At 40.8% G+C, this 57671-nt stretch carries 53 protein-coding genes (1 of these 53 running past the window's edge); 21 read left to right on the top strand and 32 right to left on the bottom strand.

The features are described 5' to 3' along the window. Window positions 1-802: the 5' portion of an arginase gene (gene rocF, locus M3O96_RS13855; protein ID WP_249721385.1), read on the bottom strand. 149 nt of this gene lie to the left of the window's left edge; the window shows 802 of its 951 coding nt (coding positions 1-802); its start codon is at window positions 800-802; its stop codon lies beyond the left edge, outside the window. Window positions 803-1034: 232 nt separating this feature from the next. On the opposite strand from rocF, the gene M3O96_RS13850 reads away from it, so the two are divergent. Both M3O96_RS13850 and M3O96_RS13845 read left to right on the top strand, forming a co-directional pair. After that, window positions 1035-2312, top strand: a complete 1278-nt coding sequence (locus M3O96_RS13850; protein WP_249721382.1) for an APC family permease — start codon at window positions 1035-1037, stop codon at window positions 2310-2312. A 265-nt stretch (window positions 2313-2577) separates the two neighbouring features. Next, entirely contained in the window at window positions 2578-3723 is a 1146-nt protein-coding gene (locus tag M3O96_RS13845) for a methionine aminotransferase (protein ID WP_249721378.1), read from the top strand. A gap of 63 nt (window positions 3724-3786) precedes the next feature. On the opposite strand, the gene glgX is transcribed toward M3O96_RS13845, so the two are convergent. Further along, window positions 3787-5874, bottom strand: a complete 2088-nt coding sequence (gene glgX / locus M3O96_RS13840; protein ID WP_249721373.1) for a glycogen debranching protein GlgX — start codon at window positions 5872-5874, stop codon at window positions 3787-3789. 671 nt (window positions 5875-6545) lie between these two features. Between glgX and M3O96_RS13835 the strand changes: the two genes are divergently transcribed. The 4 genes from M3O96_RS13835 (at window position 6546) to M3O96_RS13820 (ending at window position 10081) form a co-directional block, all read left to right on the top strand. Then, window positions 6546-7418 carry a sulfite exporter TauE/SafE family protein gene (locus M3O96_RS13835; RefSeq protein ID WP_249721370.1) on the top strand — a complete coding sequence of 291 codons (873 nt, stop codon included), beginning with the start codon at window positions 6546-6548 and terminating at the stop codon, window positions 7416-7418. A 72-nt stretch (window positions 7419-7490) separates the two neighbouring features. Then, window positions 7491-7901 carry an RrF2 family transcriptional regulator gene (locus M3O96_RS13830; RefSeq protein ID WP_249721367.1) on the top strand — a complete coding sequence of 137 codons (411 nt, stop codon included), beginning with the start codon at window positions 7491-7493 and terminating at the stop codon, window positions 7899-7901. A gap of 170 nt (window positions 7902-8071) precedes the next feature. Continuing rightward, on the top strand, window positions 8072-8557 hold the full coding sequence (locus tag M3O96_RS13825) for a hypothetical protein (RefSeq protein ID WP_249721364.1): 486 nt from the start codon (window positions 8072-8074) through the stop codon (window positions 8555-8557). 129 nt (window positions 8558-8686) lie between these two features. Further along, the gene (locus tag M3O96_RS13820) at window positions 8687-10081 is read left to right on the top strand and encodes an arginine decarboxylase (protein ID WP_249721361.1); all 1395 of its coding nucleotides are present in this window, start codon (window positions 8687-8689) and stop codon (window positions 10079-10081) included. A gap of 132 nt (window positions 10082-10213) precedes the next feature. On the opposite strand, the gene M3O96_RS13815 is transcribed toward M3O96_RS13820, so the two are convergent. Next, entirely contained in the window at window positions 10214-11311 is a 1098-nt protein-coding gene (locus M3O96_RS13815; protein ID WP_249721357.1) for an alanine racemase, read from the bottom strand. A gap of 154 nt (window positions 11312-11465) precedes the next feature. On the opposite strand from M3O96_RS13815, the gene M3O96_RS13810 reads away from it, so the two are divergent. The 3 genes from M3O96_RS13810 to M3O96_RS13800 are packed head-to-tail and all read left to right on the top strand — an operon-like array spanning window position 11466 to window position 16069. Beyond that, entirely contained in the window at window positions 11466-14885 is a 3420-nt protein-coding gene (locus M3O96_RS13810) for a HEAT repeat domain-containing protein (protein WP_249721354.1), read from the top strand. 8 nt (window positions 14886-14893) lie between these two features. After that, a complete protein-coding gene (locus M3O96_RS13805; protein ID WP_249721352.1) occupies window positions 14894-15730 on the top strand; it encodes a PIG-L deacetylase family protein in 837 nt (278 codons plus the stop codon). Window positions 15731-15775: 45 nt separating this feature from the next. Beyond that, window positions 15776-16069, top strand: a complete 294-nt coding sequence (locus M3O96_RS13800) for a Dabb family protein (RefSeq protein ID WP_249721350.1) — start codon at window positions 15776-15778, stop codon at window positions 16067-16069. 69 nt (window positions 16070-16138) lie between these two features. On the opposite strand, the gene M3O96_RS13795 is transcribed toward M3O96_RS13800, so the two are convergent. Continuing rightward, a complete protein-coding gene (locus tag M3O96_RS13795; protein WP_249721348.1) occupies window positions 16139-16666 on the bottom strand; it encodes a lipocalin family protein in 528 nt (175 codons plus the stop codon). Between the two features lie 95 nt (window positions 16667-16761). Next, window positions 16762-17961, bottom strand: coding sequence for an exo-beta-N-acetylmuramidase NamZ family protein (locus M3O96_RS13790; RefSeq protein ID WP_249721346.1), 1200 nt, complete (start codon window positions 17959-17961; stop codon window positions 16762-16764). Window positions 17962-18002: 41 nt separating this feature from the next. On the opposite strand from M3O96_RS13790, the gene M3O96_RS13785 reads away from it, so the two are divergent. After that, window positions 18003-19220 (top strand): ABC transporter permease, encoded by a 1218-nt coding sequence (locus M3O96_RS13785; protein ID WP_249721344.1) that lies wholly within the window; start codon window positions 18003-18005, stop codon window positions 19218-19220. Here the strand turns inward: M3O96_RS13785 and M3O96_RS13780 are convergent. After that, window positions 19204-19950 (bottom strand): polyprenol monophosphomannose synthase, encoded by a 747-nt coding sequence (locus tag M3O96_RS13780; RefSeq protein ID WP_249721342.1) that lies wholly within the window; start codon window positions 19948-19950, stop codon window positions 19204-19206. The two genes, M3O96_RS13785 and M3O96_RS13780, sit on opposite strands and share 17 nt — an antisense overlap. A gap of 107 nt (window positions 19951-20057) precedes the next feature. Here M3O96_RS13780 and M3O96_RS13775 point away from each other — a divergent pair, with 107 nt between their 5' ends. Beyond that, window positions 20058-20936, top strand: a complete 879-nt coding sequence (locus M3O96_RS13775; protein WP_249721338.1) for an ATP-grasp domain-containing protein — start codon at window positions 20058-20060, stop codon at window positions 20934-20936. A 298-nt stretch (window positions 20937-21234) separates the two neighbouring features. Here M3O96_RS13775 and M3O96_RS13770 read toward each other — a convergent pair whose 3' ends face one another. Next, window positions 21235-22020, bottom strand: a complete 786-nt coding sequence (locus M3O96_RS13770) for a tetratricopeptide repeat protein (protein ID WP_249721335.1) — start codon at window positions 22018-22020, stop codon at window positions 21235-21237. Between the two features lie 276 nt (window positions 22021-22296). Continuing rightward, window positions 22297-23271, bottom strand: a complete 975-nt coding sequence (locus M3O96_RS13765) for an RraA family protein (protein WP_249721331.1) — start codon at window positions 23269-23271, stop codon at window positions 22297-22299. Window positions 23272-23796: 525 nt separating this feature from the next. On the opposite strand from M3O96_RS13765, the gene hisG reads away from it, so the two are divergent. The 5 genes from hisG to M3O96_RS13740 all read left to right on the top strand — a co-directional run bounded on the left by hisG (window position 23797) and on the right by M3O96_RS13740 (window position 29822). Further along, window positions 23797-24657 (top strand): ATP phosphoribosyltransferase, encoded by an 861-nt coding sequence (gene hisG, locus M3O96_RS13760; RefSeq protein WP_249721327.1) that lies wholly within the window; start codon window positions 23797-23799, stop codon window positions 24655-24657. A 517-nt stretch (window positions 24658-25174) separates the two neighbouring features. Further along, window positions 25175-26467 (top strand): histidinol dehydrogenase, encoded by a 1293-nt coding sequence (gene hisD, locus M3O96_RS13755; RefSeq protein WP_249721325.1) that lies wholly within the window; start codon window positions 25175-25177, stop codon window positions 26465-26467. After that, window positions 26467-27528 (top strand): histidinol-phosphate transaminase, encoded by a 1062-nt coding sequence (hisC, locus tag M3O96_RS13750; RefSeq protein WP_249721323.1) that lies wholly within the window; start codon window positions 26467-26469, stop codon window positions 27526-27528. The genes hisD and hisC overlap by 1 nt, the downstream gene beginning before the upstream one ends. A 164-nt stretch (window positions 27529-27692) precedes the next feature. Then, window positions 27693-28787: a bifunctional histidinol-phosphatase/imidazoleglycerol-phosphate dehydratase HisB gene (hisB, locus tag M3O96_RS13745; protein ID WP_249721321.1), complete on the top strand. Its 1095-nt coding sequence runs from the start codon at window positions 27693-27695 to the stop codon at window positions 28785-28787. Between the two features lie 174 nt (window positions 28788-28961). Further along, complete coding sequence (locus M3O96_RS13740) at window positions 28962-29822, top strand: serine hydrolase (protein ID WP_249721319.1); 861 nt, start codon at window positions 28962-28964, stop codon at window positions 29820-29822. 95 nt (window positions 29823-29917) lie between these two features. Here M3O96_RS13740 and M3O96_RS13735 read toward each other — a convergent pair whose 3' ends face one another. From M3O96_RS13735 to M3O96_RS13695, 9 genes are all read right to left on the bottom strand, one after another. Further along, on the bottom strand, window positions 29918-30418 hold the full coding sequence (locus M3O96_RS13735) for a hypothetical protein (RefSeq protein WP_249721316.1): 501 nt from the start codon (window positions 30416-30418) through the stop codon (window positions 29918-29920). Between the two features lie 736 nt (window positions 30419-31154). Further along, window positions 31155-32045 carry a hypothetical protein gene (locus M3O96_RS13730; RefSeq protein ID WP_249721314.1) on the bottom strand — a complete coding sequence of 297 codons (891 nt, stop codon included), beginning with the start codon at window positions 32043-32045 and terminating at the stop codon, window positions 31155-31157. Window positions 32046-32336: 291 nt separating this feature from the next. Beyond that, window positions 32337-32504, bottom strand: coding sequence for a hypothetical protein (locus M3O96_RS13725; protein ID WP_249721311.1), 168 nt, complete (start codon window positions 32502-32504; stop codon window positions 32337-32339). 185 nt (window positions 32505-32689) lie between these two features. Beyond that, the gene (locus M3O96_RS22050; RefSeq protein ID WP_283773998.1) at window positions 32690-33535 is read right to left on the bottom strand and encodes a collagen-like domain-containing protein; all 846 of its coding nucleotides are present in this window, start codon (window positions 33533-33535) and stop codon (window positions 32690-32692) included. Between the two features lie 440 nt (window positions 33536-33975). Further along, entirely contained in the window at window positions 33976-34824 is an 849-nt protein-coding gene (locus tag M3O96_RS13715) for an N-acetylmuramoyl-L-alanine amidase-like domain-containing protein (RefSeq protein ID WP_249721308.1), read from the bottom strand. A gap of 165 nt (window positions 34825-34989) precedes the next feature. After that, on the bottom strand, window positions 34990-35181 hold the full coding sequence (locus M3O96_RS13710; protein WP_249721305.1) for a hypothetical protein: 192 nt from the start codon (window positions 35179-35181) through the stop codon (window positions 34990-34992). Between the two features lie 154 nt (window positions 35182-35335). Continuing rightward, the gene (locus M3O96_RS13705) at window positions 35336-35713 is read right to left on the bottom strand and encodes an iron chaperone (protein ID WP_249721302.1); all 378 of its coding nucleotides are present in this window, start codon (window positions 35711-35713) and stop codon (window positions 35336-35338) included. Between the two features lie 31 nt (window positions 35714-35744). Beyond that, on the bottom strand, window positions 35745-36590 hold the full coding sequence (locus M3O96_RS13700) for a sulfurtransferase (protein ID WP_249721300.1): 846 nt from the start codon (window positions 36588-36590) through the stop codon (window positions 35745-35747). A gap of 77 nt (window positions 36591-36667) precedes the next feature. Continuing rightward, the gene (locus M3O96_RS13695; RefSeq protein ID WP_249721299.1) at window positions 36668-37579 is read right to left on the bottom strand and encodes an alpha/beta hydrolase; all 912 of its coding nucleotides are present in this window, start codon (window positions 37577-37579) and stop codon (window positions 36668-36670) included. A gap of 389 nt (window positions 37580-37968) precedes the next feature. On the opposite strand from M3O96_RS13695, the gene M3O96_RS13690 reads away from it, so the two are divergent. Then, window positions 37969-39501 carry a Ppx/GppA phosphatase family protein gene (locus tag M3O96_RS13690; protein ID WP_249721297.1) on the top strand — a complete coding sequence of 511 codons (1533 nt, stop codon included), beginning with the start codon at window positions 37969-37971 and terminating at the stop codon, window positions 39499-39501. A gap of 45 nt (window positions 39502-39546) precedes the next feature. On the opposite strand, the gene M3O96_RS13685 is transcribed toward M3O96_RS13690, so the two are convergent. Further along, on the bottom strand, window positions 39547-40107 hold the full coding sequence (locus M3O96_RS13685; protein WP_249721296.1) for a helix-turn-helix domain-containing protein: 561 nt from the start codon (window positions 40105-40107) through the stop codon (window positions 39547-39549). 512 nt (window positions 40108-40619) lie between these two features. Here M3O96_RS13685 and M3O96_RS13680 point away from each other — a divergent pair. Then, window positions 40620-41171: a fasciclin domain-containing protein gene (locus M3O96_RS13680; protein WP_249721294.1), complete on the top strand. Its 552-nt coding sequence runs from the start codon at window positions 40620-40622 to the stop codon at window positions 41169-41171. A 224-nt stretch (window positions 41172-41395) separates the two neighbouring features. Further along, window positions 41396-41800 carry an STAS/SEC14 domain-containing protein gene (locus M3O96_RS13675; RefSeq protein ID WP_249721292.1) on the top strand — a complete coding sequence of 135 codons (405 nt, stop codon included), beginning with the start codon at window positions 41396-41398 and terminating at the stop codon, window positions 41798-41800. Here the strand turns inward: M3O96_RS13675 and M3O96_RS13670 are convergent. After that, the gene (locus M3O96_RS13670) at window positions 41793-42533 is read right to left on the bottom strand and encodes a spheroidene monooxygenase (protein ID WP_249721290.1); all 741 of its coding nucleotides are present in this window, start codon (window positions 42531-42533) and stop codon (window positions 41793-41795) included. The genes M3O96_RS13675 and M3O96_RS13670 overlap by 8 nt on opposite strands. A gap of 247 nt (window positions 42534-42780) precedes the next feature. Here M3O96_RS13670 and M3O96_RS13665 point away from each other — a divergent pair, with 247 nt between their 5' ends. Continuing rightward, window positions 42781-43578, top strand: coding sequence for a hypothetical protein (locus M3O96_RS13665; RefSeq protein WP_249721288.1), 798 nt, complete (start codon window positions 42781-42783; stop codon window positions 43576-43578). Between the two features lie 280 nt (window positions 43579-43858). On the opposite strand, the gene M3O96_RS13660 is transcribed toward M3O96_RS13665, so the two are convergent. From M3O96_RS13660 to M3O96_RS13620, 9 genes are all read right to left on the bottom strand, one after another. Then, window positions 43859-44401, bottom strand: coding sequence for a cupin domain-containing protein (locus M3O96_RS13660; RefSeq protein ID WP_249721285.1), 543 nt, complete (start codon window positions 44399-44401; stop codon window positions 43859-43861). A gap of 208 nt (window positions 44402-44609) precedes the next feature. Then, window positions 44610-44819, bottom strand: a complete 210-nt coding sequence (locus M3O96_RS13655) for a GDCCVxC domain-containing (seleno)protein (protein WP_249721283.1) — start codon at window positions 44817-44819, stop codon at window positions 44610-44612. After that, window positions 44816-45418 carry a mercuric transport protein MerTP gene (merTP, locus tag M3O96_RS13650; protein ID WP_249721281.1) on the bottom strand — a complete coding sequence of 201 codons (603 nt, stop codon included), beginning with the start codon at window positions 45416-45418 and terminating at the stop codon, window positions 44816-44818. The genes M3O96_RS13655 and merTP overlap by 4 nt, the downstream gene beginning before the upstream one ends. Window positions 45419-45599: 181 nt before the next feature. Then, a complete protein-coding gene (locus M3O96_RS13645; protein ID WP_249721280.1) occupies window positions 45600-46058 on the bottom strand; it encodes a nuclear transport factor 2 family protein in 459 nt (152 codons plus the stop codon). Continuing rightward, window positions 46058-46990 carry an alpha/beta hydrolase gene (locus M3O96_RS13640; RefSeq protein ID WP_249721279.1) on the bottom strand — a complete coding sequence of 311 codons (933 nt, stop codon included), beginning with the start codon at window positions 46988-46990 and terminating at the stop codon, window positions 46058-46060. The genes M3O96_RS13645 and M3O96_RS13640 overlap by 1 nt, the downstream gene beginning before the upstream one ends. Before the next feature lie 241 nt (window positions 46991-47231). Further along, window positions 47232-48383, bottom strand: a complete 1152-nt coding sequence (locus M3O96_RS13635; protein WP_249721278.1) for a retropepsin-like aspartic protease — start codon at window positions 48381-48383, stop codon at window positions 47232-47234. A 415-nt stretch (window positions 48384-48798) separates the two neighbouring features. After that, complete coding sequence (locus M3O96_RS13630; RefSeq protein WP_249721277.1) at window positions 48799-49305, bottom strand: threonine/serine exporter family protein; 507 nt, start codon at window positions 49303-49305, stop codon at window positions 48799-48801. Then, window positions 49302-50081 (bottom strand): threonine/serine exporter family protein, encoded by a 780-nt coding sequence (locus M3O96_RS13625; protein WP_249721275.1) that lies wholly within the window; start codon window positions 50079-50081, stop codon window positions 49302-49304. The genes M3O96_RS13630 and M3O96_RS13625 overlap by 4 nt, the downstream gene beginning before the upstream one ends. Before the next feature lie 203 nt (window positions 50082-50284). Continuing rightward, on the bottom strand, window positions 50285-50848 hold the full coding sequence (locus M3O96_RS13620; protein ID WP_249721273.1) for a hypothetical protein: 564 nt from the start codon (window positions 50846-50848) through the stop codon (window positions 50285-50287). 262 nt (window positions 50849-51110) lie between these two features. Between M3O96_RS13620 and M3O96_RS13615 the strand changes: the two genes are divergently transcribed. Further along, window positions 51111-51980, top strand: coding sequence for an alpha/beta fold hydrolase (locus M3O96_RS13615; RefSeq protein WP_249721271.1), 870 nt, complete (start codon window positions 51111-51113; stop codon window positions 51978-51980). 827 nt (window positions 51981-52807) lie between these two features. On the opposite strand, the gene M3O96_RS13610 is transcribed toward M3O96_RS13615, so the two are convergent. The 4 genes from M3O96_RS13610 to M3O96_RS13595 all read right to left on the bottom strand — a co-directional run bounded on the left by M3O96_RS13610 (window position 52808) and on the right by M3O96_RS13595 (window position 57369). After that, a complete protein-coding gene (locus M3O96_RS13610) occupies window positions 52808-53368 on the bottom strand; it encodes a DUF2911 domain-containing protein (protein WP_249721270.1) in 561 nt (186 codons plus the stop codon). Window positions 53369-53541: 173 nt separating this feature from the next. After that, entirely contained in the window at window positions 53542-56298 is a 2757-nt protein-coding gene (locus tag M3O96_RS13605) for a GH116 family glycosyl-hydrolase (RefSeq protein ID WP_249721269.1), read from the bottom strand. Window positions 56299-56310: 12 nt separating this feature from the next. Then, the gene (locus M3O96_RS13600; protein ID WP_249721268.1) at window positions 56311-56916 is read right to left on the bottom strand and encodes an RbsD/FucU domain-containing protein; all 606 of its coding nucleotides are present in this window, start codon (window positions 56914-56916) and stop codon (window positions 56311-56313) included. 234 nt (window positions 56917-57150) lie between these two features. Then, window positions 57151-57369, bottom strand: coding sequence for a hypothetical protein (locus M3O96_RS13595; RefSeq protein ID WP_249721267.1), 219 nt, complete (start codon window positions 57367-57369; stop codon window positions 57151-57153). Window positions 57370-57671: the final 302 nt, after the last annotated feature.

The following is a 57671-nucleotide window of genomic DNA, read 5'->3' as shown; positions in this document are numbered from 1 at the left end:
CTAGGGCCTCTTTAACGGTTAATCCGTTTGCAACGGGCGTTCCGGTTCCCATTGAGATCGAAGAATCCAAGCTGTCCACATCAAAGGAAATGTAAATCTGATCACAATCTGCAAGGATGCTTAATGCTTCTGCTGCTACTTTGCTGATGCCAAGTGCGCGGACGTCTTCTGTTGTAAAATTCTTGATACCCAATTTTTTGATTAGAAAATCTTCAGGTGCTTCAGTATCTCTTACGGAAATAAATACGATGTCTTCTGCTTTGATTTTTGGTGCATCACCACCTATTTTTTTTATTTTCTCCCAATACTGAACCGTTTCTTCAGCAGGTTGGTTGACTTCGCAGTCTCTGTTGTCGGTTTGAATGCACATTGCCAAAGGCATTCCGTGCATGTTTCCAGAAGGCGTGGTATACGGTGTGTGGAGGTCTGCATGTGCATCTATCCAGATCACACCAAGTCTTTTATCGGGATGTGCTGCTTTGATTCCCATGATAGTCCCCGCTGCGGTAGAATGGTCACCTGCAAGAACGATGGGGAATAATTTCTCTAACCTTAGGGATTCAACGGTGCTGTATACATTTTTCAAAACCTGGTAGACACCATCTATGTATTTGGCATGTGGATGCTTGTTTCCTTTCCAAAGAAAATTGTTGGCATCCGGGACATTGATCGGGTCAAATCTGGTAAAGAAATCCGAAGTTTTGTCCAAGCTTGCGATTTTGAGTGCATCGATGCCCAAACTCGCACCTCTCGTTCCGGCAGCAATTTCTGATCGAACCTCTACCAATTTTATATCTCTCATAAATGGGTTATCTGGGCTTCATTCAAATTATCCTTCAATCGAAGTGCCTCAAAAGTAGTCAAAAAAAGGCTGAAAAACCATTGGCAAGGATTCCTTTGAGAAAGTCTAATGCCCCCTGAATTTGGTCTTCTTGAAAGAAAAATTTTTGGATCAAAGGGATTTGATGTTAATTCAAAATTTCTGCTTTATTTCGGAAAAATGATTTTAAAGATTGAAACATCAAGGTTTGTTAATGAAGATCAAAAATAAAATCGGGTGGAAGACAGCCGCTGCCTTGGTCATCGCCAATATGATCGGCACCGGGGTTTTTACAAGTCTGGGGTTTCAGCTTTTAGAAGTGCAAAATACCTGGTCCATTATTTTCCTCTGGACTATTGGTGGAATCATGGCTTTGATCGGAGCTTTGGTTTTTGCCGAACTTGGGACTCACTTCAAAAGATCCGGAGGGGATTACATTTTCCTTTCAGAAAATATCCATCCATCTGTGGGGTATCTGTATGCTTGGGTTTCTTTGGCAGTTGGATTTTCTGCACCGATTGCCATTGCAGCCATGGCTGTCAACCACTATCTAAAACCTGTTCTTGGCGGATTCGAACCGAATGTTGGTGCAATCCTGATTTTGCTGGTGACAATTGCCCATTCCTTGACGGTGAAGCAGAGTGCCTATGTCCAAAACCTGTTGACTATCATCAAGTTGTTATTTGTTTTTGGATTTATTGGGATAGGTTTATCTTTTATGCCTGCCGCCGATTTTCAAAGTTTCGACTTTTCAGATGGATGGAAAAATGAAATTTTGATTCCCGGATTTTCAGTTTCATTGGTGTTTGTATTTTACGCCTATACAGGGTGGAATTCTGCAGCCTATATTGTAGAAGAGATTGATCAACCACGCAAAAATCTACCAAAAGCATTGATCTTAGCTACATTGCTCGTGATGGCTTGCTACATTTTATTGCAGCTTGTATTTATCAAACATGCCTCCGTAGAACAATTGGCCGGAAAAGTCGAAATTGCTACGATAGTTGCGCAAAATCTCTTTGGACAAACCGGCGTCTATTGGGTCAGTTTTTTCATAGCCATCCAATTGATAGCCACTATTAGTGGATATACCTGGGTTGGTCCAAGGGTGACCCATTCTATGGCAAAAGATTTTAAATTATGGTTTCCCCTCTCCAAAGAAAACGCACATGGGATCCCTGTCAGGGCCATTTGGCTCAATTCTGCCATAGCCCTGCTTCTGATGCTGACCGGATCTTTTGAAAAAGTGTTGATCTATGCCGGATTTGTCTTACAGCTGATGGGAACCATTACTATTTTTTCATCACTCCTTCTCAAAAATCAAACAGGATTTAAAACCCCATTCAAACCATACCTTCAGGTGATTTATCTTTTGTTCAGTACACTTGTGTTGTTATATATCCTGTATGACAAGCCAATCGAAAGTCTTGCAGGAATGTCCATTATCGGCTTGGGTTTGGTTCTTTATTTTTTTGATAAAAAAATCAATTAAGCAGGAAACAGAATATTGGTTGCCTGTAAAAATACTCTTCAATATAATTTTTGTCAGAGGCTGAAATGTCCGGCACATCCCTTCCCTCCGAGAGGCGGAGGTGTTCCGACTTCCTTCTTGCAGGTAGATAATTATTGGGTTACCGGCAAAGTAGCGGATAACCATATACTAGGAATACCATCCAAAAGAAAGGCTTTTGGTATTGGGGATATTTTTTATAGTTTTTGGATTCTTTCTTTTTAATTCGAAAACCGGCCAAAACAGCATGATTTCTTCCAAACTACCAGATGTAGGGACGACCATCTTTACAGTGATGTCCAAACTGGCAACTGATTGCAATGCCATCAACTTGGCCCAAGGTTTTCCTGGGTTTGATTGCTTTCCTTACCTCCATGACCTGGTGACCAAGTATGTGAGCGAGGGCTATAACCAATATGCGCCAATGAGCGGTGTGCCGATCTTCAAACAAAGGATAGCCGAAAAAACCAAACTCGTCTACGGAGTGGATTTCAATGCAGAATCTGAAGTTACGGTTGTGTCCGGAGCGACTGAAGCAATTTTTGCAGCGGTGACCGCCGTGGTAAGACCTGGGGATGAGGTGATTTTGCTCGAGCCAAATTATGACAGCTATGAACCGGCAGTGATTTTGAATGGAGGGGTTCCTGTCTACGTTTCCCTCAAACTGCAGGATTTTTCGGTGGATTGGGACAAAGTGAAATCCGCCATCACAGACAAGACCCGTCTGATCATGGTCAATACGCCCCATAATCCCTGCGGCTATGTCTGGACACAAGAGGATTTGGATACATTGGCGGAATTGATTCAGGACAGGGAGATCTATATCGTCAGTGACGAAGTGTACGAGCACATTACTTTTGATGGGAGGAAGCACCTACCCATGTTTAGCCATCCAGTGCTAAAGGAAAGGACATTTGTCTGTGGTTCTTTTGGAAAGACTTTCCATATCACAGGTTGGAAGATTGGTTATTGCCTCGCACCCGAAAAACTCAGTGCCGAATTCCGGAAAATCCATCAATTCCTGACTTTTAGCACGGCTACTCCACTGCAATATGCATTGGCAGACTTTATGGTAGAGTCATCGAGGTATCTTCACCTCAATGACTTTTACCAACATAAAAGAGACTTGTTTTGCAATGGATTAAAAGATACTCCTTTTGAATTTACCCCTGCGCAGGGAAGTTTCTTCCAATTGGTATCTTATGGACACTTATCAAAGGAATCCGATTACGACCTAGCCATCAGGATGACCAAAGAAATCGGGGTGGCGTGTATTCCAGTGTCAGTTTTTTACCATGACAAAACAGACCACAAATTACTTCGGTTCTGTTTTGCCAAAGACGATGATATCCTAGAAAAAGCTTTAAAATTACTGCAGCAGCCTTTCCTTTAAAATACCTAGTGATCGGAGCTCTCTGAATTTGACATGTAAAAAAAGATAATTTGTCTTTTATCCCTATTCAAGTTTGGTAAAAAGAATCACAATGCTGTGTGACTTGACATCATACGTTTGATGGGGATAATTACCGGCTTCAGACCATAGGCAAATATCACATGGTTCATCCAGACTTGTGTCTAGCCATATTTTCCATGTTATTTTCCTTTCATCAAGTGATTTGGGTATTTCAAATTTCAAGTTCTGGTGATAGGCATTGATCAAAAAATGCATGGCCATTTTTTTATTTAGAGACAAAATGGTCATGGCGATACTAAGTGAAGATGGGGACCAGTCAGGTTGGTTGAGTTTGACACCATGCCAATATATTTTAGATTGTGCCAATAATTCCTTGAGCGACAAGTTGAAGGTGGCCTGTGCAGTTTCTCTTTTCAACCTCTTCTTGATCAGGATTTTGACAAACCTGAATATTTCAGCATTTTTTTCGACCAAGTCCCAATCAAACCAAGTGAGTTCGTTGTCCTGACAATAGGCGTTGTTATTGCCTTTTTGGGTATGGAGAACTTCATCACCCATCAAAATCATTGGAGCGCCCAAAGAGAGAAGGGTAACGGTAAAGAAATTTTTGACCTGCCGTTTGCGAATGGACAATACTTCAGGATCCTCCGTAGGTCCCTCCACTCCACAGTTCCAGCTCAGGTTATCATTGTGGCCATCTCGGTTATTTTCTCCATTGGCCATGTTGTGCTTAATGTTGTAAGAAACAAGGTCGTATAGGGTGAATCCGTCATGGCAGGTGACAAAATTGATACTTTGCTCAGATTCTCTATCCTTGGACTCATAGATGTCAGGGCTGCCGATAAGGCGGGTTACAAAAGCACCTACTTTGCCTTTATCTCCCCTCAAAAAGCTACGGGTATCATCTCTGAAACGGCCATTCCATTCTTTCCAACTGTCACCCGTAAAATTGCCCACCTGATAAAGGCCACTCGCATCCCACGCTTCAGCGATCAATTTGCTCCCTGCAAGAATCGGATCTGATTCGATATCCCAAAGTATTGGTGCATTTTCGATGGGATTTCCTTTTTCATCCCTTGAAAGGATAGAAGCCAAGTCAAATCTGAAACCATCTACATGCATGTCCCTTACCCAAAAGTGGAGACTTGAAATAATCATCTTGCGGACAATGGCCTGATTGGCATTGAGGGTATTACCGGTGCCTGAAAAATTCTTGTATTTGGCCTTATCTTGATCCAGGATGTAATAGATACTGTTGTCGATTCCCCTGAAGGTATAAGTCGGCCCATCTTCGTGATTTTCGGAAGTATGGTTGAAAACCACATCCATAATGACCTCCAATCCGGCTTTGTGCAAGGCTTTGACCATGTCTCTGAATTCATCCAATACTTTCAGGGGATTATCTCTGTCGGTACTATATCCCTGATGTGGTGCAAAAAATGAAATGGGACTGTAACCCCAATAGTTGATTTTTCCATCAGGAGCATCCTGCACATCGAATTGGAAAACCGGTAGCAACTCAACTGCCGTTATTCCAAGCTCTACGAGGTAGGGGATTTTTTCTATCAAACCTGCAAATGTTCCCCTTTTGCTTTCCTCGACTCCGGAATTTGGATTTTTTGTAAATCCCCCCACATGCAATTCGTAAATAACAGTTCTTGAAAATGGGATTCTGGGATGGAAATCACCTTCCCAATCATACAAACTAAGGTCAACTATCACACTTTTTGGACTATTTCCATCTGCTATCCCAAATTTGCTTAGCGCTCTTCGATGATATTTGTTTGGTATTGAAACAGCTTTGGAATAGGGGTCAAGTAAAATTTTGGAAGAATCAAAACGGTGACCATTTTCCGGCGCAAAATTGCCGTGAATTCTATACCCATACAATTGTCCAAGTTTTACTTTATATATGAAAATGTGCCAATAATAATAAGTCTTATTGATAGAAGGTTCTAATCGAAAAGTGTGGCTTGGCTCGACATCATCTGCATTTTCAAAAAAAAGCAGTTCAACCCAAATGGCATTCTTTGAAAAAATACAAAAATTGACACCTTGCGAAGAAAAGTTCGGCCCAACAGGAAAACTGTGGCCTACGGCTGTTTCATAGCGATCCTTGATCGTAAACATAGAGGTAATATGATGAAGTTTGGGGAACTAGCATTGAAATTACGCAAGGTTTTTTTAGGAAAACAAATATTCGGACACGGCTGTTTAATTTATTCAAATCTTCAAATTTTCAAACCCAACTTAAAATCACTCTTTTTTCGAGGTGAAATGAAAATTTGGTATTCTTAAATTCAGAAAACCTTCAATAAAAAAATTGAGAACCTAAGCAGTTATTTTAATACCATATCAAACGTATAGGACATATATAATAATCAAAACATTTATTATTCATTGGAAACATCAAAGTTTTTCCTTCCCCTTCAGCCTTCCTGAATATCGATTGCTATGGCTTGGTCAATGACAAGGTAGGGTTCAGGGTTGATGATGGTCTGTCATTTTTATTATAGTCTAGATACCTCACTGATACCCAATATTACGAGCGATGCCTGCCGGGTGAGGGTAATGCCGGACACTATGCCGCTGTACTTGGTGATCCAAGAACATTCGGTTTTACTCTGAGATACAACCTTGCAAATTGATGAATTATAGCTGCCCCCAAGGAATTACTTTTGAGGCATCTATCTAATTTTTATTTAATCTCTATATACCCTACAAAATATATAGGATTAATTGGATTGTAAATATTTTGACCCTATTTTTGACCCTTGCCAACCAAATAAAACAACCCAAACATGGAAAAAGTAATGTTGAGACTTAGAGAAGAACCTTTTTGGTTAGGCTTTTTTGCTTTGAGTCTTGTGTTAGTGGTATTGATTGCTTTCCGGGCATTTTCAGGCATCGTGACAGGTGCGGATCTTGACCTAGAGATGTTTGGTTGGTTTTTGTTGGTGGGTTTTGTGGCCCAGTCCATAGACGGTGCCTTGGGAATGGCATATGGTGTAAGTTCAAATTCTATCCTTCTTGGTATAGGAATTCCTCCTGCTATGGCAAGTGCTTGGGTACATTTTGCACAGGTCTTCACGAGTTTGGCTTCGGGGGTATCACATTGGAAATTGGGTAATGTCAAATGGGATCTTGCAAAAAGGCTGATGATTCCCGGCGTTTTAGGTGCGATAGCCGGTGCTTATTTTTTATCCAATATTGATGGAAATACCATCAAGCCATTTATTGCATTATACCTTCTGGTGATGGGATTTATCATCATGTCGAAAGTCTTCAAGAAAAAGAAAAAAGAATTTGACGCTAATGGAAAAAGTCTTCCTTACCTGGCGGGTGTGGGTGGTTTTGCTGATGCAATCGGTGGTGGGGGATGGGGGCCTATTGTCAATTCAACTTTGTTGGGGAAAGGACAGGTACCAAGATTTGCCATTGGAACCGGTAACTTTGTGGAGATTTTTGTTTCCTTGGCAAGTGCAAGCACATTTTTACTTTTTGTCAAAGAGTTGAGTCTCGCGCCGGTTTTAGGATTGATTTTGGGAGGAGTGATTGCTGCACCATTTGCAGCCATCATTTGTAAAAAACTAAATCCTAAGATATTACTGTTTATGGTTGGTTTATTGATAATCGGCCTCAGCATCAGGACCTTTTATTTGTCATTGTCTTAGATTATTAGGTCTGATTTTTTGATTTAGTGAAAACTATGGTTTTTTTGTAATTTGGAAGTAAAAATCAAAGGAATGCTATCAAAAAGAGCCAAATATGCCATAAAGACCATTTTGTACCTTTATGAACACCAAAGCCCCACTCCCATATCCGCCAAAACTATTTCTGAAAAAGAAAGGATTCCCTATAAATTTTTAGAGAACATCCTTCGTGAACTCAAGACCCATCAAGTGGTCAGAAGCGTGCGTGGAGCGGAAGGTGGATATACTTTGGCAAAAGATCCCAATGATATTACGGTTGCGCACCTGATGCGGATTATTGACGGACCGATCGCCTTGATTCCCTGTGTATCTGAGCGGTATTATGAATCCTGCGGAGAATGTGAAAATGAAGAAACCTGCCGCATCCGTAAACTTTTTGCTGAACTCCGAACCGAAATGCTACCCGTGCTCGAAAAATCCATCATCCATTTAGCCGGATTATAGCAGATAAACCTAGGTTCCTTTTAATACTCAAATGAGAATAAATAGAAGAGAAATTTTTTTGATAATTACCCTATAAAAATGATAGGGTAATTAGGATAATTAAAATCAGCCTTTTATATTTGAAGCATGGTTTTTGAAAAAACCTTGTCAAACAAAAAATTCTTTATTCTATGGCTTCTCAAATCACTTCTCAACAAGCTCCAGTTCAGGAATCATTCTCTTTCCAAACTGTTTCCAAAAGATCCGAAATACTTTCCAATCCGGTAAATGTTGTTGACATGATTATGGCTTGCGAAATGGTTGAGTTGACAGGACAGGGTTCCTTTAATTTCCCAAATTATCCGGAAGCAAACAAAAATTTTCAAGTGCTATATTTTAAATTGACTTCTGATTTCGAAAACCTCAAAGGTTTATTCAACGGTCTGATCAGCATCGGGCAGCCCCAGGGTGTGATCCTTGAATTCCAAAAAGAATTGAATACCTACACCTTGAAATTTTATTCTTCTAATGAAATCGCTGCAGCAGGATATTTTTCTAAAATTACCAAGGTTATTTCTGAAGAAATCAGATTTAAAAAGATCCTCAAAAAAATAATCGAAAACCAAAAAGCATTTGAAGCAGAAGGCCAATTGCTTCGAAACGAGATATTCGCATAACAGTTATCTCTATATTAAATTTATTGTTAAGGGGAAAATCCAACTGGATTTTCCCCTTTTTTCATTTGATATGCCAATATTAAAAGCAAATTTTGCAGCGCGTTTTCAACTTTAACTTTCCCATTTGAAATGAATAAATACAACGATCTGATCCAGCAGACTTTTGACTTTCCTACCAAGGAATTTAAAGTAGAGAACAATGAGTTGCACTTCAATGGTGTCAACCTCATGGAGATCATAAAAACCTACGGTACGCCTTTAAAGCTTACTTATCTTCCCAAAATCTCTGAGAATATCCAAAATGCAAAAACCTATTTTGGAAATGCCATCGAAAAGCATGATTACAAAGGGAAGTACACTTATTGCTATTGTACCAAATCTTCGCATTTCAGCTTTGTGTTGAATGAGGCTTTGAAAAACGACATCCATATTGAGACTTCTTCCACCTTTGACATTCCATTAGTCAGGAATCTGTATGCGCAGGGATTGATTACCAAGCAGACTTTTATCGTTTGCAATGGATTTAAAAGACAACTCTACAAACAATACATCACCGAATTGCTCAATGACGGTTTTGTCAATTGTATTCCTATTTTGGACAATCTTGGTGAGATCGATTATTACCTTGAGCATGTCAAAGTTCCTTTTCAAGTAGGGATCAGGATCGCAGCAGATGAGGAACCGAAGTTTGGATTTTATACCTCACGGTTAGGTGTGAGATACAATGACATCATTAAACTATACGAAGAGAAAATCAAGGATAATCCAAATGTAAGCTTGAAGATGCTCCACTTTTTCCTCAACTCAGGAATTAAAGACACGGCTTACTATTGGTCTGAACTGACCCGCTTTATCCAAAAATATGTGGATTTGAAAAAAGTGGCTCCTTCCCTTGACACCATGGATATCGGTGGAGGTTGGCCGATTAAGACCAATGTCTTTTTTGACTATGACTACCAATACATGGCTGAGCAGATTGTCAAAAACATCAAATGGATGTGTGACAAAAACCATACGGACGAACCACATATTTTTACCGAATTCGGAAGCTATACTGTCGGTGAAAGCGGTGCTGTGCTCTATTCGATCTTGGATGAAAAACTCCAAAATGACAAAGAACTTTGGTATATGATCGATGGGAGCTTTATCACGCAGCTGCCTGACAGTTGGGGATTGAATCAAAAGTACATCATGCTCGCAGTCAATAATTGGGATGAGGAATACCACAACATTTCCCTTGGCGGGTTGACTTGCGACAGCATGGATTACTATAACTCTGAGGCGCATCAGTACAATATTTACCTGCCCAAAATCGAGGAAGGTAAAAAGCAATATATCGGGTTCTTCCATACCGGGGCTTACCAAGAATCTCTCGGTGGTTATGGCGGGATCCAGCATTGTCTAATCCCGGCTCCGAAACATGTGATTATCGACAGAGAGACTAATGGTAGTATCAATCATTGGCTTTTTTCACCAGAACAGACGAGTGATAGTATGATGAAGATACTTGGGTATAAACAATAAAAAAAAGGGGTGGTTTACAGAAGACCATTCCTTTTTTTTAAATGTACTTCGGTATTCCCTGCCTACTGACAGGCGTCCCGACTGAAGAAGAATATTGGGGGATTGGCAAAAAATCGTATATCCCTTTAGTTTTCAACCCTCTGCGTGATCGACTTTTTCGCCATTGATGGTCATGTAACTTCCCATACAATCTGCCGTCATGCAGCTGTGGATAGGTAAAATTCCAAGAAGGTCTCCCACTTTTACCCGGTATAATAGTTCATCCGAAGCCTTGATGATGCCGTGCTCTTGCGAAATGCTTTTCAAAAATGAGCGCTGTGAAGGAATTGTCCAGCCATTTTCGGTCAGGTAGACTACCTCGCCAAAATTCTTTCCCCCATCAGGTTCAGCAAGGACATCCTTTGCAAGATGGACACCGCCGCCGTGAATAAGGATTTCTTTTCTTTCTTTTTTGATATCCACCACCGGAACGACAAGTGCTACTGCCACATCTTCCCTTTTGCAGCTTCCCAATGCGACCTGCATCATATCATAAAATACAAAATTGCCGGGTCCAAGCTCGTCAATATCCCCAAAATCCTCGATCACAGAACAGCCCGGAGTATCTCCGGTGCGGGTCACAAGTCCGGGGTATTCGGACCGGTATTTACTTTTCAGCATGCTTAGGGCAGCCCTGGTTTGCTCATAGATTTTGGGAATGTCTTTTTCATAATAAGAGTGCCCGGCATGCAGGTAAAACCCCTTAAATTTGAGTTTGTCTGTACTTTTGGCAATCCTCATGATAGCTTCCATCAGTCCAAAGTCTGAAACTTCCACACCTGTCCGTCCATAGCCAGCATCGATTTCGATAAAAAAGCCAACCGGGTTTTCAAGCTCTTTCGCGAGTTTTTCTGTCACAGCTTCATTGATAAGCTGAACAGACAAAGACTGAGTTTTTGCGAGCTCACTCAGGTTTTTGGTTTCAAGGGGATTAAAAGGAAATGCGATATGGATATTATCCCATCCCTGTCTGCAAAAGTAAGCTGCCATCTTGATGGAAGAAACGGTGATTTCTCTGATACCATATTCCATTGCCCATTTTCCCACAAGATGGGATTGTGGAGTTTTGAAGTGGGGAACGAGCTTCTTTCCATGCCTTTTAGCTTTATCAGCCATTACTTGAAGATTGTGGTGGCAGATTTTTTCATCAAGCAAAAGAATAGGAGAGGTAATTTCAGAGATTACAGACATGGGAAAGGATATTAGTATTTGAAATTTGAAAGTAGGGAAAATGGGGCAATCAAAAAATTTATTGGAATGCCGATTATCAAAAATTTAGGAAATGAGAGGTCTATTTTGGTAAATTAAGCCCAGTTTTAAAAACCGTAATCCCCAATTTGAACCTATGAAACTTCAACCTCTTTTTACAGGCTTATTCTTCCAAAGTCTGCTGATTTCAACCCTCCTGATTTCCTGCAAAGAAAAAGAAACAACCCCTGTTGATCTTCAGATCACCCAATATGACCATGAAGTGGTCAAAAAACAAGCTGCCGAAATTGAAGCGACAGTGACACCTACCTTATCTGAAGGGCTATCCTTGAAGCTTTGGGCGGTGGATTCCATGATTATCGATCCTATTTCCATAAAGGTGACAGATGATGGGACTCTATATTATGTAAGTTCTGAGCGCTTGGGACAGTCAGAATTTGATATCCGTGGACATCAAAATTGGGAAATACAATCCATGAGCTGGCAAAGTGTAGCCGATAGAAAAGCGTTTTTGCGAAAGGAATTTGCTACTGAAAGGAGTGAGGAAAACAAGTGGCTGAAGGATTTGAACGGTGATGGATTTTTTGATTGGAAAGATCTTACTGTGGAAAAGGAAAGTGTGTATAAGATAAAAGACACCAATGGAGATGGATTGGCCGATTGGTCACAGCGGATTGTCTATGATTTCCATGAGGAAGAAACAGATTTGGCATTGGCAGTAACGGTCCATGAAAATGATGTTTTTTTGGGTGTAGCACCTGATTTTTGGAGGTTGCAGGATACCAATGGAGATGGCTTGATGGATAAGAAGACCTCCATTTCCCATGGCTATGGTGTCCATGTGGGATTTGGTTCGCATGGCATGTCAGGAGCCAAAGTAGGACCTGACGGCAGGATATATTGGGCTATTGGCGATATAGGATTTAACGGAACTGACCAAGACGGAGTCAAGTGGAATTATCCTAATAGAGGTGTTGTCGTCAGATCAAATCCTGACGGAAGTGATTTTGAAGTTTTTGCCATGGGCCTGAGAAATACCCATGAGTTTACTTGGGATGAATACAATAACCTGATTTCCGTAGACAATGACGGAGACCACAGAGGGGAAAGTGAGCGTTTGGTTTATTTGGTCAATGGCTCAGATACAGGATGGAGAATCAACTGGCAGTTTGGAAAATACCGGGATCCTGACAACAATACTTACAAAGTATGGATGGATGAAAATATGTATAAGCCTAGGCATGAAGGTCAGGCAGCATACATCACGCCATGCATCATCAATTATGTCAATGGTCCTACTGGGATGATTTATAATCCGGGAACTGCCTTAGCCGAAAGGTGGAAGAAGCATTTTTTTGTTGTTGAATTTGTTGGTAATCCTGCACGTTCAGGAATCCATGCATTTCAGCTAAAGCCTAAGGGAGCAACGTTTGAGCTGGCCAAAACAGAGTTGGTACAGACAGGAATGTTGCCTTCAGGAATTGATTTTGGACCTGATGGGTCATTGTATGTGGCAGATTGGATCAATGGCTGGGGCAATAAAAATTATGGAAGAATCTGGAAGCTTGATGACAATGAAGGCCAAAATTGGGCAGCAAGAAAGGAAACCCAAGGGCTGATTACCTTGGATTATTCTGGCATGTCAGATGCTGAATTGGAAGGTCATCTGTTTTATGAAGATGACAGAATCCGAAGAAAAGCCCAATTTGAACTCGCAAAAAGAGGGGAAAAAGGGGCAAAGGTTTTTGAAAAGGTGATGAACCAAAAGGCAAATCAGATTGCAAGAATACATGCCATCGTAGGTACAAGTCAAATAGCCAGGATGGAGGATAGAAAATATGCGAAAGTCCTTATCCCATTCTTGAAAGATAGCGACCCTGAGATCCGTGCTCAGGCTGCCAAGTGGATTGGCGATATCAAATACAAAGAAGCGGGAGAGTTCTTGTTGGCGCTATTGGTGGACGAATATCCCCGAGCAAGATTTTTCGGAGCTGAAGCAATCGGTAGAATTGAATATGCGCCTGCGTCAACTTCCTTGATCGGATTGTTAGACAACAACAATGACGAAGATGCCTACATCCGACATGCTGCTTCCTTGGCATTGGCCAGGTTAAACCAGCCTGATCAGTTGGTTGCCCTTGCCGGTGAACCAAGTAACGCCATCCGATTGGGTGCGGTTTTGGCTTTGAGAAGGTTAAGTCACCCGGGAATACAACAGTTTCTAAAAGATCCAAATGAATACATTGTAACAGAAGCTGCCCGAGCAATCAATGATGACTTTTCCATCGAAGGTGCCCTTCCGGCTTTGGGGGACTTATTGGTGACCACCAAATTTACCAATGAGCCTTTGATCCGAAGATCCATCAGTGCCAACCTGCGTGTGGGAACTGAAAAGTCCATGCAAAACCTCATCACCTACATTTCCAATCCTTCGGCTCCATTGGCCCTAAGACAGGAAGCAACAGAGGCACTTGGTACTTGGACCAAGCCGTCAGTTTTGGATCGGGTAGATGGGAGGTATAGAGGAGAAGTCACTAGAGATGGTGCTTTGGTAAGGACTGCAGCCACGGAGCCTTTGATTAAGTTGTTGAATGAAAAAGAAATCTCTTTGAAAATCGCAGCCGTAAATGCCATCGGAAGACTCGGGATTGCAGATGGATCCGATGAACTTTTGGCTTTGATACAGTCTGACAAATCCCCTGAAGTACGTGTAGCTTCCATTCAAGCACTTGCCAAAATGAATGCAGCCAATACTGCTACAGGTATCGAAAAAGCCATTGCTGATTCGGACAAATCAGTGAGGGTGGCAGGTCTGAGTCTTTTGGAACAGCTGGATTTAGACAAAGAATTGAAAGTAAAACTTTTGAATGAAATCATAGAAAAAAGAACTACTGAAGAAAAACAGGCCGCATTGGTGGCTTTGGGGAAATTGCCCGCAGAAAACACCAAGCCAATTTTCGAAGGCTTATTTGTTAAAATGTCAGCAGGCAAACTACCCACAGATATTTTGCTTGAGCTATCAGAATCTGTGGAATTATCCAAAGACCAATCCTTAGCTCAAGGATATCAAAAAGCCGCTGAACAGCTATGGAAAGGAGACGAGTTGGCATCCTATCAAAGCAGCCTCAACGGTGGCGATGTCGTGAAAGGGCGGGGTATATTTTTCCAATCCCAGACAGGGCAGTGTATGCGTTGCCATGCTTATGACGATATGGGAGGAAATGTTGGTCCAAGCATCAATGGAATCGGTAGAAAATTGAGCAGACAGGAAATTCTGGAATCCCTCATTGATCCAAGTAAGCGGATAGCTCCGGGATATGGTATAGCGATGTTGGAATTGAATAATGGCAGGGCCATCAATGGGGTTTTGGAAAAAGAAACCAATTCTTCAGTATTGATCAAAATGGGAAACAATCCTGATACATTGATCCAGAAAAAAGATATCAAAACCCAAAAGATGGCAGCCTCCAGCATGCCTGATATGAAAGCAATCCTGAGTCGAAGGGAAATCAGGGATTTGGTGAGTTACCTCGTCACCTTGAAGGAAGATTTTTGAAAAGGATAGTGCTTATATTTCTGATTTCAGTCCTTGTCTTCGTCGGAATGGGTGCAGGATTGATTTGGTGGGGGAAAACCATGCTTCACAATGCGGATATTCCCCAAAGGAAACATCTTTTGGAGGAGAGTGAGTCCCAAAAAGTGATGGTCTTTTTTGCTCATCCCGATGATGAAATCGCAGTTGGCGGAACCTTGCTTGACCTGAGAGAACAAAACCACAGCTTGGTCATGGTTTATTTGACCAAAGGGGAGGCAGGGCCAACGGGTGGATTGGTGAAGCAGGAGGAACTTGGTGCGGCCAGGGCTCTTGAAATGGAAAAAGTAGCGGGTATTCTTGGAGCTAGTGAATTAGAAATGTTTGATTATCCTGACAGCGGCCTGAAGGACTTGCCTTTGGATACTTTCAAAATAGTAGCCAGAGAAATGATCCGAAAACACCAACCTGATATTGTGATCAGTTATGACAGCAAAGTCGGGCTTTACGGACATCCTGACCATAGGATGGTTTCCAAAGCGATGGAAGAAGTTTTCCTTGAGGATAAAAATACTCTGGGATTTCCAGTTAAAAAGCTATATCAAGTCACTTTATCGCCCAAACAGATCGAAATAGCCCTGAAAATCGCGCCTGGTTTCCAGAGGAATTATCCCAGGACTGGGGAAGGATTGCCGGTTCCCGATTTTTCGGTTGGGACCACAGCCCATTTCTCCACATTGGTGAGCATGATGGAAGCGCATGCCACCCAACAGGAGGTTTTTCGGGACTTGTTACCTTACCGGGAACAGGTGCCGGAGTTTATTTATTCTAGGATTTTTGACAGGGAGTATTTTTGGGAGGTGAGGTAGATTCCGAGATGCAGGAGTTAGAAAAATGATATAATAATTTCGCTTATGATAAGACATACGGTTGTTTTCAAACTCAAATTTCCAAAAAGTTCATCCGAAGAAAAGGAGTTTCTTTGGGCCGCTGCTGCTTTGGCATTGATTCCCGGGGTTCAAAATTTTGAATCCCTCAGACAAATCAGCAAGAAAAATGATTTTGATTACGGGCTTTCCATGGAGTTTGATTCGGAGGCAGAATATAAATTCTATAACAATCACGCCGACCACGCAAAGTTTGTTGAGGAATATTGGGTAAGATGTGTAGAAAAATTTTTAGAGATTGATTATGAGTTGACCAAATAGGAACTCAATTCTAAAAACCCAAAATAAAGGCACGAATAGAATTCATGCCTTGTTTGTTTTTAAGGCAATTTATTTGACAAGAGTAACTTGTATGGCAAATTCGACTTCCTCATTCTTTCCATCTGTGTTGACATCATAAGACTCAGACTCATCCAAAACAAGAACAAGTCTGTTGTTGGTCAAGCTAGTAACATCATAATCTTGGTTACCATTGACCGAAGTCAACGCTAACTTAGTATTGTTATTTTGAAGACTATAGGTGCCAGAATCCTCTTCCACCCCATCTATTCGGACCACGTAAGTTCCATCGGCATTAAACGTAAATGTGGTGGTTTCCAATTCGGCCTCCTCAATAATCCCTGAAAGGAAAAGTGCCTGCACAGTTTGTGCAACTTGTGGTGAAAGGCCCATTACTGAAGACAAGTAGGTAAGTGCCGGCTGACCGTTGATACTGGCTTCTAGGAGAGAATAGGAGTCAAAACTCCATGTTCCGACGATGTTAGATGTAGGGGATTTTTCCTCGCTCATACATGATCCCAAAAATGAAAATGCGGCAATAATTACCACAAAAAAGGCGAATTTAAAGTTCTTAATCATAGCCAAACAGGTTTATAGATTCTAAATAAATCTCATAAATTTAAAGAATAAACCGGAAATTTTAAAATTTCAATAATTTAAATCCAATTTTGATTTCAGTAAATCAGGTATTTTTTACGTGAACTTTTGAAAGCCTCTAGGTCTTCTTGCCAAGATGCTTTGATTTCAGCCTCGCTTTTTCCCGCCAAAATATCTTTTCGCAGTTGATCACTTCCGGCTAATTTGTCAAAAAAGTTATTGAAAAACTTTTCCTTCTTTCCTGAAATTTCATAAGCCTCCAACAGGTATTTCAAAGTAAACTGGTGGGTCAAGGGTTCATTTCTCAGATCCCGCCCATAGCATTTTTTATCTTGCTGTGGAGGAGTTTTGGACATGCCATCGATACTTACCGGAGTGAAGGTAAAGTCCCCGTACTTGGGATCGGGATAGCCATAAACCTGAAATGGGAAATAGGTGCCCCTTCCCAAAGACACATCTGTACCTTCAAAATAACAAAGCGTAGGATAAAGTCGGATGGCAGTATCATTTGGAAGATTGGGGGATGGTTTGACAGGCAGGCCGTAAGCCATGTTGTGGTTCCAGTTTTTGACCGGAAGGACTTGGATATCGCATTTTGCAGCTCCTTTGAGCCAACCTTCGCCGTTGATCATTTGAGCCAATTCTCCTACAGTAAGTCCATGGACTACAGGTATGGGATGCATGCCTACAAAACTTTCATACCCTTTTTTGAGAACAGGACCATCGATATAGTTTCCATTTGGATTGGGCCGGTCAAAAATCAATAGGGGCTTTTTGTTTTCAGCACAACTTTCCATCACATAATGCATGGTGCTGATGAAGGTATAAAACCTGATGCCGACATCTTGCAAGTCATAGACAATGACATCAATATCCTTCAGGGTTTCGGCAGTAGGTTTTTTATTGTTTCCATAAAGAGACACAATCGGTAATCCCGTGCGCTTGTCAACCTCAGAATTGACCACTTCGCCTGCATCCGCATCTCCCCGAAATCCGTGCTCCGGCACAAAAACCTTAACAACAGTAATCCCCTCAGCCATCAGAAAATCAACAAGGTGGATGTTGTTTTTGGAGGTCAAAATCGAAGTCTGATTGACTACCAAGCCAACTTTTTTTCCTTTCAAAAGAGGAAGGTAAACCTCCGGCTGATCTGCTGCGGGCAAGATTGGATTTTGGGAGAAGATCTCTATGATTGGGTCAGGCTGGGCTTTTGTTTTGCAAAATGCCAAGCTCTGAAGGAAAAATGTGGCAAGTATGATTATTTTGAATGGCTTCATGGTTACTTTGCGCTAGAATTTCAACCAAATAAACAAAATCATTGAACCTTTCCTATTTCATTGCCAAAAGAATCAGTTTTAAGAGGACAGGCGGTTTTACCGGAACAATCCATCGCATCGCTGTTGCTTCGGTGGCAATTGGAATTGCAGTTTCTCTGATTTCATTCATGATTTTGGGAGGTTTTCAAGACAAAATTTCTGAGAAGGTTTTTTCCTTTACGGGACATTATCAGGTTCAAAAGTTTGTCTCCAGTAATGCATTCGAAGAAAGTCCAACTTCCATATCCTCAGATTTCTATAAAAACTTCCCTCAAAATAAGCTGATCAGCCATGTGCAGGTATATGCCCACAAGCCCGGACTATTGAAGGGTGATGAGGAGGTTGAAGGCGTTTTGATGAAAGGGGTAGGGCCCGATTTTGATTCGTTGAGTTTCAAAAATTCAATCATCAAGGGCAGGTTTATCCAGTTTTCGGATTCTGGTGCCACCAATGAAATCCTGGTAAGCCGCAAGATTGCTGACAAGCTGATGCTGGAAGTTGGAGAGAGGATTACCATGTACTTTGTGCAGGAACCGCCAAGGTTCAGACGATTTGAAATTGTCGGACTTTATGAGACATTCCTGGAAAATTTCGATGACAAGATCATCATCGGAGATATTCAGACCATCCGAAATCTAAATGGTTGGTCAAGCGACCAAGTCGGAGGTTTTGAAATTTTTGTCCATGACAACAAAAAATTGGATGAAATGGCTGAGCCTATTTATAATACTCTTGATTTTGACCTCAAGCTGATCAAGATGACGGATAAATACATTGAGATTTTTGATTGGCTGATATTGCTCAATAACAATGTGTACATTTTTTTAGGATTGATTCTTTTTGTAGCGGCTTTCAACATGGTTTCCATCTTATTTATCCTCATCATGGAAAGGACTCAGATGATCGGAATATTGAAAGCGCTAGGTTCTACCAACAAACAGATCAGGAAGATATTTGTATGGAATGGTGTCAGGATTATCGGCCGTGGACTGCTGATCGGAAACAGTATTGCTTTTGGGTTTGGTTTTTTGCAGGATAAATTCAATATCGTTTCTCTTGATCCTGCAAGTTACTACATGGATTTTGTGCCGATATCGTGGAATTGGCCTGTATTTTTTATTCTTAATGCGGCCGTGCTTTTGGTGACCACACTCGTTTTATTTATTCCCGCAATGCTGATCAGTAATATTCAACCGATAAAAGCTATACGCTTTGATTGATTTTGTATGATTTGAAAAAGCTTAAAAATTTCATGTAAATGACTCCCCAAACAGCCTCTTTGAATATGTGGGTATTCATTTTGGAAGTTCCTTTTGTGCGGTCGGTAAATATAATAGGAACCTCTTTGATCTTGAATCCAAGTTTCCAGGTAGTGAACTTCATCTCAATCTGAAAAGCATAACCGATGAATTTGATCCTATCCAATCTGATGCTTTCCAAAACTTTCCTCGTGTAGCATTTGAACCCCGCGGTCGCATCTTTGATGGGCATACCGGTGATAAATTGCACATATTTGCTCGCAAAAAAGGACATCAAAACCCTTCCCATCGGCCAATTGACAACATTGACTCCGGTAATGTAGCGCGAACCGATGGCCATGTCAAAACCATCTTCTGCACAAGTTTTGTGTAATTTGATCAGGTCTGTTGGATTATGCGAAAAGTCAGCATCCATCTCAAAAATAAATTGATATCCGTTTCTCAAAGCATATTGGAAACCTTCGATGTATGCTGTTCCCAATCCTAGTTTACCTTTTCTTTGGATAATGTGAATTCGTTCAGGATATAATTTCTGTAGTTTTTTGACTTCCAATGCTGTTCCATCAGGAGAGTTGTCGTCGATGATGAGCAATTCAAATTCCCCATCCAATGCCATAACCGTCAAACTGATGTCACGGATGTTTTCCAGTTCATTGAAGGTGGGGATGATGACAAGTTTTTCTCTGTTCATAAAATTCGAAACCCAAAAATATGATTAAATGCATGGAAATATAAGTTTGAACTAATATTCTGCAAAAATTAACATATAATTGCGATCGAAAAAAATTACCCAAAATCATGAGAATTGCAGTTATCACCTATGAGGCGAAAGGTTCCTATGCCATAGAAGATGTCCCGGATGAGGACAAAATGCTCGAAGCAATTCTTTCCGAGTTAGGTGTGGTTTTCAGATTTGAGATTTGGTCAGATACATCTGTCGATTGGAGTTCTTATTCACATTTGTTGATGAAATCCCCATGGGATTATTTCGACCGCTATCCTGAGTTTTTGGCTTGGTGCCAAAAGATCAAAACTTTGGGAATTCCGGTGGTCAATGACATCGATCTGATCATTCGAAATTCTGACAAGCGATATTTACAAGAGATAGAAGATTGTGGATTTTCCATCGTGCCGACGATTTTTAATGATAAAGGTCAATTCCCTGACATTGAGGCTTGCTTCAAGAAATTTGATACAGACCAGATCGTAATCAAACCTACCGTCAGCGGTGGTGCGAAAAACACCTTGAAAATCCAAAGAAATAATTGGCGGGAACAACAGGGACAAATTCAAAACCTGCTCGCTTCCGAGGATTTTATGCTCCAACCATTTGTCAAGGAAGTGGCTGAAATAGGGGAGGTTTCTTACCTTTTTTTCAATGAGAAATTTTCCCATGCAGTATTGAAAAGTGCCAAATTGGGAGAATTTCGGGTGCAACATTTCTTTGGTGGGCAGATCCATCCTATCGACCCGACTTTGATCGAGTTGGTTTATATCCAAAAAATCATCGATGATTTTGCATCCGATACCTTGTATGCTAGGGTGGATGGGGTTTGGATCAAAGGCGTTTTTTATCTCATGGAATTGGAACTCATCGAACCTTATCTTTTTCTATTTACTTCCAAAGAGGGTAGAGAAAATTATAAAAATGCGATTAGAGAGAGGTTTGGGGTTTGAGAGAGACGAGAGGCGAGAGAAATAGGAGTAGCAGTTTTCAGTCGCAGTTGGCAGTTATGCTTAATTAAAGTACTAGGCTATTCTGAAGGAAAAGGTTTTCCATGTCATTTCGAAGGAGGGACGAGTGAAAAATTTTAATACAGTATTGAGTATTGATTATCAAGTATCAAGATGCGAGCCCTTCGACTTCGCTCATGGAGCGGTGTTCAACTATTAACCGAAAACCTTCGAGGTCAAAAAGAGACCTCAAAGGTTCTCATCGATTAACCAATTCACCAAATAACCAATTAACCAACACTCACTCACACCTCCCCAGATTCATCTGCGCATAAACGCTTCCTTTTTTTGCGGCTTCTCTGATGTCTTTGCAGCCGGTTGGGTCATTGATATCCAGTTTGGCATTTCCCCTTCTCGCCATTGCTTCGATATGGTTTGGGTTGGCTTTCAGCACATCCTCAAAATCCTCCAATGCCCAATCGGAATTGCCCAACAGTAAAAGGATCAAACCACGGTTATATTTGGCTGTAGTATTTTCAGGATCATGTCTCAGGCACATAGTGAATGATCCTGCTGCACCTAAAATATCACCAATCTGAGACCTCGCCATTCCCTGATAGAAATAAACGCGCGAATCTTTGGGATTCAATTCTTTGGCAAGCTGTAAAAATTCATCAGCACTCCTGTATTCTTCATTCATCAGCATGGCCCTTCCCAGTAAAAACAGAATCTCATAATCCTTTCCATCTTCTTTGGCTGCAAGGAGCAGGTATTTTTGGGCGTTTTTATAGTCTTCCCTTTTCCAAAATAATTTACCGATGCCTGCATAGGCCTGTGCATAGGTCGGGTCATAATGGATAATGGTTTTGTAATCCTCCACGGCTTTGTCAAATTCCTCTAATTCCTCGTAAGACCTAGCCCTAAGGTGCAGGGATTTGACGTCTGTGACATTAAGAAAAAGGGTTTTTGAGAACTCTGAAATGGCACTTTCATAATCTGCTTGATGAAAATACCTTTCACCTTCTGAGAAGCTTCCAAAGCATGAAACAAAGATTACTAAGAGGAGAATGGCGAAAATGGAACGCATGAATTTTTTATTTAAAACTAAAAATAACAAAACATTACGAAATTTTCATAATTGTAATAAATAAAAACTCAAATTGATTTTACTTGGGTGATAAAAGTTTTGAAATGAATCTAGACTAAAAAAGCTTTGGAAAAGGCGTATTGTTCACCATTTTCCAAAGCCCAACTGAATTTTTAATTTCACCAAAATTACTTAGCCTCGCCAAAGTTTGTGTTCCCACAAATTCCAACTTCATCAATCAATCTTGCCCAAGTTTGTGTCTTCACAAACTTTCAATTATCCGCCAATATTTTTATCCTTTCTTCCTTCAATATAATCATTCAGTTCTTTCCTTGGCATAGGCAATTTGCTGTCGGGAAGGCTTCTGAGGTAATCAAAGAATTCCTTGTTCATCTGTTCGGAGTAATTGCTGTCGATCTGACCTGTAGTCCAATCACCTGCTTTATTACGCATGATGCCGTAAGTATGACGCAAGTTGCTGATTTCAGCATTGAGGACGATCTCTGCTACCAAGTAAGCAGGGAAAAATAGCGTTCCGTAAGGACTTGCGAACACCACATCACCCGGCAGAACAGTCACATCTCCGATTCTGATAGGAGCATTGATCGATGTCAACATCATCTCAGCAATGGAAGAAGGATGGTCTCCAAGGATCCAACCGTTGAATCCTTCTACTTTTTTAATCTCTTGGATATTCCTGACTGTCCCGTAGAATATGACACCACGCTTAGATTTGGTATAAATCGAATTGGCCAAGCGGTCACCGATCAGTGTTCCCTGTTGGACTTTTCCATAGCCATCAGCTACATAGATATCGCCGTCTTTTAGCATTTCGATGGGCCAAACATTGGATTGGGCCTTTTCACCATGGCCTTCTGCCAAACCGACTTCCCTGATCAAATCCCCGAAATCAGGTCGCTGAGGCATATATTGGGCAGTCACGGCCCGTCCAGTCATGACTGTATTTTTGTCAGGATGGATCATCATCCAATCTCCTTGGTACTGATTGTTGAACTTATGGCTGCGCAATCCTCCCCAAGCATGGGTCAACACAACGCTTTTGAGCCTTTCCAATAATTCATCCGAAACAAAAGGCCTTCCATCAGGCAATCGTTCTCCAGTCCAACGGGAAGTCAAAGAAATAATATATTCCCTATCCATAGCTACCCTGTCATATTGGGCGAAAGAAGGAGTAAGTGTACAGAGGATTAATCCTGCAAAAATCAATGTTGTCAATAGGTTTTTTTTCATGGTGTATGTTGGGTTGGAAATGGTTGAAGGGTTGTCTGCTTCGCGTTTTTAGGTTGTCATTGTTGTCTGGTTTTATTGTTTTATGGTACAGCTTATTGACTTTTTCTCGTTTCCTGGCAATAGCTCCTTGAATCTAGAAATAAATTCGCATCTATCAGAAGAGGTGATAATCAAACCATTATTTACCAAGAAAACTATCAAATTTGGATAAATGGCTGATTTTCAAGGTAAGTGTGGAGAATAAAACCACCGGAAATTCTTGGTCATTAATACTCCCCACAAAAAACAATTGCTCTTTCTTGCTAGTTAAAAAGCCTGTAGTAACTTTGCCTACGCAATGAATAAGCCTCCTTACAGTTCTGTTTTTCTTGTCCACTCCAATCTCGGTGGAGCACACAATTTGCATCATTCCTCCTAAGGAGGGAATTTTTGACATATCGCCCGCGGACGGCTGTTGGTATATTCATTCAGCCCTATCATCCAAAATTCTTATTGGCATTTTGATACTAAACGTATATTGCATCCATGAATTCAATTATTAGAATAGCCGTACAAAAAAGCGGTAGACTCAGTGAAGATTCCCTTAGCCTCATCAAGGAATGTGGCATCAAATTCTATAATGGTACCGGCAAACTCAAGTCCACTTCCACCAATTTTCCAATTGAATTCCTTTTTTTGAGGGATGATGACATTCCGGGATACGTCTCTGATGGAGTAGCTGACCTGGGTATTGTGGGAGAAAATGAGTTGGTCGAAAAAGACAAAGAAGTAACCGTGCTCAAGAAATTGGGCTTTTCCAAATGCCGGCTTTCTCTTGCCATTCCAAAAGGGGAACATTATGAAAATGTTCGTTATTTTGACGGAAAAAGCATTGCGACTTCCTATCCAAAGATTCTTGGGGACTACCTGAAGTCCCAAAATATATCAGCTGAAATCCATGAAATCAGTGGTTCTGTAGAGATTGCACCAAGTATCGGACTGGCGGAGGGCATTTGTGATATCGTAAGTTCCGGTTCCACACTGATGATGAACGGACTCATTGAAGTGGAGCAGATCTTCAAATCAGAAGCAGTGCTGATCAGCCACAAAAACCTTCCTGATGAAAAATTAGAGATTGTTGACAAGTTGCTCTTCAGAATCAATGCTGTCCAAAAAGGCAAAAGCAACAAGTATGTTCTCCTCAATGCTCCGAATGCTTCCCTCGACAAAATCATCTCTTTGATTCCAGGGATGAGAAGTCCAACCATATTGCCATTGGCACAAGAAGGTTGGTCCTCTGTCCATTCAGTATTAAGTGAAGACCAGTTTTGGGAAAACATCGAAGGTCTTCGTGCCGCCGGTGCTGAAGGAATCTTGGTCGTGCCGATTGAGAAAATGGTTATTTGAGAAAATGGTTATTTGAGATAGGAGATGTGAGACAAGAGATGTGAGACATGAGATTTGAGACATTAGAAGCGAGAAGCGGGATGCGAGAAGATAGTCGAAGGTAGCAGTCTCAGTTACAGATCAACAGAACCACGACTTTTCAAAAACTTGACAGCCTGACAACCTACCTACGGCAGGCAGGCGCGAAGCAGACAACCAATACAACAACTAAAACAATTACAACCAATAGAACCACTACAACAATTACAACCATAAAAAATGAGACCCTTCGTGCCTCAGGGTGACGGACTCGACAACCTGATAGAAACCTGACAACGCGAAGCAGACAACCACTACAACAATTAGAACAATTAGAACAATAAAAAACGAGACCCTTCGTGCCTCAGGGTGACGGTCTCGACAACCTGATAGAAACCTGACAACGCGAAGCAGACAACAATTAAAACCACTACAACCACTACAACAATTACAACCACTCCAACCACTCCAACCATTACAACCACTAGAACCATTTTCCATGAAAACCATATACAACCCAACCAAGTCTGAATGGACCAAAGCGTTGCAGAGGCCAATTCAAAAGACCAAAGCAATCGATAAGATCGTCAAGCCGATCATGAGGAAAGTCAATAGATTAGGGGACAAAGCTTTGAAAAAATTTGCTTTGGAATACGATCATGTCAATATCAAAACATTGCTTGTCAGTAATGAGGAAGTGCTTCAAGCCCGTGAGCTTGTTGATCCAAAACTGAAATCAGCCATCTTAATTGCAAAAGAAAATATAGAGAAATTCCATGCTGCCCAAGCCCAACCTGACCTTGTCATGGAAGTAATGGAAGGCGTGACCTGCATGCGTAAATCAGTTCCTATCCAAAGGGTAGGCTTATACATTCCAGGTGGAACGGCACCACTGTTTTCGACGGTGTTGATGTTGGGAATTCCTGCAAATCTTGCTGGTTGTGAAGAAATCGTCATCTGTACCCCACCTGACAAAGACGGAAACATCCATCCGGCCATCCTTTACACTGCCGACTTGATAGGAATTGATAAAATCGTCAAAGCCGGTGGGGCACAGGCCATAGCCGCGATGACTTTTGGGACAGAATCTGTTCCCAAAGTGGACAAGATCTTCGGACCAGGAAATCAATATGTCACGGCTGCAAAGCAGTTGGCCACCAAAAAAGGGGTAGCCATTGACATGCCGGCGGGACCTTCGGAGGTATTGGTCTATGCGGACAATTCTGCCGTTCCTGCCTTTGTGGCTGCGGATTTGCTTTCCCAAGCTGAACATGGTGTGGATTCTCAGGTGATCTTGGTAGCTAGTTCCGAAAAAGTAGCCAAAAAAGTCCTCAAAGAAGTGGAGGAGCAATTGGACAAACTTCCAAGAAAAGACATTGCCAAGCGTGCTTTGGACAACTCGGTAGCCGTCATCATGGGCAAAGAAGAGAATGCCATAGAGCTGATCAACGACTATGCACCGGAGCATTTGATCATCTGTGTCGAAAACGAGGAATTTGTTGTTTCTCAGATTGTCAATGCAGGTTCTATCTTCATTGGTAACTTTACACCAGAGTCGGCAGGTGATTATGCCTCAGGTACAAACCATACTTTGCCGACTTATGGCTATGCCAAAAACTACAGCGGAGTCTCTTTGGATAGTTTTGTCAAAAAAATCACTTACCAGAAAATCACAGAGAAAGGCATCAAGAAGCTTGGTCCAACTGTTGAAATCATGGCTGCCAATGAACTGCTCGAGGCACACAAGAATGCTGTCAGCATCCGCCTCAAATACATAAAAGAGAAAAAGTAATGGCTTTTGATATCCAAAAAATCCTTCGCCCCCATATTCTAAACATCAAACCCTATTCTTCCGCAAGGGATGAATACTCGGGTCATGACGGGGTGTTTCTTGACGCCAACGAAAATCCTTACGGTTCGCTGACAGGGGAGGCATTCAACCGATATCCTGATCCCTACCAACAGGAAATCAAATCCAAATTGTCTGCGATCAAAGGTGTTTCTCCAAAACAGATTTTCCTTGGAAATGGAAGTGACGAGGCCATTGACCTGTTGATGAGAGCCTTTTGCAGCCCGGGAATAGACAATATCATTTTGCTTCCACCAACTTATGGGATGTATGAAGTCTCGGCCTCGATCAATGACATTGCCATCAAAAAGGTAAATCTGACTGAAGACTTTCAACTCAGGCCAAGAGAAATCCTTGCGGCGGTGGATGAAAACACCAAGGTTATTTTTGTATGTTCTCCCAATAATCCGAGTGGCAACAAAATGAAAAGGGAGGCCATACGGGAAATTCTAGCAGGTTTTGATGGATTGGTAGTCGTGGATGAGGCCTACATAGACTTCAGCGATGAGGAGAGTTTTACTTCCGAATTGCCAGAATATCCCAACCTTCTCGTGATGCAGACTTTCTCCAAGGCTTGGGGACTTGCTAACCTGCGGATCGGGATGGCATTTGCTTCGGAAGAGATTATCCGCATCCTCAACCTTATCAAACCACCTTATAATGTCTCCGGATTGACTCAGGAAAAAGTCCTCTCCTCACTTGAAAAAGCTGATGAGATCGGAAAAGTAGTGAAGACAATATTGGAGGAAAGAGAACATCTCCAAAAGGACTTGGAAGGCTTGCCTTTTGTCAAAAAAGTGTTTCCTTCCCATGCCAATTTTCTTTTGGTGAAAGTTCCGGATGCCAAGAAGATGTACGATGACCTGGTGTCGAACAAAATCATCGTCCGCGACCGCTCCAAAGTGGTTTTGTGTGAAGATTGTTTGAGGATTACCGTAGGCACAAGGGAGGAAAATGAAGCGTTCCTTAAATCATTCAAAAAACTCGCCGGACAATCAGTTTGACATTTATTATCCCAATATCTGGTTTAAAACCGGATCTGAATAATTTCATTGATCCCAAATATCAATAAATATCCAGTATCAATTAATATCTATTTGAGAAGTAAAAGAACCTCAAATCATATTTGGCTCCACAAAAATAAACGACGTTCAATTAAGAAATAAATATGAAAAAAGCACTTTTTATCGACCGAGATGGTACCATCATTGTTGAGCCGCAGACAGACTTTCAGATAGACAGTTTGGAGGACTTGGAGTTTCTTCCCGGGGTAATTTCCAACCTGAGAAAAATCGCCGAGGAATGTGATTACGAATTGGTCATGGTCACCAATCAGGATGGTATGGGGACGGACTCTTTTCCCGAAGAAAACTTTTGGCCGGCACACAACAAGATGATGCTTACCTTAGAAAACGAAGGTGTCAAATTTGCCAAAGTACACATCGACAAATCCTTTGAACACGAAAATCTCCATACCCGCAAACCGGGAATTGGGATGCTCGAGGAGTACTTTGATGGTTCTTATGATTTGGCAAATTCATATGTCATCGGAGACCGAAAGACAGATATCCAATTGGCGACAAACATGGGTGCCAAGTCCATATACATCGGAAATCCCGATGAAAAAGCGACTTTTTGTAGCAAAAGCTGGGATGAGATTTACAGATTCCTTCGAATGCCGGCTCGGATTGGTGAGGTTTTCCGCAAAACATCTGAAACAGAAATCCACATCAGGGTCAATCTAGATGGTTCTGGAAAATGTGAAATTTACACAGGATTGCCGTTTTTTGACCATATGCTTGAGCAATTGGGCAGGCATGGAGGAACTGACCTGCTGATCGAAGTCAAAGGCGACCTGCATATCGATGAGCACCACACGATTGAAGATACCGCTTTGGCTTTGGGAGAAGCCTATTTGAAAGCTTTGGGAGACAAGAAAGGCATTTACCGATATGGTTTCCTATTACCGATGGACGATGTGTTGGCGCAGGTGGCGATCGATTTTGGCGGTAGACCTTGGATAGTTTGGGAAGCGGAATTCAAAAGAGAAAAAATCGGAGACATGCCGACAGAAATGTTCTACCACTTCTTCAAATCTTTCAGCGACACTGCCAAGTGCAACCTGAACATCAAAGCTGAAGGAACGAATGAGCACCACAAGATCGAAGCGATATTCAAAGCCCTTGCCCGCGCCATCAAAATGGCCGTCGCAAAGGATATTTCAGCTTTGAACCAATTGCCAAGCACCAAGGGGGTTCTGTAGAAAGGATGAAGGGAGAGGGTTGAAGGATGAAATAGGGATATTGGTCGCAGTTGGCAGTGTTCAGTTGCTTGAAGCAGTTTTCAGTAACAACAGTAAGCAGTTCACAGTGTCCCGATTTGACAGTTTCAGTTAAACAATTAAACAATTAACCCTGTAACCAATTAACCATTCACTATGCGTCTCCTTTATTTTCTTGCGGTTTTTCTTTTGGTACCTCCATTTTCCTTTGCTCAAAAGCAATCCTTGCAGCAGGTTTTGGAAAAGGAAACAGCAGGGTTTCGAGGGGATGTAGGCATTTATGTCCTACACCTAGAAACAGGAGAAGAGGCGGCGATCAATGCTGATACCATTTTTCCAACTGCCAGTGTTGTCAAAGTACCGATTTTGGTCGGCGTGATGGACAAGATTGAAAAGGGAGAATTGGCCTATCATCAGAAAATGATTTACAGGGATTCGATCAAATACGGTGGTTCTGGGTTGATGCAGCATTTCAAGGACAGTACTGAAACAGAACTCAGCGTCCTGATGTCGCTTATGATTACCTACAGTGACAATACGACCTCGCTTTGGTGTCAGGCTTTGGCGGGTGGGGGAGAGCGGATCAATGAAATTATGGAAAGTCTCGGCCTGCAACATACGCGGGTAAATTCAAGAACTCCCGGAAGGGAAGAGATCTGGAAAAAATACGGTTGGGGACAGACCACTCCGCGTGAGATGGCCAATCTTCTAATAAAAATCCGCAAAGGTGAAGTCATCAGTTCTGCAGCTTCGGACCGGATGTACCGGTTGATGGGCAATATTTTTTATGATGAGTATGCCCTGTCGGCAATTCCCGCCCAAGTGCAGACCGCATCCAAACAGGGAATGCTCAATGCTTCCCGTTCTGAACTCGTGTTGGTCAATGCCCCAAAAGGCGATTATGTCTTCTATATCGCTACCAAAAACAACGAGGATCAACGATGGGAAGACGACAACGAAGCACAGGTTTTGCAAAAAAGGATCTCCGAGGTTTTGTGGGAATGGTTTGAGCGGTAATATCTTACTATTGCTTTTATTTTTTAGGTAGTATTGAATATTTTGAATCAAGTCAAACAAAGCAAAAAACGCTAAAATTTTCAAAAAGCCATAGTCTAGTTTCTCATAAAAGAAAAATCTCTAGGTGACAGTTTGCTTGCATATTTGGAAGGGATTTTTTTCGTCTCCGGATATTCCGATATTATTTTGTATAAATTATTTTTGGTGTATTTGGATCGCCCGATTGTTGTTATCGCCGCTCCACCTGCAAGTCCTATCAAGGCAATTTCACCTCCGGGATCTTTGGTCTCCTCAGGAACCTGACCGGTTAAAACTCCGCCTATCAACCCAATTGCTTGGTCAGTAGTATTTGCTGAAGTCACTACCAGACCGATCAATAATCCACTTCCTCCTACAATCAGCCCAGTGGTGGTGGCACTTTTCCTTTTCCTGAAAAACATATTGACAACCGCCGTCAGTGAATCTGATTTTGATGTCAAAGTCAAAAAATCATATTTTGACATTTGGGAAGGTTCTTTAAAATCAGTCCTTTGTTGGGCCTGAACTTCAGAAAGGAAGAAACCGGATAATATGGCAAAAACAAGAATTAGTTTCATAACAGTATTGATTCTAGTATTCAAATATATTTGTTTTGGTCAAAAAATATATTTTACAGGATTGAAATTCAGGATAATAGAATTTAATTCAAAAGATTTTTGAGAAAGTTTCCAAAAAATCATGATAGAAAATTACCCCTTTGACAATCAATATTTTTTCTTAGAATCACCTAAACTGGTGTTGAAAAAATTTAAAAGGATGATTTGTTTTTCAGTTACTCTGTAGAACATCCGGTTATGTTTTGTTATCAAAATGCCTCTTATTCCTAATTTTTCATTTTCTAAAGTTCCCAAATAGGGTTGTTGGGCTAGTAGATCAATGATATCTTAAGATTTATTTATAAAAGAAACAGTAACATTTTCACCCCATCTTTCATTTAAAAATTTAATTATTGAATTGAATTTGGTCAGTGATCTTTTTGTCCAAACTATCTCTTTAACCATTCAGTATGTTGTTTTTGACAATGTCATGACTGATTAGATTGGTCGGGTCTTTACTTTCCTCATAACTTATAAGTAATTCATTTTTTTCACCCTCTGTCAGACCATTCCAAAGTTTACCTTATTCGTTTTGATTTAGCATCTGTACCAAGTCATAATAAATTTTAACTAATTCCTGATCTTCAATCCGATCAATCAAGAGGTGAAATTTTTCTTTTATTTGTTCTGCTCCCGCCATATCCTTTTTGGTTTATATAAATGTGAAAATAAAATGAAGTATTTGGAAAAGTAAATCTCAATTTCTAAGATTCAATTCCTTTCTCAAAAATTCATCTTCGACCTTGTTTTTGGTCCAATAGTCCACAATTTTTAAACCTTTGCGCGTCGCTTTGGTGATTTCTTTGGTACCGTCGGTTTTGGTTTGACTTTCTTCCCAACCCATAATCTGATAGGGAAATCCCTTTTCGAAGTCAATCTTCAATACCCTGCTGCCCGAAGCATAGGATACTTCCAATTGGCTCCTGCCATCACTGAGATCCACAACACGGATAAATGCCTCCTCAGTTTTGAATTCCTGATGGGTGAATCTTTGGTAAAAAAGTGAAGGCATCATCTGCACGCTTCCTGTCGGGATTTGCTTGGGATCGATGCGGATCAGGTTCCAAAGGTCATCTTCCGCCATGCCCCCAAAAGAAAACGAATCGTCTCCTTCTTTTTCGAAGTAGGAAAAAATCTTGCCGTTGTAGCTGTCACCACTTTTGAGGTTGAGTTGGGTAAAGGTATGCCCACACCATTCTTGGGATGAAGCTGTAAATTTCAATCCCTGACTTTGTTCTTTGGTAGGCGTAAAAGCCGAGAGCATCATGTGATAGGGATAGATGCCCGTCACAAAATCCCTCGTTTGGTTCATCTTCAGGACAGATATTTTATCAGAGTTCTTAGCCTCAGGATCATCCAACTTGACTTGCTTTTTTCTTGAAAAATCCTCCGTCACAAAGATCAAAACTGCTTCGCCTTCTCTTGCTTCACCATAACGATATTGGGTGAGGTCAAAACTGCTTATTTCTGCCTTTCCCTGAAACCAATACTTACCCCACTGTTCAAAATCAATGTCCGGACGCTGGGGCGTGGAACAGGAAACAATAAAAATTAAAGCTAAAAGGTAGACTATGGATTGACTTTTCATGGATTTTTTTGTCTTGCAGTATCCCTAAAATTAATCAATATGCCTGAGTCTTTGGCTATATATATAATTTATCTCTGACAAGGAAGGAGTTCAAATAGTCAAAAATCTTGTTTCCCTACACAACTGTATGAAGCGTTATTTTTTCCAAACCTTTATCAATCCAACCTGATAGCTACCTCTTTTGACCTCAATCGTGTAGGAAAGCCACTCTTCGGGTTCTGTCCAACCAACATACAGCTGATCCAATTCTGGATTCACCAAATTAAAATCATGGTCATCGATGTCCCTCGATTAGGTGTAGGAAATGTCTACAGGTTCGTTGATTCTGAATGCATTCAAGTATGTTCCATCGGGAGGATTTAGCCTTCCGCTTCCGGAATTTATCGAATCACTGTAGACCTTCGCCGCCAAGGTCAATGTATTCCAACTGGATTTTCCCCGGAATTCGCCGCGCTCCACTATTATATTTTGCGTCTGAAAATGGTTCACGATTAATCTGAGAAATCATTTTGATTCGGAGAGCAACCGTAGATAACAAAAACCAAAAGAATGGGGAAATTTTTCATAGAAAGAAGTTTCCCGCATTTATTTAGAATTGAAAAGAAAGGGATAAATTATTCTTTTCCAAATGATTATCTAATTCCTCAATCAGGAATCCCATAATAAGCCTTCACAGCTCTGTAATCTTTTACATTTACAGGAACCATCCTACCGGAGGGAGTGCCTCCCGGAATGATCACAAACCTATAACTTCCTTCCCCATCTATTGGATTGGCATTGGTATTATCCTCATTTGAAAGTGAGAGTATTATTTTATCCAGCTGCAAATAGTGAATAAGCCTTTGGTTTTTGATTTGCGTAATAGATTGTGAAATCGGAAGCGGAAGAACTACACCCGGCACAAAAGTGAACTTGACATACACTGCAACTATACCCCTATCAAGAATATCGGATGAAATCCTGGTTTCGTTTATAGTGTAGGTGATCCTATTTTGATTGAAAAATTGGGTGGGCCCTGACCATTTGGTCACATCAAAAGGAATCCAATCAGAGTAAATCACATTAGCCGTTCCCGGGTCTCCTTGTGAACCTTGGTCTCCTTTAGGCCCTTGAGGTCCTTGTGGTCCCTGAGGTCCCTGAGGTCCCGGCTGACCTATTGTTCCCTGAGGTCCAGTAGGACCCTGTTCCCCCTTAGGACCTTGTGGACCTGCCTCACCTTGGATTCCTTGAGGCCCCGTTGCTCCGACTGGCCCTTGAGGCCCTGAGGGCCCTGAGGGTCCCTGGGGTCCTGTGGCGCCTTGTATCCCTTGCTCTCCTTGTTGACCCTGTTCCCCTTTTTCCCCTTGGAGGCCTGGATCGCCTGGTTCTCCTTGATCTCCCTTTACGCCCTGAATTCCCTGTGGGCCCATGAGCGGGGGTTCATCTTTGACACAGCCAAATAAAGTTCCGAGGATCCACAAATAAAAGACTATCTTGAATGTTGACTTCATAATTATGTTATTTTGGTTGAGGTTAATTAAAAATGAACTTGATTGGGAAAACCCAAACATGCTTTGTAAGGAGCTTTTATTTTTGCAAGAAAGTTTTCGCTAGGCTAATGCGATATCTAAACTTTTTTTGCTTGGAATGTGGCCAATTAAAGTGTGGAGAATCCTCAATTAGGTATTTTGATGATCTCTACATAAACCGTTTTTTATTTTTAGTTATTCAAAAATTTTAGAATTTCATATAATGTAATATTTCAAATACAAAAATTCAAATCGAAATGGATAGAAAAATGATTTTTTTGATTCGGTTGTATTTTTTTCAAAAAAAATATTGGGCAAGGAAGATTAGCAGAATCATTAATCAGGAAAAAACCAATAAGTAGGTATGTTTTAATTTTGATACTTCCCATTCATTAAAATCAGGACTCACAATCCATCGGAAATCACTTCCCAGCTTCCACCAAGCGACTGACCATGATCCCGGATTGGGATTTGTTTGCCATAAGGTAGTCACTTAAGGGTTTTTCTGAAATCTCTACTTTTTTTGATCCCGAACTCGCATGGAGCAAATGAATTCGTCCTTCTTTTTCTATGGCAAATCCCACATGGACAATGTCCAAGTTTGTTATCGAGGTGGTGATGGCAATCAAGTCTCCTGATTTGATTTTGTTTTCGTGAGCCTTTATTTCGGCCTTCGGCAAATAGTAATACTTCCGGGATTTTATTTCAGATTCTGTTTCTTTTAGCTGATTGATATAATCGGGATTGGATAACTGTGGATAAAATTTTGGGTTGGAAGTCATAAAGGATGGATTGTTTTCATAAACGCTTCCACCGATTTCTTTGCTGATATCCTTCAAAATCCCCTTCTCCTCATTCTGGTAAATCCAGTCTGAAAAATAATGCAAACGGGAAGAATACCCATCGTTCACCCCATGGCGGTATCTTAATTTTTCCAATTCCTCCGTATAAGCTTCAAAAGTCAATTTACCTCCCTTTGCTGTCCTAGCCAATGAAACCACAGTTTCCAAATAAGTGGTACAATCCAAGCCCATCAAGTTCACCACCAGTTTTTCATCTCCCGGTAGTTCCAATGTTTTCTCTACATAGGGTGTATTCAAAAACCACGTGCCGATTTCGATGGTCAGGTCATTCATAGACTTTTGGGAATGATCCCTATGAGAGAGCATGTTCAAAGCCGAATCTAGCCTTTGACGGCTTTCCAAAGTGCAAACAGTTTGGGAATGAACAAAAGAAGGAATGAAGAAGAGGATAAATAGAATCGACCGCATGAAAATTGATAAATGATGGTTATTCAAATTGAACGATTTTTTTTATAATACCATATTTAATTTAATGAAATACTGCCTAAGCAAAGGGGATGCTACTTTCAAGAAGTTATGAGAATTGCCCAAAAGTCAACAAATTATGGTCAGGATCAAGGAGTGAAAATTCAATCATTCCCCAAGGCTTCCCCTGCAAAGGGATTGCCGGATAACGTCTATCCTTAAATCATTTGGTTCTAGTTCAGGGTTGATTTGTAATGGTTGAAACTGGATTCTATCGAGTTTTTTAATCTCCTTCCTATCCAAACTTGCACATGAAGAAATCAAAATAAAAATGGCTAGAAACTGGATTTGTTTTTCCATAAAAATCTGGGTTTATGAGATAAATACCTGATTTTTACGGCATTCTTTCGGATTAGATTTGATCTTACAAAGTTTTACGGTTTTTAAATATCCCCTTATTCATACTTAAGTAATGTGGCGGTTCATGCCTGTTCGTTTATCCTACAATTTTTAATCACTTTTTCTTCTTCACTGGCTTGGCCTTCCTCATATTTTCATCCAATCTAAAAATCACGATATCCAAAATCATTTTTAAAGGAAGGGGTTTGTCCAAAGGAAACTGAACAGTTCCTTTGGCAGTGTTAAAAAGGGCAAGTTCTTTCTTAAATTCAACTATTGCCGAAGCACCGGGATAAAAGCCAAAGTGGGTTTTGTACGCCGCAAAATGGACAAGATTGCCATGAATCTTAAAAGTTGGGATGCCGTAATTGATGCATTCTACTGCATCAGGAGCAGCTTGCCTGATCGTCCTGCGGATGAGATGGAGCTTTTCCTGGATGTCCTTTGGGAAATCAGAAATGTATTCGTCGGTGTCTTTGGCGGCTGGTTTCATTTGGTCAAAAGAATAGTTGATTTTTAAATTCCTAGCCTAATTCTGTGGCTATTTCTCTGCCATTCCTTGACCATTCGCTCCAGGAACCCACATACAGTTTGGGGATTTCCATGCCGGCATGCGCCAAAGCCAAAAGCGTATGGCAAGCCGTGACACCTGAACCGCAATGCACAATGATGTTTTCGGCTGACTTTCCTTCCAAGGCTTCTTCATATTTCGCCTTGAGTTCGATAGGAGAAAGGAAAAATCCCTTATGGTCAAGATTGGAAGCAAAAGGAATATTCATCGCTCCGGGGATGTGGCCTGCCACCAAGTCGATGGGCTCTTTTTCTCCCCGGTATCTTTCATTTTCTCTGACATCGATGATCAGGTAGTTTTTATCCTGCGATACTTCATCGATTTCGGAGATGTCTGCAATCGGCAATTGCCATTGATCTGCTTTGTAAGTTCCCTTTGCAGGGGTTTTTTCTACCTCCGAACTAACCGGGAAACCCGCTTGGATCGCCGCATCCATTCCCCCATCTAAAACCTGGATTTTCTCATGGCCCACGGCTTTCATCATCCACCAAAATCTTGCGGCTGCATTTGCTCCGTTCTTGTCATCATACACCACAACATGGGAAGTTTGGCTGATGCCAAGTGATTCCAAAAGTTCCGAAAACCGCTTGGCAGCAGGCAAAGGATGCCTTCCACCATCCGCAAAATCTGCCTTGATATCAGACAGCTGATTATTCAGATCGACATGCAAAGCTCCTTGGAGATGGGATTTGTAGTAGTTTTCTTTGCCAAATCGTGCATCAATAAGCACAAATGCTGATGAATCTGATAATGTAAGTAAATCTGAAGCTGAGATAATGGGGGATTGGATATGGATCATATTTGAATATGCTTCGGGTTGTGAAATGGCGTTAAATGGTTTGGTTCTTCGACTTAAAAAAATGTTGCTGCTAGAGTTTACTTTTGGATTGATGCAATTACATCCCCAATATAATTCATTGCCTCTTCAAAAGTCTCAATGCCGTGTCCCACATGCTGGAAAATTTTAATTTCTGTCAGATTACTGAGGTGCTTTTGGGCATTTTTCTTGGATTTTTCAAATGGGAAAAGCAAATCCTTGTCGCCAAGCAGGAGGTAAATTTCTGTTTTTACTTTGGCAAGTTCGGTATCCATGTAATAAGGTTTTTGGGTATTGTCCTTGTACCGGCTGATTGCAAAAACCTCATAATCCACAAGCATTTTTTCAGCAAATGAAGAAAGCTGATGGTTTGGTTTGGAGAAAACAGCTCGCTCCAAAAACTTCTGGATATTTTTGGAATTTGTGCTAATAATGGGGAGGAGATTATAATAAAGGTTAGATAATTTCAAAGAAAAAGGCTGTAGACAACCGGGATTGAAAAGGAATGCTGATTTGATTTTCTCAGGATTGGTGAGCGCAAGTTTCATGCAGATCAATCCCCCAAAAGATGCCCCTGCAATAAACGCCTTTTCAATCCCAAGACCTTCAAAAACTTCCTTTGCCCAATGACCATAATCCAAGGTCTTGATATCCGGAGTAGCACCATCGCTCAGATTGGGCAATCCGTTGGTCTCAACCATAAAAATCCGGAGCTTCATTTTCAGGTGGTCAAGTCCTTTGTCAAAATCCCAAATCAAAGCGGTAGTCCTTGCTCCAGGAAATATCACCAGAGTTTCAATCTCCACTTTGTCGGTATTGAGACTCCAAACATGGGTATTTCCCAAGGATGTTTTGACCGCATGTCTCTGATATTTACGCCCATTCTCTTTTTCCAATTTCCTGACCCAATCTTCAAAATAGGCAATGTCCTTTTTTGGGTCTTTGAAATATGATTTGTATTTAATTTTCATAACATGTTTGGTCAAATGAAAATGGTAAAGAAATCCGAAAATCAGGAGGAATGATTGAATTAAAGTTATGTCAAATTCAGCAAAAATGGTAAATGTGAAATGGCTATTTTGGGATTTTAAAGTTGTGTATTCAATGTCGTTTAGATAAGCTTTTGCGTTATACAAACCTTTTCCAAAGTTGGGACCAGACCATTCAAATCTTAAAACATCTATTCCGAACTTTGGAAAAGTTTATCGAATCCCCCTAACTAAACGACATTGGTTGTGTATTACAAAAGATTTCTCCCCTGTTTTTCCTTATATTTAAAATCAAGCCCTGTCCTATGAAAACGCTTAACAAATAACCAATTAACCGTTAACCAATTAACCTTGATTCAAAATAACCACCCATGAATTTAGCAGCAATCGACATCGGTACCAATTCCATCCACATGATCATCGTCAAAGCGACTCCAAAACAAACCTTTGAAGTATTGGTACAGGAAAAGGAAATGGTCAAGTTGGGAGTGGGAGTGTTTGCCAACAAAATGTTGAGTGAAAAAGCATTTAACGCAGGGGTAGAAACCATAGCGAGGTATGTGCAACTTGCAGATGAATATGGCGTGGAGCACATCATAACCGCTGCTACATCTGCCACTAGGGAAGCCAAAAACGGGAGGGAATTTCTGGACCGGCTGATTCAGGATGTGGGACTCAATCCAAAAATGATTTCCGGAAATGAAGAAGCAAGGTTGATCTTCCTTGCAGTAAGAAAAGCCATAGATCTCCGAAAAGAAAACGCCATGGTCATAGATATCGGCGGAGGCAGTACTGAAATTGTAATCGGCAATACAGAAGAAGTGCTATTTAAGAAAAGCTTAAAATTAGGGGTTTTACGACTCTTTGATAGAGTAGGAGACCAAGGACAACTATCTAAACCCGGGCAGGAATCACTTCAGGAACATATCAGAGAAGTTGCAAAGCAGGCCATGGAAGAAGCGGTATTGGTTGGATTTTCCAAAGTAATCGGCACCTCCGGTACGATCAGGGCACTTGGAGAAGCAGCTTTAGAGCGGCGTGATGTGAACATTGTCCAATCTGTCAACGCCGAAGTAGTCAAAATCAAAGACCTCGATAAGATAGTTGGTAAATTGCTTGGTTTGCCTCCCGAGCGCAGGACAGAAATAAAGGGCATTAATGAGAATAGGGTTGATGCAATCCATCTCGGCGGCTTGTTGCTGTTAGAATTGCTAAAAATGGCCGGGGTAAAAGAGATTACCTTGTCAGATGCTTCACTCCGAGAGGGTTTGATCATAGATTACCTAGAAAAAAACGGACTGAAGCTCGGAGACATTATTGAAGGAAAAGATATTAGAGAGCGCTCGAGTTTGCTATTGGCAACAAGGTATGATACCGATATTGAGGAGAAAAAACATGTTTGTAACCTAGCACTGCAACTTTTTGACCAGCTTAAAGACCTTCATCAGATGAATATAGAAGCACGGGATTTGCTTCAAAACGCCTGCTTGATTTATGATGTTGGCCTTTTTGTTAATTTTCAGGATTACCACAAGCATTCTGCCTACCTGATTCTCAATGGCAGGTTGCGTGGCTTCAATAATGAAGAGCGGATCATCCTGTCACTTTTGGCAAGATACCATCGAAAGGGTGTACCCAAAAAGAAGCATAAGGTATTCAAGCAACTCCAAACCAAAGAGCGTGATTTGGTCCGTGGTCTTGCAGGGATATTGCGGATTGCGGTGGGATTGGACAAAACCAAAAATCGATGGGTCGAAAGCGTTCATTGTATTTTGGATGCCGAAAATATAGAGATCAAGATTTATGGTGATGCGACCATGGACCTAGAAATCTGGGAAGCTCAACGATTTTCTGATGCTTTATCTAATTTTCTTGTTCGAAGAGTTACTGTGGTGAAAGGGTAATTTTAAATACACATCCGTCATCCGTCATCGGTCTTCCCATCCCCCTCAAAGATCCTGAATCGCAATCCTTCTTTTCTCTTTTAGTTTTTTGAAGTGAGAGGGGGATAGCCCTGTGACTTTCTTGAACTGGTTGGAAAGGTGGGCTGCGCTGCTGTAATGTAGCTTATAGGCAATCTCTGACAAATTGAATTCCTCTAAAATGATCATTTCTTTCACCCGTTCGATTTTCAATGAAATCAGGTATTGCTCTATCGTAGTGGCTTCCACTTCCGAAAAAAAGTTGGATAGATAGGTATAGCTGTGTTTCAATTTCTCGCTCAATAATGTAGAGAAATTAATATTTGGTTTTTCGTCTGAGTGATACACATAATCTATCATCACACTCCTGATTTTTTCTATGATTACCCCTTGTTTTTTTTCAAGAAGTTCCAAGCCCACCTTTTTGATCCTTTTGTTAAGTTCGAGTTTCTCTTTGTCGGAAACATCTTCTTTGGTTTCTATTTCTCCCAATCCTACTTTGATAGGAGTGATGTCCATTTCATCCAATGCTTCTTTTACAAAAGCCACGCAACTTTGGCAAGCCATATTTTTGACATAGATTTTCATAATAATTTTTAAGGGTTGTTTATAGAAATTTAACCTTGGATTGTGATTTTATAGAAATTGCTGCGCTGTTTACAGGACATATTTTCCCTTAGAGTATGCAAGCGATGTTAAAGGCTAATGGGACAAAGAAGGGATTCTGGCAATGATTCGAAAATAGAAAACTATCATTTTTGTTTTCTAGGGGTTTTATTAGAACAACATCATGACAGGCAACATTGGTTACATCAATTAGTAATGCCCTGTTTTATGATTTAAACTATGGAAGACTATTGAGTAGAAGGATTTTTTTCGAACTGTATTCGGGCGACAAACTTCGGATTTCCCAATTATTAAAACTTGCAAAATTATGATGAATACTTACGGATTTTACATGTTTTTTAAATACTTACTCTTATCTGCCGCTAAGAACTCATTGACAGGTGAATTTTACCATTTATCAAATCTTTTGAAGAAATTAAAAACTTTTTTCAATGCCCATGGTTTGGTTTTTGGATTTAAAACAAGCCATCGAAATGAAAAAATTAAAATTCTTATCCCTTGCAATTGCTATTGTTTCCTCAGCTTTCCTAGCAAGCTGTGGCAACGCGCCAAAAGAAGAAACAGTAGAAGAAACGACTGTCGAGGTAGTCGAAGTTGCTCCTCCTGTTGAAGCGCCTAAGACTGTTGTAGACATCGCAGTAGGTTCTCCTGACCACACTACATTAGTAGCAGCAGTTACTGCAGCTGGTTTGGTAGAAACATTGAGCGGAACAGGTCCTTTCACGATCTTCGCGCCAACAAATGCCGCTTTTGCTGCATTGCCTGCCGGAACAGTAGACAATCTTTTGAAGCCTGAGAGCAAAGACAAATTGACATCTGTATTGACCTACCATGTGGTATCAGGTAATGTGATGGCTGCTGACCTTTCTGACGGGCAAGTTGTAAAAACTTTGAACGGTCAGGACCTAAAAGTTTCCATCAAAGATGGCAAAGTAACGATCAACGGAGCTGCTGTCACTGCTGCTGACCTTGCAGGTAGTAACGGTGTGATCCACGTAGTGGACGCGGTTTTGTTACCAAAGTAATTGTAACCTGAAAAAAATTGAAAACCTGCCGATTGGCAGGTTTTTTTGTTTTTAAGGAGAAGTAAATTTCTACGTATGATCTTAATTGATGTGTTTTGAAATTCTGACAGCTATCTGGCCAAGACAAAATTTCCCATAAAAGAAGAATTGGATTGCCGCCACAGCTGGAATTCGCCAAAATGGATGTTTCTCAAACTCTTTCTTCCAAAACCTGTTTCTACCACATGGACAGCTTTGCAATTATTGATGAATCAGATTTCCCTGTAATCCGGATCCGATTTACAGGCAAGAAAAGTACGGATCAAAATTTCCAAACTTATCTCGACCAAACGAAGGCTTGTTACCGGTTTGCAAAGCAGTTGGCGATCATTTTTGATGCTTCGGATGCGGCAATCCCTTCCCTTTCTCACCAAAAAATGCAGGCCAATTGGCTCAAAGAAAATGAGCAACTCATGAAGGACTTTTGTGCGGGAACAGCCTACATTCTCCCCAATGCGGTGATCAGGGCGATATTGAAGATGATTTTTTCATTTCAGAAGCAACCTGTTCCGTATAAGATCTTTGAATCTGAACCCGAAGCCAACACTTGGGTAAATGGACTTGACTTGGATCGCAACTCCACTACCTAAGGTTTGAAGCTGAGTTCATCAAAGGTCGAAGCGGATTTGTACCTTCCCAAGAACCCACGGTTTTGTAAGGAACAAAATTTGCAAAAAGCTCCTCGCTGTACCAACCTAGGGCACGGGTTTTTTGGATCACTTCTTTGTGGAATTTGGAGCGGTAAGCATAATTCCGCATGGATTCTTCGTCTTCCCACAGGCTGAAGGTCGCTTGCATCAGCCAGGGATATTCTCCGATCCCAATGGAAAAAATGGATCCGTCCCGCTCGTCCATATTTTTACTCACCGCAGGGACATAGCTCCAGAATTTTCTTAGAAAGCGAATTTTGATCCTCGCCCGTGTGATGACTGCAATCGGACCTGATTGGTAAGGTTGGATGGTTTCGAATGGATTCTTACCTGACCATTTCCCGTGAGCTTTGCTTGTATTCATGTAAATGGTCCAATACTCGGTAGCACGTCCTTGAAATTCTGAGAAATGATTGGACTCATCAAAATAACTCGCAGCAGCTTGTTCAGATTCCCAAACTGCGAGTAAGGTATATACATTTACGTTGAGCATTTTGGAAAAGCCGTTTTTCCCGCCACTACCCATCAGCTTAAAGAACTCCAAACCTTGGACTACTTTATAGTCCTTGATAGATTTTTGCATCTGTCTAAATATCCAGAATGCCTGCTTCCCCTCAAATCGAAAAAGCGTAAAAGTAATGACTTGTTGTTTTGTGTTGGTAGATAAGGCCATAAGAAAAAACAGTTGAGAAAAATTTTGACGAGAGATAGATCAGTGAGTCATAATTGATTAACTGAAATCTCTGATTTTGGTTGTCCAAGGAAGTATCCAAAATTCTTATCGGAATAAAATTGCTCATTAGAACTGACTCCCATTCCTGAACTTTATTGCAAAGATTCCATGATAATTGAAAATTTTTTCAGAAATGCATTAAAGCGTTTCTGTTAATTAGGAATTGAAACTAAAATCAAGCCAATACATGAAAAAAATGAAATCATTTCTTGCCATAAAGCTATTGCCAACATTTTGTCTCCTTTCTTTTTTCTATCAGCTTCCCACTTATGCCCAGACCGAGGAGAAAGCAAATAAATTCGATTTTTTGGTGGAGCCGTATATTATGTTTCCAAATATGAATGGACAAACCGGTATAGGTGATTTATTAAACATCCCTGTGGATGCAAATCCGGGAGATATTTTTAGCAGGCTTCAAATGGCTTTTATGCTTAATACGGAGTTAAAAACCGACAAATGGGCAGTCACTTCAGATTTTGTGTATATGAGACTGAATCAGGATATCCGGTCTGGATTGGTGATCAACTCCGGAGAGGTTACAGCCAAACAATTTATCTGGGAAGCAGCGGGATTGTATCGGATCAGACCTTTTTTGGAAGTTGGTATTGGGGGTCGGTTGAACAGCCTAGATATGGAAGTAAATGCCATTGTCAATCAACCATCTATTGGAGACCCTGTAATAAGAACATTTTCATCAAGTCAAACCGAAATATGGTATGACCCCATTATTGTCACTAGACTGACGACTGAATTTAAGGAAAAATGGGAGTTACAATTCCGGGGAGATATCGGTGGGTTTGGAATCGGATCTGATCTGACTTGGCAATTGCAAGGATATGTAGGCTACCGTTTCTCAGACTTGTTTCTGTTAACTGCCGGATATAGGGTGATTTATATGGATTTTGAATCTGGACAAGCTCCTAGAGCTTTTGTGTTTGATATGCATCAGTTTGGGCCGGTTATCAAATTTGGGTTTAATTTTTAGATATATAAAAAAGTCAAAGCAGGGATAAAAATGGGATCTCGCACAACGGTGCGAGTTTTTGTAAAGCCATTATTTATTTTCTTAATACTTGAAATAGCGCTTATTTTTATGGGTTTTCAAATAAATACTAACGCTTTGCAGATTTGCGATGGGAGGGATTTTTACCATTAATGTTTATGCCGAGCACAAAACTTTCGGCTACCACTACACTGTCTGCGGAGCACGAAACCCCACCTATTCCAAATGTGCTGTTATAGCCAGTGCTTTTTGCCACTGTTGCCTAAATACAATATTTGTCTATTAACTTTTTTTCTTCTCCATTAGCTTTTGATTTATTTGCCATTCGTTTTAAAAGCGGATAAATAAATGTTAGTAGTCCGGGTACATTCATATCACTCATACAAACAATAATTGCAGTGTGTTTTAAACTTTTAGGAATTGACTTTTTATTTGTAAGTCCGTCTTCCGCTAAACCATAAATTATTCTTAATGAATTTTCAAATCCTGTGTGTCCGGGTTTGATTTTAATATTGAATTTAATTTCCTTGTCCGTTGGATTAAAGAAACTATGCAGTGACATAGGTTCAACCGTATATGATTCCCCTGGTTTTAAAATCTTAGTGTCTTTTTTTCCTAATTTTAACCCTAATTCTCCGTCTATTGCAGTGAAGGTTTCAGAATAGGTCTTATGATAATGTAGAGGATTTCCTCCTTCAGGCATAAGAGTGATTTCAATGTCACTCATTTTTCCGCCAGATTCTTCTACTGTCTGCAAAAATGTTACAGTGTCTTTAATGATCGGATTTACAATTGTTCTTTTCATTTTATTTATGTTAAATTATTGTTGTGTCGTCTTTTAGCATTGGCTATAACGGTTTGCAGCTACCCGAAGGTGGCGATTTCGAAGCACTTCACTGTCAACCAAGCACGAACTTTGATAGATGCACAAAGCTTGATTTAACCACTGAACCGCCACTTTTGGGTAGGTGCTGTATGCGGTCGGCTTTCTATTTCTGTCGATCGTTTCATACTTAATTACAGCAATTTGTCCCTACTTGAATTGGTGGACACTTTACTGTCCCATAACTACAATAAACACAACAGTCGCCTTGTTTTGGCTTTAAAACTTTCTTGCAATTTTCACACTCATAAAAATATTGGCAAGCCTCTGTCGGCATTGTTTCTTCTTTTTTATGTCCGCATTCGGGGCAAGTGATTGTTGATTGCAGTATAATGTTCATTTATTTTCTTTCTTGTTGGTTACTGAATAGCCTGTCTTTTCAATCGCATTTTCTATTTCCTCAATGTCTGTTTGGGCTTGGTCAAATTCAATGATTGCGTTTCCGTTTTCATAAGAAACAGTCGTATTTACTATTCCTGTCAACTTGTTTACTTCGAGGTTTACGTGTTCTTCACAACCTGTACAAGTCATTCCATTAATCAAAAATTCTACTGTCCGAATATTTGCTTGGTCTGTTATGATTGTTTTATTCTCTGTCTTTGGAAAGAAAACGTTTGCATAAATTGGAAACGCAAGCATTAGTCCTGCAAAAACTGTCACAATGCCTAAAAACATTTTCGTCTGAATGAATGGTGTTTTCTCGGTCGTTTCACAGTTGCAGTCAATTTGTTTTTGTGGTTTCTGTTTTTGATACCAAGCAAATCCAAGCACCAAAACTGTAAGTATGATTAAATAAGGTCTTAAAGGGTCAAGCCACGAAAAAGTCGAAGCAAGTCCACTTGTGCCTACCAACAAAGCCAAAACAGGCGTTATACAACAAAGTGAAGCCGAAATTGCTGTCAAAAGTCCAAGTCCTGCGAGTTTATTTTCTGATTTCATTTTCTTGTCGTCAAAGTTGTTTGGTATTGTCTTTAAGCTGCCGCATAACGGTTTCGGGCTTGGCGAAGGTGGCGATTTCGAAGCACTTCACTGTCAACCAAGCACATACTTTGATAGAAGCACAAAGCTTGATTTTACCACTGAACAGCCTCTTTTGGGTAGGTGCTTTTAGCAGTAGTTTTTATTCATTTTTAATTCGAGTTGAGTGAAGCATTTCTAATTTCCATCCATTCTCTGTTAAAATTGCCGTTGCGCTTTCTAGCCAATTAGCTTTTCTAATGATTTTATTATCAGTTGAGAATGTCGCATAGTTTTGGTATGCAACCCATGCCATTCCGTTTGCGACTCTAATTTCAATAATTTCAATTGTATTCATTCGTATTGGCTTCGGTTTCCGAAGTATGGCATTATCCAAATAATTTGTAATAGAATCGTTATTCCAAACTTCTCCGTTTTCCAAAAGAAGGAAATCCTTTGTATAGTATTTATCAATGTTTTTAGAATTTAATTCAGACCATATTTCGTCAAAAGATTTAATAATTAATTCTTTTATCCGTGATTTGTCAGTTTCGATTGAGCTTTGTCCAAATGATATCGTTGTGAAACATATCATCAAAATTATAGTATAAAGTTTTTTCATTATTTTAAATGCTTTTCAAACCAATCTGTTACTTTTTCTACGTATTCAGCAGGAGGCTCATGTCCAACGTTATATTCAACAAATTCTTTTTGAGAAATTGGAATCCGATCATAAAGCTCATGTGCCTCTTCCATGGAATAAAAAGGATCCTCATTTCCCATAAACATTAGGAAAGAGTTACAGCTAACATGATTGGCAAATGTGCAGACATCTCCAGCTTGTAATTCTGGTAATTTAAGTGGTGGGGTTAATCCAGCCACTGCAGTTTTTATTCTTGGATCAATACTTGAGAGTTGAAAAGTAATTACCGCTCCCATGCTTAGACCCATCATACCGATACGGGATGTATCGATCTCGCTTCTAGTTGACAGGTAATCAATTGCCCTACGGTATTCAGTTGCTGTCTGAATAACCATATGCCGAGCTTCATTTGGAAAAGTAAGAGGAAACGGAGGGCTCACATAATCATATTCTGATGTTCTTTCACCATGATAGGCGGCATCAAGAATCAAAACAGCAAAACCAGCCCTAAGAAAAGACTTTGTTATTAGACCTCCTTTTGGCCAACTATCATCCTCAAACCAACGTTCTTTTGAACCATAAATTCCATCGGCAATAACCACAACTGGATGAGAGGTAGCTCCATTTTTGGGAATAGTCAAATATGCGGGCACTGTTGAATTATTAACTCCCTTAAAAATAATTTTCTCCCTATTCCCATCTGGAAGTTCCTTTTTCTCCACAATTCGTGCTTCTAAAGGAATATTTTGATCGTATTTGTAAAATTGTACAATAGATTCGAAAACTTCATTGCTTACTACCGGTAGATTGGTGTTGGTATCTTCTTTTGTTTCTTGACCAAATGTTGATGTAAAAAAGAAAAAACAGTAACTAACTGATAGAATTAAATTTAATAAAATTGATTTTTTCATATTATTTGTCTTTTTCGTTTAGATAGATCCTTTATCGTTCCCTTATTACCGCCAACGATTCTCTCCATGCCACTGTGGCGTCTATTTTCCCATTATTTAAACTTAAACCTAAAAGTCTAAATATCCAATTCGCCCTCTTGGCTATTTATTTGATCTATGTTTACCTTCAATCCCGCTTCACCGCACGGATATAAATAAATGCAGGGAAGGCATTAAATGCTTTAAAGTGCTTGGGATCTTTTTATTTCAACCTTATCGGCTCAAAAACCAATGAAGTGCCGTCCAGTTTCGTGATGGTCATGGTTTTCGGTTTATTGGTAAAGGACCACCTCATAAAATCACATGCATCTGCAAAATCTTCCGCCCTTCGGCCGTTGACGGCTTCAATTTCCTCCCCGATATTGAGCAATGCGTCTTGGGGAACAGCTCCGATGGATTTGCTCATCAGGACGAGTTTCCCCTCTTGATAATGTACCCCGACTTGGATCGGATCTTTGAACTTCACCTCTTCCCGCATGCGGAGGTGGTAGGTCGATTCAGAATTGTTGATGACTAGGCTGCTGCCCAATGTTTTGAAAAAACCAATGCCGAGTTTTGGTCCGGTAATGGGCTCAAAACTTACCGGAATTCCTCCAAAGTAGTTTTCGCCAATTTGGAGACTGTCCACCAAGATCGTTCTTGTGCTGTCTGTTTGGAAACTCAAAGCCCCCATAGAACTGCTGATATCGGGATTGCTGAGTCCAAGGCTGTCCTTCATTGACAGGAAATCCTGAATGGAAGGGTTCTTGGCGGGAAAACTGAAAAACTGTGTATATCCTGTGTCAATGAGTACGTTTTCGAATTCTTGTCCGACAAACTTCACCGTTACAAAAGGCCTCTTATTGAAAAAATAAACCGGGATCGTTTTCCATTCATTTTCTACAGAAAAGGGGGTTTTTGAAAACCGGATAACGCTATTTTCAAAATCAATCTCCCAATTAAGCTGACGGATGATGTCCGATCCGAGCAGGTAATAATCCATACAATAGAGGTATGCCATGTCATTGACAAGGCTCCGGACTTTGGGAAAGGTGATCCCGCCGATCTGGATTTCCTTGGTCAGGCCTGTAGGGACTTTGGCCACCTGCTTGTTGGAATCACGCATTTTGATTTTTTTGCCTTTGACTTTCAGCCTTTCGGCTGGTTCGGCGAGGGAGTTTGCCAAGCCTATGCTCGCACCTGTATCGAAAGCAAAATCCGTTTCGACACCGTTCATTTGGCCTTTGAAGACAAGCAAACCCGCATCTATATGGAAGGGAAGGGAATAAACAGAATCGGAAATGGTCTGTCCTTTGGCCGTTCCACCGGACTTAATAGCAAGCAGGGCAAAGAATACAATTAGGAATCGTTTCATAAATGCCAAAATAGGGTTTTTTTGAAAAAAGTTAAATTGGGGTGTGTTATTGATTTTGGGGTTTTGATCTGCAGGTTGTCAAATTTCCTTTTATATGTATCGGCGTGGTTGCACATTCCTGACCAATTCCGAAATTTTCTATCTAAAAACTGAATTCCATATGTTCGAGGTGGGGGGAATGATCCCGAAACTTCGGGAGGCCGGCACTGGCCTTGTGCGTGGATAAGGGATTAAAACGGGAGTTTTAATAGCCAGAATGTGCGGCTGCCCGTCTTGGCTTTTTTGGCTACTTTTTTTGCTAATAAAAAACGTAGCTGTAAAAATGAGGTATCGATTTTCTATGTCCTTAAGAACATCTTTACAGTTACCTTTGGTAAGTGCATTCATCCGGATAAACATAATTCCATTAATACATCTATTTCCTTCTACCCCGAAAAGGCAGCGAATAATTCACCTTTTTGACACTCTCAATCCTAAAAAGCAACATAGGCAAAGTTACCCCCAAGGAAATAGCAAGGATGATATAAAAGGTCATCGCTCCATTGTGGGCTGTGGTGGTAAGGACCTCCACTTCTGTTTGGTTGATAAAAGAAATCAAACCCAACATGGTCTGATAGGCAAAAGACCCCGGAATCAGCGGGATGACTGCCGGGATACTGATGACCACCGGCGGAACGTGCCTCCAATGCGAAACAGGGATACTTGCAAAACCGATCGCCGCCGCCCCTGCAGCAGAAGCCATAATTATCCCTCCGCCCACCTCAGGCAGGAGTATGGTGAACTTGAACAATCCTGCCAAAACACCTCCCATAAATATCGCGAGCAATGCCCGTGGAGGCGTGTTAAACAGAATCGCAAATCCTAGCGCAGCACAGCCGCACCAAAATGCTTTGAAAATAATATCTAACCAGTCAGGCATCATAGCATTTTGAAAATATATAAAACTGTGGCCAATCCTGACGCAATGGCGAAGGCATGTATAAGGGCATTGGTGCCCCGGTCAATCCCGTTGATGATATGGCCATCCAACAGGTCTACGAAGGAATTGATCAGCAGCACGCCCGGAATCAGAAACAAAATGCAGGTGGCAAAAGCATGGTCTAAGTTAGTATCTACACCAAAAATTTTACCACACAGCGCAATAACTGCAGAAGCCACCATTGCGCTGCCGAAAGTAACCATAAAGGGATTGTATTTTTTGAGGACCAATTCCTGCTTGAAGAAAAGACCTATCACGGTGGCCAAAAAAGTAAGGACCATTTCGAGTGCATTGCCACCAAAAGTGAAGCAGAATGCCGATCCCGCTATTCCCGTAAAAAGCAAAATGACAGGCCTTTTGTAAGTAGGAATATCGGGAACTTGGTTGATGACTTTTGCATAATCTTCGAGGCTGATTTTTTTTTCCATCACATCCCAACTCAATCGGCTGATGACAGAAATCACCCTGAAATTGGCACCGGGTAGGGTAGCAATGCTCCTCGATCCTGAGAAAATATTTTCCTTTGTTTCCTGATGGAGGGAGATGGAGATATTGCGTGTCCCCAAGTCCACATTGGCCTCATAGCCATAGGCAATCGCAAACCGCGACAGGTTGGTAATAATCCGGCTGCTTCCTGCACCTGATTTGATCAGGGCAACTCCGGTCTGTAACAGGAGGTTTCCCAATCTCGCAGGCTCGTCACTTCTATCGTTGCTCATGTCTTGTCCTCTATGATGGAGTTCCAAAAATCAATTGTCCCCGGATCAGATGCTGAAATTACGTCTAAAATGAGAAAAATGAAGGAAAAGATTGGTTAAACTTAATCCGGTTTGGGAATGAAAAATAGGCATAAATAGATTGAACTAGGTCAGGTATTTTAATTTTATCAAATTATCAGCCTTCCCGGTTTTGTCCCAACAACCTATTCCGCTTTGTAATCTGCCAGATTCCTCGCTTTGGAAATGACAAACCAAATCACCGGACGGATTCCGAGATAAATCACTGCACTGACCAATAACAGAATGCTACCAATTCCAGTCGGAAGCACTGCTCCAAAGGTATAAGTCATCCCAATCACAAACCCAAGAAGACACTCTGCCCGATAAATGGGAAAGAATAAAGCTGTAACCAACGCACCCATCAACATATAGCCCGGTATCTCGGTATTGCCAAAGCTGAAAAAGGCAGACAAGGTAATCCCGAAAAGCAAGGCTAGAAAAAAACCAACGATTACACTTTTTGGGATACCCTTCATTCGAGAATTACCCTTGTTTTGTTTGGTCAACCTTTTTTCCACCCGATAGGTCAATAACAAGGTCAGGAGTGGCAGCAAAATAGCACCCCACCAATTATAAATCTCGGGTAGATCTTCCCGAGCCAGAAGATGGTGGCTTGGAACACCGCCATGGGAATGATTCCATAGCAACAAAAACAAAATGGCAAGGGTGATAAAGGCAGTGAAATAGAGGCGTGTTTTAAAAAACATTGGGCTTGGGTAAATTTAAGATTATAAATTCCGTTCAATTATATACTTCGAACAGGGTCAAATAAACTTTTCTCCTTAGAATAGTAATAGTTGGCTTTTTAAAAAAGCGCAAATTATACAAGGTTCATGTTAAGTTTTGTAACATATAACGGCAATGCAAAATATATCTTTGACATCGGCGATAATTGACGGTTTTTATGGACTATTTGTTCCAAAACAGATTCAAATCACCAAAGTAGCACCAGACAACCCCTAATCCACAATGATGAAAAGCGAAAATAAAGGAGGCGATTTGACCATCGCTGTTAGCAATTTCCATATGTCCTATGATGAAATGGGAGAGGGAAGTATTCCGGTTATCTTTTTACATGGTTTCCCTTTTGACAAGTCCATGTGGGCGGAGCAAATGGAGTTTTTGAAATCTTCCTATCGGGTGATTGCATTGGATACCAGGGGGTTTGGCAAATCTACCGATGAGGAATCAGAACTGAGCATAGAAATGTTTGGGGATGATCTGATCAGCTTTCTAGATGCATTATACATCGAAAAAGCAGTTGTATGTGGCTTGTCCATGGGAGGTTATATTACTTTGAATGCCCATCAAAGATTTCCTGAGCGGTTTGAAGCCTTGGTACTGTGCGATACCCAATGTATTGCTGATCCGGTGGAGATCAAGGAAAAGCGACTGAATACCATTCTTGATATTGAGGCTGATGGAATTGAAAAGTTTAATGAAAACCTTATTCAAAACCTATTTCACAAAGATTCTTTGATTAGCAAAAAGGGCATTGTGAAAAATCTGAGCAAGGTGGTTAATTCAAATTCTCCCCAAATCATCAGTCAGGGGTTGATAGCACTTGCCAACCGCTCCGAAACATGTAGCTCTTTGGCTTCTATAAATGTCCCAACATTGATCATTGTTGGTAGGGAAGATACATTGACGCCACTTGCCGAATCTGAAAAAATGCACAAAAGCATTAAAGGGTCCACTTTAAAGGTAATTGATGATGCAGGTCACGTATCCAATTTAGAGCAACCCAATGTTTTCAACCAATACTTGGGGGATTTTTTGGCAACACTTAGTGGTTTGGAAGTTGAGGAAATGAGTGAAGCCCGGCATGCAGGGAAATGATTTTTCTGAGTTCTCGGTATCCTCTTAAGTAAATTAACTCACCACGGAGCACCCAGAGGGTGGAGTGTTTTATTCATCATTATAAACTTATATTTCTCCTTTTTCTCCGCGCCTCTGCGTGAGCTATTTTTTTACCGCAAAAGGGAGATTGGTAATTTTACCACGGAGCGCTCAGAGGGCGCAGAGTTTAATACACACCTTCATCCTTTATCCCTTTTCCTTCATCCTTCCAAATTTTCTCCTTTTTCTCTGGGTCCACTGTGAACTCTGTGGTGTATGATTTATTTACCGAAAAGGAAAAGAAGGTTTCACAAGGGATGCAAAGGGAGAATCAGCGAGAATTATAATTTACCATAGAGCTCAGGGAGGGCGCAGAGACCGCGCCGTTATTAATTCATCTTGGTTAAAGCCCTGAAGGGGCGGAATAACAAAGGGATGGGTGCAGCCCATCCTTAAAGATTGGATGGATTCTCCGGAGCCCTGAAAGGGCGGAATAATTTCTTCGACAAGTTTCGCCCTTTCAGGGCTGAGGGGAGGAGGTAAGGGGCTAGACCGATGGGCTGCACCCATCGTTGGGATATTTTGCCCTTTCAGGGCTGAATGAATCTTACCGAAGCAAAGAAAAATCGGTGAGAAAATTTACCACTGAGCTCACTGAGGGCTCGGAGAAAAAACTTCTTCCTTCCAAATCTATACTGCCTCGTTCAATCTGAATTCATCATCCTTCATGCTTCATCCCTTTTCCTTCATCCTTCCAAATTTTCTCCTTTTTCTCTACGGCTCTGCGTGAGGTAATTTTTTTTTACCGCCATTGGCACGAGGTTCCCCTACATTCCCGGATTAATCGCTATCGGAATGATCAATTGCACATCACTCCATTCAAAATATACAATAGCGCCATCATTTGGACCATTTTCAATACGGGTGGTAAATTGCTCTACCGGCGTCACAAGTCGGGTAACAGGAACTTCTGTTACAAATAAATCTTTGCTGTAATCCGGTTCTTGCGCCCCCCAAGATCCTACCACTGTATTGACTCCAATTTGGAATGAATCAGCACCGGGTATGGCATAAAGACTATATGTTCCTGCATTTAATGGTTCACCATTGAAAATGACATTTTGGTTGATGGTCATTTCGGTGGCTTCATTGGCTCCCAATCTCCAATAGCTACCCCAAGGCTGAAGTGCCCCATCGGCTTCGGAGCCAAATATCAATCGGCCTTTTACAGACGGGCGGCTATAGAGTACCTTGACATGTAGCTTGTTATTATCCAACTCTACAAAACCCGGAGGACTTAAGGTGCGGTTGCGGTTATTCATATAAATAAATGCCACAGCCAGAATTAATGCCAATACTCCTAAGCCGATAAGAAACTTTTTTAACATGGGGGATTTGTTTTTTTAATTGGGTTGAAAATTAGAGATTATTGGGTACAATGGCAAAGTGGAGGTCCAACTTTATGAATTTTCCAGGATTTTGTTCAAATCTTCTTTTCTCAATTCTTGGAATGGAGAATATTGAAAATCAAAAAAACGATAGTAAATAGTTTAATGGCATGCTAAAATTTTATGACAGCAGCAATCCTATCGTTTTCCATTAGACCAACACTTTCGAAAATAACAATGGTTTTATTCCCCTCTTTTTTCACTGTTGCATCTACTGATTTATGATTCAAAGTAAATTCGATAGAGGTTGCCGATTTTCCTTCAGGCAATGCCACTTCAAGCTCTTGCACATGCAGTTTTCCCTGGGCCATTTTCACTGTATTGGTTTGTGACGTCGCTGTTCTTGTTTGACATATGCTTCCCCAACCTTCAGCGCTGATAAAAGCGGCTTTGAAATTTTCAGGATTCATTTTCGGAGCAAAACCAAGTTGCCCTTTGGGTCCATTGTAGGTATAACCACAAGCAGCAATAAAAGCGCCGTAACTCGCCATAGCACGAGCGTAATGGTCACTGCATTCTATCTCATTGTACGGGTTTCTCTTTTCGGCACCATACCTTTCGTGAATTGCTTTGATCAGCGTGAGACCATAATCCAGTTTATCTTCCCAAATCATATGGCTGGCAACCTGATGTTCAAAACCCGTCATACACTCATTGAAATACCCAAATTGCCAATGTTTTTCCCAGTCGTCGCGCTTGCCGCCAAGGGGCCACGTACACATGACCATGCCCGCATCTCCAGCAAGAGCGTAAGGTCTTCCATTTACTGCAGGAGACAAACTGGCTCGTAAAGGTCCGACATCGGGAACGAAATTGTATTTCCAGAGCGATTCCAGTGAACTATCGATCATTTCCTTGTTGTATACTTGACCTAGACCAACCTGATTTGCCCAACTTTGCCCAAATACCTGATCGATATAGCAACCCTTTCCGATACCGATAGCGTCTTTTTTGTTTGAGTCTTCATTTTGAATGAAGTACTCACCATTAAAGAGCTTTTCGATATTCTTTTGTCCTGCTGCAAGGATAGCCGTGTATTCTTCTTCAGCAGCAGTATCATGCATCACTTTTGCCATCGCTACTGAAGCCGCCAGAGCAGCTAAATAGAGAGAGGTAATGACCGGTATATTGCCATACCATTCGGCATCAAGTGTGTTGTGCTGTTCGCCATAAATAGCGCCGTTTGCTTCACCATCTTCTTTATCTAAGTTGATCAGGTATTGTAAGGCGAGTTTAATGTTTTCCCAATGTTCCTTCAGAAACTCATCATTGGTGGACATTTGATAGTCACGATAGGCCCGCAACACTATCCCTGCCTGCCCATCAGCTGCATTTTTATTAGCCATTCCGCCTCTGAAATCAATACCACCGGATAAGTCATCGATGACATCAAAATCTGTTTTCTCTCTCAGGTTTCTTTCCAGTTCAGGAAATATTCTTCCTATGGCCTGAGCATAATGCCAAACATGCGTGCAAGTGCCCGGGCAGCAACCAATACCTTCCCATGCCCAAAAACGACCATCCTCTAATAGATAGCAGGTTTCCGTTGCCAGGATGGAGGTATTGACAAATGTTCTGTTCAAAAACCAATGAGGTAGCGTGGAGTCTTCGTAAAAGGTGTTTCTCCAAGAGGTCGTTTTGCGATATAAATCTTCGTATTTGGTAGCAATATCTTCAGCTACTTCCTGAGAGTTTTGAAATCGTTTTTTATAGTATCGGCCTTTATTTTCTCTTTCTAATTTTTTGTTTTGGGGAAGTATGATGTTTGGGAAATACCAGCTGATGATGAAAGTGATTTCCTGAGTTTCGTTAGGTTTTAAATTGATTGTTTTACTCAATGCCCCACACAATTGTTCTCCATGTTGTGTTGAAGCGTTTCTTTCCTCATTTTTTGGAAAAAGGAGGCTACCTGTTACTTGAGTTCCTGCTTCGGCTTTCACTTCCGGACCAGCCGCCAAAAGAGACAATGACATGTTGCCAAAGTCGCGTTGTTGTTTCAATTCCTCTGCATTCGTTTGTGCAGAGCAAGTCAAAATCGTATTTCCGGAAACTTCCGAAATGGTATTGATAAGCGTTACTTCGCTGCTGTTTTTAGTGTTGTTGAGTGTGGCATTTTCCAACCAACCAGCTAACTCTACGCTTACATTTTTGTTGCTCGTATTGGTAGCTTTAAATCGCATGATGGTAGCGGGATAACTGGAAGCATCTACATCGAGCGGAACAAAAGGAGAGAAGGATTGTAAATCAACGGCTACCGGTAATTCACTGTCTCGATAGCTGACTTCAGCAATAGGATACTGCCCATTAAATGTAATGTCATCGAATCCTTTAAAGTCAAGCGATTTTTTCCAAGTGTTTTTCCCTTGCTTTACCATTATGCCAAAGCCTTGCTCAAAAGGGTATTCCGGGGAAACCGGAAATATGAAATTAGCGCCGTCTCTCGGTTTTACTTTTTTCTTGCCTTGCCAGTTTTCGTACTCCTTGCTACTTATTCCTTCTTTTTCTTCGTTGAAAATATTCCACAACCAAAGTTTGCCATCTCCGCCAATGTATACTGTCCCGGTAAACATACCGCCAATAGGCATCCCTATATAGGCCAATTCTTTTCCTGAGTACACTTCTGCCGCACCCCGCTCATACAAGCTTTTATACCACTCGGGAGATAGACCTTTATCTGTTGGTATGGTATAAATAGGGCTTGAATTTTTCATGCCAATAGCAGGAAACCCGAGTAAAACACCACCGGATGCAAGCCCTAAGAATTTCAAAAAATCCCTTCTTACAATACTTCTCTCGATAGAAGAAGTTTCGCTTGGAGAACAACAGCCGGAATTCGGAATGCAAGATTTATGGTCTGATTTTTCACGCATGATCTTTTTTTATTAATTCTTTTTTCCACTTCCTGCTATAATTGTTCTTAAGTTTTCCTCGTCTTCCGCATTCCAATAGCCACATTCTAACTCAAAAAAAACGGATGTATACGGAATTACTAAATCCGTTTTAATGATGAGCACATTAAATAATTTTGCAGATGAATCAATTTTCTGGATAATGGCTTCATGCAACATGGTTTTTACTGGCTTTCCTTCTAAAAGAATGTCGAGTTTAGCGCTATAGTTTCCGATCCCTTCTGCTGCCTTTTCCGGAACGAATTCCATTTCTTTATCAATAAAAATAGTAGCGTTTACATGTTTAGCTTTTTCAATTGATTGATTAACAAATTCAATTACTTCTAATTGATCGGCATTAACAACTAGCGTTTTGATTGCCTGATTGCTTTGTTGTGGATAGGCAGCATCTGCTATTACGATCCAATTTCTATGGCCAAATAGCTGTAAAGTTCTCTCCACCTCCAATTTCCAGTCTTGTAGATCCGCCTTTTCTACACTATTTGGTTCTTGATGTACTGGTTTCGAACATGATAATATTGTTACCATGATTACTAAAACTGACAGTATTTTTCTAATGACAGATGGTTTTGTACTCATAAAGTAAGTTTTCTAAGTTATTAATTCTGTTCAAAAAGTTAAAGGATAGCGGCAATTGACGCCAATGTTAAGTGTATTAGATGCAATCTACTTAAAAAATAACCAAAATAATTTGGCATTTCAAGACTGCTTTTGAAATACAGTTTGACTGCCCTGACCTATTTTTTGGTGTTTTTTCGAATAGGTCAGCTATTTTAAAAACACTTTCCAAAAATAATCTATCATGGCTCCTTTTCATTTTTTCACAGAATCGATATGCCTTCTGTTTAGAACTGAATATACAAAAGCAGAAACCCCAAACAATAACCAAAAAATCAACAAAATCGGAAAATAGCCAATCACATAGTACGTGTCATAAATCTGAATGTCGATGCTCTTGTCAGTCGTAAAAATCCCAATTACAAAAAATAGAATTGTAATTATTAGGAAGAATTTGCCGGGATTGGATTTCATGTTTTTGATCAGAATATTGGAAGGTAGTATAATATCTATAGACAGAAATAATCCGACCTTCTTTGGGCACAATCTACGGCATGTTCCCTTAGAGATCCCAGCTAGATGTAGTTTAGCGATGGATTGTGAACAGGGTGGGATTTGCCTTCCCAGCACCTGGCCCAAGGCTAATTCCGATAGCTATCGGAACCTAAAGGATCATTTCCAAACGCCTTGTCCTACCCTTTTATTATTTCAAATTTGCAATTGGACTTTTGAACCAAACACCCAAACAAAATATAATTCTTGGCAAATTGAATTAC

It is taken from the genome of Aquiflexum sp. TKW24L (genome assembly GCF_023502205.1).
Taxonomy (GTDB): Bacteria; Bacteroidota; Bacteroidia; order Cytophagales; family Cyclobacteriaceae; genus Cognataquiflexum.
The sequence above is the reverse complement of the archived record's forward strand: the minus strand, read 5'-3'. Positions and strand labels throughout refer to the sequence as shown.

Excerpts from the sequence above, each read along its gene's own strand:
- M3O96_RS13660 (WP_249721285.1), bottom strand. The coding sequence starts at position 44,401 with ATGAAAAGAACAATTGTAAATCCGATCATTAAAGACACTGTAACATTT.
- M3O96_RS13620 (WP_249721273.1), bottom strand. The coding sequence starts at position 50,848 with ATGTTTTTTAAAACACGCCTCTATTTCACTGCCTTTATCACCCTTGCC.
- M3O96_RS13690 (WP_249721297.1), top strand. The coding sequence starts at position 37,969 with ATGAATTTAGCAGCAATCGACATCGGTACCAATTCCATCCACATGATC.
- M3O96_RS13630 (WP_249721277.1), bottom strand. The coding sequence starts at position 49,305 with ATGATGCCTGACTGGTTAGATATTATTTTCAAAGCATTTTGGTGCGGC.
- M3O96_RS13665 (WP_249721288.1), top strand. The coding sequence starts at position 42,781 with ATGAAAAAAATGAAATCATTTCTTGCCATAAAGCTATTGCCAACATTT.
- M3O96_RS13830 (WP_249721367.1), top strand. The coding sequence starts at position 7,491 with ATGCTATCAAAAAGAGCCAAATATGCCATAAAGACCATTTTGTACCTT.
- M3O96_RS13710 (WP_249721305.1), bottom strand. The coding sequence starts at position 35,181 with ATGGAAAAACAAATCCAGTTTCTAGCCATTTTTATTTTGATTTCTTCA.
- M3O96_RS13835 (WP_249721370.1), top strand. The coding sequence starts at position 6,546 with ATGGAAAAAGTAATGTTGAGACTTAGAGAAGAACCTTTTTGGTTAGGC.
- M3O96_RS13600 (WP_249721268.1), bottom strand. The coding sequence starts at position 56,916 with ATGAGTACAAAACCATCTGTCATTAGAAAAATACTGTCAGTTTTAGTA.
- M3O96_RS13735 (WP_249721316.1), bottom strand. The coding sequence starts at position 30,418 with ATGAAACTAATTCTTGTTTTTGCCATATTATCCGGTTTCTTCCTTTCT.
- M3O96_RS13615 (WP_249721271.1), top strand. The coding sequence starts at position 51,111 with ATGATGAAAAGCGAAAATAAAGGAGGCGATTTGACCATCGCTGTTAGC.
- M3O96_RS13730 (WP_249721314.1), bottom strand. The coding sequence starts at position 32,045 with ATGAAAAGTCAATCCATAGTCTACCTTTTAGCTTTAATTTTTATTGTT.
- M3O96_RS13815 (WP_249721357.1), bottom strand. The coding sequence starts at position 11,311 with ATGTCTGTAATCTCTGAAATTACCTCTCCTATTCTTTTGCTTGATGAA.
- M3O96_RS22050 (WP_283773998.1), bottom strand. The coding sequence starts at position 33,535 with ATGAAGTCAACATTCAAGATAGTCTTTTATTTGTGGATCCTCGGAACT.
- M3O96_RS13780 (WP_249721342.1), bottom strand. The coding sequence starts at position 19,950 with ATGAACAGAGAAAAACTTGTCATCATCCCCACCTTCAATGAACTGGAA.
- hisD (WP_249721325.1), top strand. The coding sequence starts at position 25,175 with ATGAAAACCATATACAACCCAACCAAGTCTGAATGGACCAAAGCGTTG.
- M3O96_RS13740 (WP_249721319.1), top strand. The coding sequence starts at position 28,962 with ATGCGTCTCCTTTATTTTCTTGCGGTTTTTCTTTTGGTACCTCCATTT.
- M3O96_RS13770 (WP_249721335.1), bottom strand. The coding sequence starts at position 22,020 with ATGCGTTCCATTTTCGCCATTCTCCTCTTAGTAATCTTTGTTTCATGC.
- M3O96_RS13625 (WP_249721275.1), bottom strand. The coding sequence starts at position 50,081 with ATGAGCAACGATAGAAGTGACGAGCCTGCGAGATTGGGAAACCTCCTG.
- M3O96_RS13765 (WP_249721331.1), bottom strand. The coding sequence starts at position 23,271 with ATGAAAAAAAACCTATTGACAACATTGATTTTTGCAGGATTAATCCTC.
- M3O96_RS13635 (WP_249721278.1), bottom strand. The coding sequence starts at position 48,383 with ATGAAACGATTCCTAATTGTATTCTTTGCCCTGCTTGCTATTAAGTCC.
- M3O96_RS13700 (WP_249721300.1), bottom strand. The coding sequence starts at position 36,590 with ATGATCCATATCCAATCCCCCATTATCTCAGCTTCAGATTTACTTACA.
- M3O96_RS13595 (WP_249721267.1), bottom strand. The coding sequence starts at position 57,369 with ATGAAATCCAATCCCGGCAAATTCTTCCTAATAATTACAATTCTATTT.
- M3O96_RS13845 (WP_249721378.1), top strand. The coding sequence starts at position 2,578 with ATGATTTCTTCCAAACTACCAGATGTAGGGACGACCATCTTTACAGTG.
- merTP (WP_249721281.1), bottom strand. The coding sequence starts at position 45,418 with ATGAAATCAGAAAATAAACTCGCAGGACTTGGACTTTTGACAGCAATT.
- M3O96_RS13850 (WP_249721382.1), top strand. The coding sequence starts at position 1,035 with ATGAAGATCAAAAATAAAATCGGGTGGAAGACAGCCGCTGCCTTGGTC.
- M3O96_RS13645 (WP_249721280.1), bottom strand. The coding sequence starts at position 46,058 with ATGAAAAAACTTTATACTATAATTTTGATGATATGTTTCACAACGATA.
- M3O96_RS13705 (WP_249721302.1), bottom strand. The coding sequence starts at position 35,713 with ATGAAACCAGCCGCCAAAGACACCGACGAATACATTTCTGATTTCCCA.
- M3O96_RS13640 (WP_249721279.1), bottom strand. The coding sequence starts at position 46,990 with ATGAAAAAATCAATTTTATTAAATTTAATTCTATCAGTTAGTTACTGT.
- glgX (WP_249721373.1), bottom strand. The coding sequence starts at position 5,874 with ATGTTTACGATCAAGGATCGCTATGAAACAGCCGTAGGCCACAGTTTT.
- M3O96_RS13810 (WP_249721354.1), top strand. The coding sequence starts at position 11,466 with ATGAAACTTCAACCTCTTTTTACAGGCTTATTCTTCCAAAGTCTGCTG.
- M3O96_RS13605 (WP_249721269.1), bottom strand. The coding sequence starts at position 56,298 with ATGCGTGAAAAATCAGACCATAAATCTTGCATTCCGAATTCCGGCTGT.
- hisG (WP_249721327.1), top strand. The coding sequence starts at position 23,797 with ATGAATTCAATTATTAGAATAGCCGTACAAAAAAGCGGTAGACTCAGT.
- M3O96_RS13800 (WP_249721350.1), top strand. The coding sequence starts at position 15,776 with ATGATAAGACATACGGTTGTTTTCAAACTCAAATTTCCAAAAAGTTCA.
- M3O96_RS13795 (WP_249721348.1), bottom strand. The coding sequence starts at position 16,666 with ATGATTAAGAACTTTAAATTCGCCTTTTTTGTGGTAATTATTGCCGCA.
- M3O96_RS13715 (WP_249721308.1), bottom strand. The coding sequence starts at position 34,824 with ATGCGGTCGATTCTATTTATCCTCTTCTTCATTCCTTCTTTTGTTCAT.
- M3O96_RS13680 (WP_249721294.1), top strand. The coding sequence starts at position 40,620 with ATGAAAAAATTAAAATTCTTATCCCTTGCAATTGCTATTGTTTCCTCA.
- M3O96_RS13695 (WP_249721299.1), bottom strand. The coding sequence starts at position 37,579 with ATGAAAATTAAATACAAATCATATTTCAAAGACCCAAAAAAGGACATT.
- M3O96_RS13790 (WP_249721346.1), bottom strand. The coding sequence starts at position 17,961 with ATGAAGCCATTCAAAATAATCATACTTGCCACATTTTTCCTTCAGAGC.
- M3O96_RS13685 (WP_249721296.1), bottom strand. The coding sequence starts at position 40,107 with ATGAAAATCTATGTCAAAAATATGGCTTGCCAAAGTTGCGTGGCTTTT.
- M3O96_RS13820 (WP_249721361.1), top strand. The coding sequence starts at position 8,687 with ATGAATAAATACAACGATCTGATCCAGCAGACTTTTGACTTTCCTACC.
- M3O96_RS13670 (WP_249721290.1), bottom strand. The coding sequence starts at position 42,533 with ATGGCCTTATCTACCAACACAAAACAACAAGTCATTACTTTTACGCTT.
- M3O96_RS13655 (WP_249721283.1), bottom strand. The coding sequence starts at position 44,819 with ATGAACATTATACTGCAATCAACAATCACTTGCCCCGAATGCGGACAT.
- hisB (WP_249721321.1), top strand. The coding sequence starts at position 27,693 with ATGAAAAAAGCACTTTTTATCGACCGAGATGGTACCATCATTGTTGAG.
- M3O96_RS13610 (WP_249721270.1), bottom strand. The coding sequence starts at position 53,368 with ATGTTAAAAAAGTTTCTTATCGGCTTAGGAGTATTGGCATTAATTCTG.
- hisC (WP_249721323.1), top strand. The coding sequence starts at position 26,467 with ATGGCTTTTGATATCCAAAAAATCCTTCGCCCCCATATTCTAAACATC.
- M3O96_RS13825 (WP_249721364.1), top strand. The coding sequence starts at position 8,072 with ATGGCTTCTCAAATCACTTCTCAACAAGCTCCAGTTCAGGAATCATTC.
- M3O96_RS13675 (WP_249721292.1), top strand. The coding sequence starts at position 41,396 with ATGGACAGCTTTGCAATTATTGATGAATCAGATTTCCCTGTAATCCGG.
- M3O96_RS13775 (WP_249721338.1), top strand. The coding sequence starts at position 20,058 with ATGAGAATTGCAGTTATCACCTATGAGGCGAAAGGTTCCTATGCCATA.